Annotated in this window: 52 protein-coding genes and 1 pseudogene (2 of these 53 running past the window's edge); 37 read left to right on the top strand and 16 right to left on the bottom strand. The window is 73.1% G+C overall.

All coding sequences use genetic code 11. From position 1 onward, the window contains the following. Window positions 1–245 carry the 5' portion of a hypothetical protein gene (locus ELQ39_RS12205; protein ID WP_242591902.1) on the bottom strand. Its footprint begins 934 nt before the window's first position, so 245 of the gene's 1,179 nt are visible here — the first part of the coding sequence; it begins with the start codon at window positions 243–245; the stop codon falls past the left edge of the window. A 171-nt stretch (window positions 246–416) separates the two neighbouring features. Here ELQ39_RS12205 and ELQ39_RS12200 point away from each other — a divergent pair, with 171 nt between their 5' ends. The 5 genes from ELQ39_RS12200 (at window position 417) to ELQ39_RS12180 (ending at window position 5,491) form a co-directional block, all read left to right on the top strand. Further along, window positions 417–1,868 carry an NAD(P)H-hydrate dehydratase gene (locus ELQ39_RS12200; protein WP_242591901.1) on the top strand — a complete coding sequence of 484 codons (1,452 nt, stop codon included), beginning with the start codon at window positions 417–419 and terminating at the stop codon, window positions 1,866–1,868. Between the two features lie 439 nt (window positions 1,869–2,307). Continuing rightward, window positions 2,308–3,486: an alanine racemase gene (gene alr, locus ELQ39_RS12195; RefSeq protein ID WP_225642089.1), complete on the top strand. Its 1,179-nt coding sequence runs from the start codon at window positions 2,308–2,310 to the stop codon at window positions 3,484–3,486. Window positions 3,487–3,522: 36 nt separating this feature from the next. Then, entirely contained in the window at window positions 3,523–4,737 is a 1,215-nt protein-coding gene (locus ELQ39_RS12190; RefSeq protein WP_225642088.1) for an alpha/beta fold hydrolase, read from the top strand. Continuing rightward, entirely contained in the window at window positions 4,706–5,209 is a 504-nt protein-coding gene (gene tsaE / locus ELQ39_RS12185; protein ID WP_190004935.1) for a tRNA (adenosine(37)-N6)-threonylcarbamoyltransferase complex ATPase subunit type 1 TsaE, read from the top strand. Before ELQ39_RS12190 ends, tsaE begins: the two co-directional genes overlap by 32 nt. Before the next feature lie 120 nt (window positions 5,210–5,329). Continuing rightward, on the top strand, window positions 5,330–5,491 hold the full coding sequence (locus ELQ39_RS12180) for a hypothetical protein (protein WP_242591900.1): 162 nt from the start codon (window positions 5,330–5,332) through the stop codon (window positions 5,489–5,491). A 6-nt stretch (window positions 5,492–5,497) separates the two neighbouring features. Here ELQ39_RS12180 and ELQ39_RS12175 read toward each other — a convergent pair whose 3' ends face one another. Then, window positions 5,498–6,043, bottom strand: coding sequence for a hypothetical protein (locus tag ELQ39_RS12175; protein WP_190004933.1), 546 nt, complete (start codon window positions 6,041–6,043; stop codon window positions 5,498–5,500). Window positions 6,044–6,161: 118 nt separating this feature from the next. On the opposite strand from ELQ39_RS12175, the gene tsaB reads away from it, so the two are divergent. The 8 genes from tsaB to ELQ39_RS12135 all read left to right on the top strand — a co-directional run bounded on the left by tsaB (window position 6,162) and on the right by ELQ39_RS12135 (window position 12,865). Then, complete coding sequence (tsaB, locus tag ELQ39_RS12170) at window positions 6,162–6,815, top strand: tRNA (adenosine(37)-N6)-threonylcarbamoyltransferase complex dimerization subunit type 1 TsaB (protein ID WP_190004932.1); 654 nt, start codon at window positions 6,162–6,164, stop codon at window positions 6,813–6,815. After that, a complete protein-coding gene (gene rimI, locus ELQ39_RS12165; protein WP_337663004.1) occupies window positions 6,812–7,369 on the top strand; it encodes a ribosomal protein S18-alanine N-acetyltransferase in 558 nt (185 codons plus the stop codon). The genes tsaB and rimI overlap by 4 nt, the downstream gene beginning before the upstream one ends. After that, on the top strand, window positions 7,362–8,459 hold the full coding sequence (gene tsaD, locus ELQ39_RS12160) for a tRNA (adenosine(37)-N6)-threonylcarbamoyltransferase complex transferase subunit TsaD (RefSeq protein ID WP_093767478.1): 1,098 nt from the start codon (window positions 7,362–7,364) through the stop codon (window positions 8,457–8,459). Before rimI ends, tsaD begins: the two co-directional genes overlap by 8 nt. Continuing rightward, a complete protein-coding gene (locus ELQ39_RS12155; protein ID WP_190004929.1) occupies window positions 8,456–8,719 on the top strand; it encodes a hypothetical protein in 264 nt (87 codons plus the stop codon). Before tsaD ends, ELQ39_RS12155 begins: the two co-directional genes overlap by 4 nt. A 130-nt stretch (window positions 8,720–8,849) precedes the next feature. Then, window positions 8,850–9,902, top strand: coding sequence for a LacI family DNA-binding transcriptional regulator (locus ELQ39_RS12150; RefSeq protein ID WP_190004928.1), 1,053 nt, complete (start codon window positions 8,850–8,852; stop codon window positions 9,900–9,902). 89 nt (window positions 9,903–9,991) lie between these two features. Further along, a complete protein-coding gene (locus ELQ39_RS12145; protein WP_443334357.1) occupies window positions 9,992–11,083 on the top strand; it encodes an LCP family protein in 1,092 nt (363 codons plus the stop codon). Between the two features lie 101 nt (window positions 11,084–11,184). Then, complete coding sequence (locus ELQ39_RS12140; protein ID WP_190004927.1) at window positions 11,185–11,541, top strand: YciI family protein; 357 nt, start codon at window positions 11,185–11,187, stop codon at window positions 11,539–11,541. A gap of 58 nt (window positions 11,542–11,599) precedes the next feature. Next, entirely contained in the window at window positions 11,600–12,865 is a 1,266-nt protein-coding gene (locus ELQ39_RS12135; RefSeq protein WP_242591899.1) for an RNA polymerase sigma factor, read from the top strand. 20 nt (window positions 12,866–12,885) lie between these two features. On the opposite strand, the gene ELQ39_RS12130 is transcribed toward ELQ39_RS12135, so the two are convergent. Beyond that, window positions 12,886–14,061: a THUMP-like domain-containing protein gene (locus tag ELQ39_RS12130; protein ID WP_242591898.1), complete on the bottom strand. Its 1,176-nt coding sequence runs from the start codon at window positions 14,059–14,061 to the stop codon at window positions 12,886–12,888. A gap of 123 nt (window positions 14,062–14,184) precedes the next feature. Between ELQ39_RS12130 and ELQ39_RS12125 the strand changes: the two genes are divergently transcribed. The 4 genes from ELQ39_RS12125 to groL all read left to right on the top strand — a co-directional run bounded on the left by ELQ39_RS12125 (window position 14,185) and on the right by groL (window position 18,250). After that, window positions 14,185–15,072, top strand: a complete 888-nt coding sequence (locus tag ELQ39_RS12125; RefSeq protein ID WP_242591897.1) for a polysaccharide deacetylase family protein — start codon at window positions 14,185–14,187, stop codon at window positions 15,070–15,072. Then, window positions 15,069–15,863, top strand: coding sequence for a polysaccharide deacetylase family protein (locus ELQ39_RS12120; RefSeq protein ID WP_242591896.1), 795 nt, complete (start codon window positions 15,069–15,071; stop codon window positions 15,861–15,863). Before ELQ39_RS12125 ends, ELQ39_RS12120 begins: the two co-directional genes overlap by 4 nt. Window positions 15,864–16,161: 298 nt before the next feature. Then, a complete protein-coding gene (gene groES, locus ELQ39_RS12115) occupies window positions 16,162–16,470 on the top strand; it encodes a co-chaperone GroES (RefSeq protein ID WP_006130737.1) in 309 nt (102 codons plus the stop codon). A gap of 151 nt (window positions 16,471–16,621) precedes the next feature. Continuing rightward, window positions 16,622–18,250 carry a chaperonin GroEL gene (gene groL, locus ELQ39_RS12110; RefSeq protein ID WP_190004923.1) on the top strand — a complete coding sequence of 543 codons (1,629 nt, stop codon included), beginning with the start codon at window positions 16,622–16,624 and terminating at the stop codon, window positions 18,248–18,250. 228 nt (window positions 18,251–18,478) lie between these two features. Here groL and ELQ39_RS12105 read toward each other — a convergent pair whose 3' ends face one another. Further along, window positions 18,479–19,372, bottom strand: a complete 894-nt coding sequence (locus ELQ39_RS12105; protein WP_242591895.1) for a septum formation family protein — start codon at window positions 19,370–19,372, stop codon at window positions 18,479–18,481. Window positions 19,373–19,501: 129 nt separating this feature from the next. On the opposite strand from ELQ39_RS12105, the gene ELQ39_RS12100 reads away from it, so the two are divergent. Further along, window positions 19,502–19,768, top strand: a complete 267-nt coding sequence (locus ELQ39_RS12100; protein ID WP_242591894.1) for a hypothetical protein — start codon at window positions 19,502–19,504, stop codon at window positions 19,766–19,768. A 262-nt stretch (window positions 19,769–20,030) separates the two neighbouring features. Next, entirely contained in the window at window positions 20,031–20,483 is a 453-nt protein-coding gene (locus tag ELQ39_RS12095) for a hypothetical protein (protein WP_190004918.1), read from the top strand. A gap of 356 nt (window positions 20,484–20,839) precedes the next feature. On the opposite strand, the gene ELQ39_RS32545 is transcribed toward ELQ39_RS12095, so the two are convergent. The 6 genes and pseudogenes from ELQ39_RS32545 to ELQ39_RS12060 form a co-directional block, all read right to left on the bottom strand. Then, window positions 20,840–21,376, bottom strand: a complete 537-nt coding sequence (locus ELQ39_RS32545; RefSeq protein WP_242595594.1) for a hypothetical protein — start codon at window positions 21,374–21,376, stop codon at window positions 20,840–20,842. A 57-nt stretch (window positions 21,377–21,433) separates the two neighbouring features. Then, a pseudogene (locus ELQ39_RS32540) lies at window positions 21,434–21,550 on the bottom strand (permease-like cell division protein FtsX); the annotation flags it as partial. Between the two features lie 73 nt (window positions 21,551–21,623). Continuing rightward, on the bottom strand, window positions 21,624–22,064 hold the full coding sequence (locus ELQ39_RS12080) for a hypothetical protein (RefSeq protein ID WP_242591893.1): 441 nt from the start codon (window positions 22,062–22,064) through the stop codon (window positions 21,624–21,626). A gap of 313 nt (window positions 22,065–22,377) precedes the next feature. After that, the gene (locus ELQ39_RS12070) at window positions 22,378–23,085 is read right to left on the bottom strand and encodes an ester cyclase (RefSeq protein WP_242591892.1); all 708 of its coding nucleotides are present in this window, start codon (window positions 23,083–23,085) and stop codon (window positions 22,378–22,380) included. A gap of 167 nt (window positions 23,086–23,252) precedes the next feature. After that, window positions 23,253–24,026 carry an SDR family NAD(P)-dependent oxidoreductase gene (locus ELQ39_RS12065; RefSeq protein ID WP_190004916.1) on the bottom strand — a complete coding sequence of 258 codons (774 nt, stop codon included), beginning with the start codon at window positions 24,024–24,026 and terminating at the stop codon, window positions 23,253–23,255. Window positions 24,027–24,112: 86 nt separating this feature from the next. After that, window positions 24,113–24,793, bottom strand: a complete 681-nt coding sequence (locus tag ELQ39_RS12060) for an MOSC domain-containing protein (protein ID WP_242591891.1) — start codon at window positions 24,791–24,793, stop codon at window positions 24,113–24,115. Window positions 24,794–24,885: 92 nt separating this feature from the next. Between ELQ39_RS12060 and ELQ39_RS12055 the strand changes: the two genes are divergently transcribed. Beyond that, window positions 24,886–25,782, top strand: a complete 897-nt coding sequence (locus ELQ39_RS12055; RefSeq protein WP_190004914.1) for a LysR family transcriptional regulator — start codon at window positions 24,886–24,888, stop codon at window positions 25,780–25,782. A gap of 91 nt (window positions 25,783–25,873) precedes the next feature. On the opposite strand, the gene ELQ39_RS12050 is transcribed toward ELQ39_RS12055, so the two are convergent. Beyond that, window positions 25,874–26,206: a WhiB family transcriptional regulator gene (locus ELQ39_RS12050; RefSeq protein WP_006130727.1), complete on the bottom strand. Its 333-nt coding sequence runs from the start codon at window positions 26,204–26,206 to the stop codon at window positions 25,874–25,876. A 380-nt stretch (window positions 26,207–26,586) separates the two neighbouring features. Here ELQ39_RS12050 and ELQ39_RS12045 point away from each other — a divergent pair, with 380 nt between their 5' ends. The 4 genes from ELQ39_RS12045 to ELQ39_RS12030 all read left to right on the top strand — a co-directional run bounded on the left by ELQ39_RS12045 (window position 26,587) and on the right by ELQ39_RS12030 (window position 31,293). Continuing rightward, on the top strand, window positions 26,587–27,198 hold the full coding sequence (locus ELQ39_RS12045) for a response regulator transcription factor (protein ID WP_003948568.1): 612 nt from the start codon (window positions 26,587–26,589) through the stop codon (window positions 27,196–27,198). A gap of 568 nt (window positions 27,199–27,766) precedes the next feature. Continuing rightward, a complete protein-coding gene (locus tag ELQ39_RS12040) occupies window positions 27,767–28,354 on the top strand; it encodes a sigma-70 family RNA polymerase sigma factor (RefSeq protein WP_006130726.1) in 588 nt (195 codons plus the stop codon). 182 nt (window positions 28,355–28,536) lie between these two features. Beyond that, on the top strand, window positions 28,537–30,042 hold the full coding sequence (gene guaB / locus ELQ39_RS12035) for an IMP dehydrogenase (RefSeq protein WP_190004913.1): 1,506 nt from the start codon (window positions 28,537–28,539) through the stop codon (window positions 30,040–30,042). Between the two features lie 126 nt (window positions 30,043–30,168). Then, window positions 30,169–31,293 (top strand): GuaB3 family IMP dehydrogenase-related protein, encoded by a 1,125-nt coding sequence (locus ELQ39_RS12030; RefSeq protein ID WP_225627228.1) that lies wholly within the window; start codon window positions 30,169–30,171, stop codon window positions 31,291–31,293. Between the two features lie 157 nt (window positions 31,294–31,450). On the opposite strand, the gene ELQ39_RS12025 is transcribed toward ELQ39_RS12030, so the two are convergent. Then, the gene (locus ELQ39_RS12025; protein WP_190004911.1) at window positions 31,451–32,659 is read right to left on the bottom strand and encodes a nucleotide sugar dehydrogenase; all 1,209 of its coding nucleotides are present in this window, start codon (window positions 32,657–32,659) and stop codon (window positions 31,451–31,453) included. A gap of 331 nt (window positions 32,660–32,990) precedes the next feature. Here ELQ39_RS12025 and ELQ39_RS12020 point away from each other — a divergent pair, with 331 nt between their 5' ends. The 8 genes from ELQ39_RS12020 to ELQ39_RS11985 all read left to right on the top strand — a co-directional run bounded on the left by ELQ39_RS12020 (window position 32,991) and on the right by ELQ39_RS11985 (window position 48,588). Further along, window positions 32,991–34,697 carry a glycerol-3-phosphate dehydrogenase/oxidase gene (locus tag ELQ39_RS12020; protein ID WP_242591890.1) on the top strand — a complete coding sequence of 569 codons (1,707 nt, stop codon included), beginning with the start codon at window positions 32,991–32,993 and terminating at the stop codon, window positions 34,695–34,697. 387 nt (window positions 34,698–35,084) lie between these two features. Beyond that, window positions 35,085–37,088, top strand: coding sequence for a serine/threonine-protein kinase (locus ELQ39_RS12015; protein ID WP_242595593.1), 2,004 nt, complete (start codon window positions 35,085–35,087; stop codon window positions 37,086–37,088). A gap of 152 nt (window positions 37,089–37,240) precedes the next feature. Then, window positions 37,241–39,697, top strand: coding sequence for a protein kinase domain-containing protein (locus tag ELQ39_RS12010; RefSeq protein ID WP_242591889.1), 2,457 nt, complete (start codon window positions 37,241–37,243; stop codon window positions 39,695–39,697). Between the two features lie 148 nt (window positions 39,698–39,845). After that, entirely contained in the window at window positions 39,846–41,495 is a 1,650-nt protein-coding gene (locus ELQ39_RS12005) for a serine/threonine-protein kinase (RefSeq protein ID WP_242595592.1), read from the top strand. Between the two features lie 83 nt (window positions 41,496–41,578). Continuing rightward, entirely contained in the window at window positions 41,579–42,874 is a 1,296-nt protein-coding gene (locus tag ELQ39_RS12000) for a serine/threonine-protein kinase (RefSeq protein WP_242591888.1), read from the top strand. Window positions 42,875–43,155: 281 nt separating this feature from the next. Then, a complete protein-coding gene (locus ELQ39_RS11995; protein WP_242591887.1) occupies window positions 43,156–44,931 on the top strand; it encodes a serine/threonine-protein kinase in 1,776 nt (591 codons plus the stop codon). Between the two features lie 160 nt (window positions 44,932–45,091). Next, complete coding sequence (locus ELQ39_RS11990) at window positions 45,092–46,705, top strand: succinic semialdehyde dehydrogenase (RefSeq protein ID WP_242591886.1); 1,614 nt, start codon at window positions 45,092–45,094, stop codon at window positions 46,703–46,705. A 65-nt stretch (window positions 46,706–46,770) separates the two neighbouring features. Then, entirely contained in the window at window positions 46,771–48,588 is a 1,818-nt protein-coding gene (locus ELQ39_RS11985) for a GMC oxidoreductase (RefSeq protein ID WP_242591885.1), read from the top strand. Between the two features lie 149 nt (window positions 48,589–48,737). Here the strand turns inward: ELQ39_RS11985 and ELQ39_RS11980 are convergent, their stop codons facing one another. Then, window positions 48,738–49,832, bottom strand: coding sequence for an LAETG motif-containing sortase-dependent surface protein (locus ELQ39_RS11980; RefSeq protein ID WP_242591884.1), 1,095 nt, complete (start codon window positions 49,830–49,832; stop codon window positions 48,738–48,740). A 174-nt stretch (window positions 49,833–50,006) separates the two neighbouring features. Here ELQ39_RS11980 and ELQ39_RS11975 point away from each other — a divergent pair, with 174 nt between their 5' ends. Beyond that, complete coding sequence (locus ELQ39_RS11975) at window positions 50,007–50,423, top strand: hypothetical protein (protein WP_242591883.1); 417 nt, start codon at window positions 50,007–50,009, stop codon at window positions 50,421–50,423. Window positions 50,424–50,735: 312 nt separating this feature from the next. Here the strand turns inward: ELQ39_RS11975 and ELQ39_RS11970 are convergent, their stop codons facing one another. Continuing rightward, the gene (locus ELQ39_RS11970; RefSeq protein ID WP_150152173.1) at window positions 50,736–51,032 is read right to left on the bottom strand and encodes a chorismate mutase; all 297 of its coding nucleotides are present in this window, start codon (window positions 51,030–51,032) and stop codon (window positions 50,736–50,738) included. A gap of 343 nt (window positions 51,033–51,375) precedes the next feature. On the opposite strand from ELQ39_RS11970, the gene guaA reads away from it, so the two are divergent. After that, on the top strand, window positions 51,376–52,956 hold the full coding sequence (gene guaA / locus ELQ39_RS11965; RefSeq protein ID WP_190004902.1) for a glutamine-hydrolyzing GMP synthase: 1,581 nt from the start codon (window positions 51,376–51,378) through the stop codon (window positions 52,954–52,956). Between the two features lie 18 nt (window positions 52,957–52,974). On the opposite strand, the gene ELQ39_RS11960 is transcribed toward guaA, so the two are convergent. Next, window positions 52,975–53,502: a pyridoxamine 5'-phosphate oxidase family protein gene (locus tag ELQ39_RS11960; RefSeq protein ID WP_242591882.1), complete on the bottom strand. Its 528-nt coding sequence runs from the start codon at window positions 53,500–53,502 to the stop codon at window positions 52,975–52,977. Window positions 53,503–53,659: 157 nt separating this feature from the next. Between ELQ39_RS11960 and ELQ39_RS11955 the strand changes: the two genes are divergently transcribed. The 3 genes from ELQ39_RS11955 to ELQ39_RS11945 all read left to right on the top strand — a co-directional run bounded on the left by ELQ39_RS11955 (window position 53,660) and on the right by ELQ39_RS11945 (window position 56,597). Next, entirely contained in the window at window positions 53,660–54,454 is a 795-nt protein-coding gene (locus ELQ39_RS11955) for a class II aldolase/adducin family protein (RefSeq protein ID WP_190004900.1), read from the top strand. Between the two features lie 199 nt (window positions 54,455–54,653). Next, the gene (locus ELQ39_RS11950; RefSeq protein ID WP_242591881.1) at window positions 54,654–55,934 is read left to right on the top strand and encodes a hypothetical protein; all 1,281 of its coding nucleotides are present in this window, start codon (window positions 54,654–54,656) and stop codon (window positions 55,932–55,934) included. Between the two features lie 141 nt (window positions 55,935–56,075). Next, entirely contained in the window at window positions 56,076–56,597 is a 522-nt protein-coding gene (locus ELQ39_RS11945) for a DoxX family protein (RefSeq protein ID WP_242591880.1), read from the top strand. Here the strand turns inward: ELQ39_RS11945 and ELQ39_RS11940 are convergent. Next, a protein-coding gene (locus tag ELQ39_RS11940; RefSeq protein WP_190004897.1) for a hypothetical protein crosses the window boundary here: on the bottom strand, window positions 56,594–56,806 show its 3' portion. Its footprint extends 36 nt past the window's final position; 213 of the gene's 249 nt are visible here — the last part of the coding sequence; its start codon lies beyond the right edge, outside the window; its stop codon occupies window positions 56,594–56,596. The two genes, ELQ39_RS11945 and ELQ39_RS11940, sit on opposite strands and share 4 nt — an antisense overlap.

The raw sequence follows: 56,806 nt of genomic DNA, 5'->3' as shown, positions 1-56,806 counted from the left end.
GCCTGGACGGCGGCGCGCATGTCGGTGCCCGTGTACACCGTGCTGCCGCCCCGGCGGGCGGTCCAGGTGGAGCCGTTCCGCACGGCTTCGGCGTGGTAGGCGCCGTCGCCGCAGGCTGCCGCTCGGGCGGGGGCGGAGGCGTGGGCGGGGGTTCGAGCGTGGGTGGGGGTGGCGGTGAGGGTGGCCAGGGCCGTGAGGAGGGCGGTGGTCGCCGCTGAGGCGAGTAACGCGGCTCTGCGTCGCATGGGGGTGTCCTTGCGGTTGTCGGTCGGCGGTTGTCGAACCGGTTCGAGTGAATCGATTCATCCGAGTGGGGGGCGGGAGTGTGGCAACGGTGGCGGGAGGAGTCAAGGGGACGGCGAGGAGAGGGGTGAGGGGAGGGGTGAGGGGGTGGGGGGTGCGGGAAACTCGGAGGCATGCGGACTGCTTACAGCGTGGAGACGGTCAGGGCGGCGGAGCGGGAACTGATGGCGCGGTTGCCGGAGGGGGCGCTGATGCAGCGCGCCGCTGCCGGACTCGCCGCGGCGTGCGCGGACGTGCTGGGACGGGTGTACGGCAGCCGGGTGGTGCTGCTGGTGGGGAGCGGGGACAACGGGGGTGACGCGCTGTACGCCGGCGCGCGGCTCGCTCGGCGGGGGGCCGGGGTGCGGGCCGTGTTGCTGGCGCCCGGGCGGGCTCACGCGGGTGGGCTGGCCGCGTTGCGGCGGGCGGGGGGTTCTGTGGTGGAGGCGGGGGACGCGGGGGCGGTGGCTTCCGTCGAGCGGGCCGATCTCGTCGTGGACGGGATCGTGGGGATCGGGGGGAAGGGCGGGCTGAGGGAGGAGGCCGTGCCGTTCGCGGAGGCGGCTCGGCGGGGGCGAGGGGTTGTGGTCGCCGTCGATCTGCCGAGTGGGGTCGACGCCGGTACCGGGGAGGTGCGGGGAGCCGCTGTACGGGCGGACGTCACGGTGACGTTCGGGGCGTACAAGCCGGGGTTGCTGATCGATCCGGCCCGGGAGTACGCGGGGGTGGTGCGGTTCGTCGACATCGGGCTGTCCATGCCCGGGCCGGGAGAGGCCGAGGCGCTGCAGCATGCGGATGTGGCGCGGTTGCTGCCGGTGCCGGGGGCGGAGAGCGACAAGTACCGGCGGGGGGTTGTCGGGGTCGCGGCCGGGTCCGCGCGCTATCCGGGGGCGGCTGTGCTGGCCGTGGGCGGGGCTTTGCGGGGCGGCGCCGGGGCTGTGCGGTACGTGGGGCCGGCGGGCGGTGCGGTTCTGGCCCGGTATCCAGAGACGCTGGTGTCCGAGCGGGGGCCGGCGCGGGCGGGGCGGGTGCAGGCGTGGGTCGTCGGGCCGGGGGCGGGGGACGACGCGGCGACGGTGGGGGAGGTGCTGGCGGCGGATGTGCCGGTGCTGATCGATGCGGACGGGTTGCGGTTGGCGGAGGTGGGCGCGGTGCGGGGGAGGGGCTTGAGGGGGGTGCCTACGTTGATGACTCCGCATGCCGGGGAGGCGGCCGCGTTGCTGGGGGTCGAGCGGGAGGAAGTGGAGTCGGGGAGGCTGACGGCTGTACGGGAGCTGGCGGCGCGGTACGGGGCGGCGGTGCTGCTGAAGGGGTCGACGACGTTGGTGGCGGAGGCGGGGGGTGGGGGTGCGGTCCGGGTCAACCCGACGGGGACGCCGTGGCTGGCCACGGCGGGGAGCGGGGACGTGCTGTCGGGACTCGGGGGGTCGCTGCTGGCGGCGGGGCTGTCGGCGGTGGACGCGGGGAGTGTGGCGGCGTATCTGCACGGGTTGGCGGGGCGGTTCGCGGCGGAGGGGGCGCCGGTGAGTGCGGAGGATGTGGCGGGGCGGATTTCGGAGGCTTGGCGGAGTGTGGTGAGGGGGTGAGGGGGTGAGGGGGTGAGGCCGGGTGTCTTGCCTGCGGCGCGGGGGTGCTGTGCGGTGCGGTGGGGGTGGGCGTGGCGCCTGCGGTGGGTGGGTGGTGCGGGGCCGGGGTGGGGGCGGTCGTCCTCGGGCCGGCGCGAGAGTGCGTCTCAAGAGGTTCAGGGTGCGGACGCGCCGGCCGCTGCGGGCGACCGCCCCCACCCCGTCCCCTTCCCGCCGTACGCGGCTACGTCGACACCGGGGCGGACGCCCCCCCCGCCAGGGTTGCCGACTGTGGGCATTCCCCCAGGGCGATGGGTGATGGGCGAGGGCGGTCGCGGTGGTACCCGCACAGCACGTGTGCATCCACCCTCCACGTGACCTGCCCCGACGTCAGGTGCAACGCACTGCGCGCCACCCCGGTGCGAGGGCACCGCACGTGCCCTCTGAGAGACTGTCCGGGATGAAAGAGACAGCTGACCCGCACGGCGCGCAGGTCCGCGCCCGCGCTGTGATCGATCTGGCCGCCGTGCGGGCCAACGTACGCACCCTCCGTGAGCGCGCCCCCCGCGCCGCCCTGATGGCCGTCGTCAAGGCCGACGGATACGGGCACGGCGCGGCCCCCTGCGCCCGCGCGGCCGTGGAGGCCGGTGCGACCTGGCTGGGCACCGCCACCCCGCAGGAAGCGCTCGCGCTGAGGGCGCCGGGGTCGGGTGTGCCGGACGACGTCCGGGTCATGTGCTGGCTGTGGACGCCCGGAGGGCCCTGGCGGGAGGCCGTCGAGGCCGACGTCGACGTCTCGGTGAGCGGGTTGTGGGCGCTGGACGAGGTCGTCGCGGCCGCGAGGTCGGCCGGCCGGCCCGCGCGCGTGCAGCTGAAGGCGGACACCGGGCTCGGGCGGGGCGGGTGCCAGCCCGCGGACTGGGCCGAGCTGGTCGCCGGCGCGCTGCGTGCGGAGGCCGAGGGGCTGCTGAAGGTCACCGGGCTGTGGTCGCACTTCGCCTGCGCCGACGAGCCGGGGCATCCGTCGATCGCCGCCCAGCTGCTCACCTTCCGGGAGATGGTGGCGTACGCCGAGGCGCAGGGCGTGGAACCCGAGGTGCGGCACATGGCCAACTCGCCCGCGACCTTGACGCTGCCGGAGAGCCACTTCGACCTGGTGCGGCCCGGCATCGCAATGTACGGCGTCTCGCCCAGCCCCGAGATCGGCACGCCGGCGGAGCTGGGGCTGCGGCCCGCGATGACCCTCACGGCGTCGCTGGCGCTGGTGAAGAACGTGCCGGGCGGGCACGGGGTCAGCTACGGGCATCACTACGTGACCGCGGGGGCCACCACCTTGGGGCTCGTGCCCCTCGGGTACGCCGACGGCATTCCGCGGCATGCCTCCGGTGCCGGGCCTGTGCTGGTGGAGGGGAAGTGGCGGACCGTCGCCGGGCGGGTCGCCATGGACCAGTTCGTGGTGGACCTGGGGGGCGACGAGCCCGGGCCCGGCGCCGAGGCCGTGCTGTTCGGGCCCGGGGACCGTGGTGAGCCCACCGCGGAGGACTGGGCGCAGGCCTCCGGAACCATCGCGTACGAGATCGTCACCCGGATCGGCAGCCGTGTTCCGCGTGTGTATGTGAACGGGGAACAGAGCGGGTAAGCGCCCTGCGTGGGGTCCGGGGAAGGGGAGCGGTACGTGAGCGAGAGCAGTGCGCAGGCCGTGACGGCCGCGTCCGCCGGGGGGTGGCGCCGGGCGACCGGTGTCGCGGGCCTCGCGATAGGCGTGCTGGCCACCGGCGCCGCCGCCGGCGTGGCCATAGAGCGGATGACCGTCGGCCGGGGCATACGCCGCAAGGCCCGGCTGGTCCTCGACTCGGCGGGGCCGTACGGGTCCCTGCGGGGGACACCCGGCAAGGCGTACGCCGATGACGGGACCGAGCTGTACTACGAGGTCGACGAGGTCGAGGCCGAGGCGGAGAGCGGCAGGCGGCGGCGGTTGTTCGGGCGGCGGGCGCCCGCGCCCGTGACCGTCGTGTTCAGCCACGGGTACTGCCTCAATCAGGACTCCTGGCATTTCCAGCGGGCCGCCTTGCGCGGCGTGGTGCGGACCGTGCACTGGGACCAGCGCAGTCACGGGCGCTCGGCGCGCGGCGCCGCCCAGGTGGAGCGGGGGGAGCCCGTCAGTATCGAGCAGCTGGGGCGTGATCTGAAGGCCGTCGTCGACGCCGCTGCTCCTGAGGGGCCGCTGGTGCTCGTCGGGCATTCCATGGGCGGGATGACCGTGATGGCGCTCGCCGACCAGTTCCCCGAGCTGATCCGTGAGCGGTGTGTCGGTGTCGCTCTGGTGGGGACGTCGTCGGGCGGGCTGGGGGAGGTCAACTTCGGTCTGCCGGTCGCCGGGGTCAACGCCGTGCGGCGGGTGCTGCCCGGGGTGCTCAAGGCGCTGGGTCAGCGGGCCGAGCTGGTGGAGAAGGGGCGGCGGGCCACCGCTGATCTGTTCGCCGGGGTCATCAAGCGGTATTCGTTCGCGTCGAGTGACGTCGATCCGGCCGTGGCGCGGTTCGCCGAGCGGATGATCGAGTCGACGCCCATCGACGTGGTCGCCGAGTACTATCCCGCGTTCGACGGACATGACAAGGCCGAGGCGCTGGCGCATTTCGGTGAGCTGCCGGTGCTGGTGCTGGCGGGCGTGGGGGATCTCGTGACCCCGAGTGAGCACAGTGAGGCCATCGCGGATCTGCTGCCCGGGGCCGAGCTGGTGCTCGTGCCCGACGCCGGGCACCTGGTGATGCTGGAGCATCCCGAGCAGGTGACCGACCGCCTCGCCGACCTGCTCGTCCGTGCGGGCGCGGTGCCCGCAGGGGCTACCGTGGGTGGCTATGGAAGCAGCAGCACCGCACAGCACCGCTGAACTGACCGTCACCTCCCCCGAGCAGATGCGCGACCTCGGCCGGCGTCTCGCCAAGCTGCTGCGCGCGGGCGACCTCGTGCTGCTCTCCGGTGAGCTGGGGGCCGGCAAGACGACCCTGACGCGCGGGCTCGGCGAAGGGCTCGGAGTGCGGGGCGCGGTGACCTCGCCGACGTTCGTCATCGCCCGGGTGCATCCCCCGCTGGTCGACGGACCGCCGCTGGTGCACGTCGACGCCTACCGGCTGTCCGGCGGGCTCGACGAGATGGAGGACCTCGACCTCGACGTCTCGCTGCCGGAGTCGGTGGTCGTCGTCGAGTGGGGCGAGGGCAAGGTCGAGGAGCTGACCGAGGACCGGCTGCACGTCGTCATCCACCGGGCGGTCGGCGACACCACCGACGAGGTGCGGCACGTGACCGTGCGCGGGATGGGCGCCCGCTGGGCCGGGGCCGCGCTGGGGCCGCTGTCCGCCTGAGCGTTCCGACAAGGTGTCGGCAAGGTGTTGCGTCCGCGGCGTCCCGCGTGGTCACATGGTATCCAGCTCGCGGTTAGGGTTACCTAACCGCGTCCCGCCCCCGATGTCCAGGAGGCGTCCATGCCGGCCGTCCCGAGCAGGCGTGAGTCCACGCCGCGACCGGTGCCCATGCGCGACCTGCTCGCCGCCTGTGCCGCGGCCGCAGCCGTCTCCACCCCGCCGCCCGCGCCCGAGCCGCCGCGGCAGGAGAAGGCGGTGCGGGGCCGGCGCGAGGCCGCGTGAGGGTCCCTAGGGCACCACGACGACCGCGCGGCCGATCGTCGCGAACCTCCACATCGCCGCGCCGTCCGCCCGCGATTCCCGGATCCCGCCCGTGCGTTCCGTCGGGTCGAGGACGGGCGCCGAGCCGTCGACCGCCGCGCTGAACCCGATCACCGTGCCGTCCACGCTCGCGAAGCGCACCACGTGTTCGACCGGGACGCCGTCCGAGCCGGTGACCCTGCCCGAGCGGGACGTCACCCGGTAGGCGCCCGGAGCCGGGTCGACCGTGCTGGGGCTCACGCCGAACGTGCGGCGCACCTTGTCGCCGGTGTCCACCAGCCACACCCGGTCGCGGCCCAGCGAGTACACGACCCGCTGTCCCAGACCCGAGCGGGGCGGCAGGGCTGCCGCGTGGTGGCCGCGGGGCGCCTTCGGCGCGGGCGCCGGGTTGCCGGACGCCTGCCGGCGCAGGTCCGGGGGGACCGTCTCCGCCGCCCGGTGGCCGAGGTAGCCGACCGTCGCGAGGGCCGCCGCGGTCAGCCCCGCCACGATCATCGAACTGGTCCCCGCCATCGCCGTCACCCCTGTCCTGCTTTGCCCCACGCTGTACGGATGTGACGCGACCGTAGCAGTCCGTGACCGTCCGGCCCGTGCGGCCGTGGCCGGGGCGCGGGAGCCGTAGGCTGTTTGCGTGCTCTTGCTCGCTCTGGATACCGCCACCCCCGCCGTCACCGTCGCGCTGCACGACGGCGACGACGTCATCGCCTCGTCGAGCCAGGTGGACGCCCGGCGCCACGGTGAACTGCTGCTCCCGGCCGTCGACCGGGTGCTCGCCGAGGCCGGACTGCGGCTCGACGCCGTCACCGGGATCGTGGCCGGCACCGGCCCCGGCCCCTACACCGGCCTCAGGGTCGGCCTGATGACCGCCGACACCTTCGGGCTCGCCCTCGGCGTGCCCGTGCACGGTGTGTGCACGCTCGACGGCCTGGCCTACGCCGCCGACCTGGAGGGCCCCTTCGTCGTGGCGACCGACGCCCGGCGCAAGGAGGTCTACTGGGCGCGGTACGCCGACTCCCGCACCCGCCTCACCGATCCGGCCGTGGACCGGCCCGCCGACATCGCCGGCCAGGTCGCGGGGCTGCCCGCGGTGGGCGCCGGCGCGCTGCTGTACCCGGACACCTTCCCCAAGGCGCACGAGCCGGAGCACGTCAGCGCCGCCGCCCTGGCCCGGCTGGCCGCGGAGCGGCTGGCGGCGGGCGAGGAGCTGCCCGCGCCCCGGCCGCTGTACCTGCGGCGGCCCGATGCCCAGGTCCCCAAGAACTACAAGGTGGTCACCCCCAAGTGACGGGAACCGAGACGGTCGTCCTGCGTGAGATGCGCTGGTGGGACATCGACCCCGTGCTGGAGCTGGAGCGCGACCTCTTTCCCGAGGACGCGTGGTCGCGCGGCATGTTCTGGTCCGAGCTGGCCCACGCCCGCGGGCCGGGGGCGACCCGGCGCTACGTCGTCGCCGAGGAGGGCGGCCGGATCGTCGGCTACGCCGGCCTCACCACCTCCGGCGCGGAGGGCGACGACGGCGCCACCCCCGCGGCCGACGTCCAGACCATCGCGGTCACCCGGGACCACTGGGGCACCGGGCTCGGCTCGCGGCTGCTGACCGAGCTGCTGCGCGCGGCCACGGCGTTCGAGTGCGCCGAGGTCATGCTCGAGTGCCGCGTCGACAACGTCCGCGCCCAGAAGCTCTACGAGCGCTTCGGCTTCGAGGTCATCGGAGTCAGGCGCGGCTACTACCAGCCGGGCAACGTGGACGCGCTGGTCATGCGCTTGACCGACCCGTCCGCCTCCGTGACCCCGGGCCACCCCGTGAACGGCGTACAAGGAACCGAGATCCATGGCTGACGAACCCCTGGTACTGGGGATCGAGACCTCCTGCGACGAGACCGGCGTCGGCATCGTCCGCGGCACGACCCTGCTCGCGGACGCCGTCGCCTCCAGCGTCGACGAGCACGCCCGCTTCGGCGGCGTCGTCCCCGAGGTGGCGAGCCGCGCCCACCTCGAGGCGATGGTCCCCACCATCGAGCGGGCGCTGAAGGAGGCCGGGGTGAGCGCCCGGGACCTCGACGGCATCGCCGTCACCGCCGGTCCGGGCCTCGCCGGCGCGCTGCTGGTCGGCGTCTCGGCGGCGAAGGCGTACGCCTACGCCCTCGGCAAGCCGCTGTACGGCGTCAACCACCTCGCCTCCCACATCTGCGTCGACCAGCTGGAGCACGGGCCGCTGCCCGAGCCGACGATGGCGCTGCTGGTCTCCGGCGGCCACTCCTCGCTGCTGCTGTCCGCCGACATCACCTCCGACGTGCGGCCGCTCGGCGCCACCATCGACGACGCGGCGGGCGAGGCCTTCGACAAGATCGCCCGGGTGCTGAACCTCGGCTTCCCCGGCGGCCCCGTCATCGACCGGTACGCCCGCGAGGGCGACCCGGCGGCGATCGCCTTCCCGCGCGGCCTGACCGGCCCCCGCGACCCGGCGTACGACTTCTCCTTCTCCGGGCTGAAGACGGCCGTGGCGCGCTGGATCGAGGCCAAGCGGGCGGCAGGCGAGGAGGTGCCGGTGCGGGACGTGTCGGCGTCCTTCCAGGAGGCCGTCGTGGACGTGCTCACCCGCAAGGCCGTGCGGGCCTGCAAGGACGAGGGCGTCGACCATCTGATGATCGGCGGCGGCGTGGCCGCCAACTCCCGGCTGCGCGCCCTCGCCCAGGAGCGCTGCGAGGCCGCCGGCATCCGGCTGCGGGTGCCGCGCCCCAAGCTGTGCACGGACAACGGCGCGATGGTGGCCGCCCTCGGCGCGGAGATGGTCGCCCGCAACCGCGCGGCCTCCGACTGGGACCTCTCCGCGGACTCCTCCCTCCCGGTCACCGACCCGCACGTGCCGGGCGCCGCCCACTCCCACGACCACGTCCACGAGACCGCCCGGGAGAACCTCTACACATGACCGTCGCGCTGATGTGGGAGGCCCGCGCGGTCCCCGGCCGCGGCCCGGACCTGCTGGCCTGGGCCGAGGAGCGGGCCCGCGAACTGCCCCGCCGCCCGGTGCGCCGCGAGGTCTTCCGCGCCCCGCAGGACCGCGTCCTCGTCATCACCTGGTGGAACGCGCCCCTCGACGCCGACCTCCCCGAGCTCCCCGAGCCGGAGGGCACGCTGGTCACGCGGGCGGTGCACCGGTGGCGGTTCGAGTCGCTGGGGAGCGTCTGAGCGGAGGAGGGGACGCCGCGCCGGGTGTGCGGGAACGGCTGTGTGACGCGAATGTTTCGTCATATGTTTCGAATGTTCCGAGCCGTCGAAAGTCTTCGCCCGCGCGGCTCGCGGAGATACGATCGCCGCCATGACTTCCCCGCAGCCCGCTGACACCCGGACCAACGGGCGCAGCACGCAGACCGCGACGCTCGCCGAGATCGCCCGCGAGGCGGGTGTCTCCGCGCCGACTGTTTCGAAGGTGCTCAACGGCCGGGCCGACGTCGCTCCCAGCACCCGTTCCCGGGTCGAGGAACTGCTGCGCACCCACGGATACCGGCGCCGTCGCGCCGAGGCCAGCCGCTCGCCCCTGATCGACCTGGTCTTCCACGAGCTGGAGAGCGCCTGGGCGATGGAGGTCATCCGGGGTGTGGAGAACGTCGCCCGGGACGCCGGGCTGAGCGTGGTGCTGTCCGAGAGCGCGGGGCGGCTCACACCCGGCCGCACCTGGGCCGACCAGGTCGCCGCCCGCCGCCCGCACGGCGTGATCCTCGTGCTGTCCGGCCTCGACGAGTCCGGGCGCGCGCTGCTGACCAGCCGTGGCATCCCGTTCGTGGTGATGGACCCGGCCGGCGACCCGGGCACCGACGTGCCCTCCATCGGTGCGACCAACTGGCAGGGCGGGCTCGCCGCCACCCGCCACCTGATCGAGCTGGGCCACACCCGGATCGGCGCCATCAGCGGGCCCTCGCGGATGATGTGCAGCCGCGCCCGCGTCGACGGCTACCGGGCCGCACTGGAGACCGCCGGGCTGCCCGTCGACCCCGGGCTGATCGTCTCCGGCGACTTCCACCACGACGCCGGCTACCGGCAGGGACTCGCCCTGCTGCGCCGCGAGGACCCGCCCACCGCCGTGTTCGCCGGCAACGACCTCCAGGCGCTCGGGCTGTACGAGGCCGCGCGTGAACTGGGGCTGCGGATCCCGGAGGACCTGAGCGTGGTCGGGTTCGACGACCTGCCGGTGGCCCGCTGGGTGGGCCCGCCGCTGACGACCGTACGGCAGCCGCTGACGGAGATGGCGGAGGCGGCGGCGAAGCTGGTGCTCGACCTCGGCAAGGGCGAGGACAGCTCGACGGCGACCCGGGTGGAGCTGGCCACCAGCCTGGTGGTGCGGAGCAGCACGGCCGCGCCGCCGGTGCGCTGAGCCGCCCGGCGGCAGGTAGTTGCGAATCTGAGAATTTCGCGAGAAAAACGTCCGGGGAACGCCGCCCGTCATAATTCGGACGTACGTTCCTGCTTGTGACGGGACATCAGGGGACAAGCGGGGACAGCGCCGGAGGGGACGCCGGGGGCGCGGACGTGCGGCCCGGCCGGCGCAGAAGACGGACGCTGCGGGCCGTCGGGGGCATGCTGGCCGGGCTGCTGGTGCTCGGCGCGGGCGCTGCCGCCTGGGCGTATCTGCGGCTGGACGGGAACATCCGCGGCGTCGACATCGACCAGGCCCTGGGGGACGACCGCCCCGCCCGGGGTACGGCCACGCCGGTCCCGTCGCCGTACGGGGACGCCTCGCCACTGCCGGCCGGGGCGCTGAACCTGCTCGTGCTCGGCTCCGACTCGCGCAGCGGCGCGGAGAACCGGAAGCTGGGCGGCGGGCCGGAGGGCGGCGCGCGGTCCGACACCGCGATGGTCGTGCACCTCGACACAGGGCGGACCTCCGCGACGGTGGTCAGCATCCCCCGCGACACCCTCGTCGACCGGCCGTCCTGCCCGTCCGGGGACGGGGGCGCAACACGGCCGGCGTCCGGGGTCATGTTCAACACCGCGTACGAGGTGGGCGGTCCGGTGTGCGCGGTGAAGACCGTCGAGGCCCTCACCGGCGTGCGCATGGACCACTACGTCGAGATCGACTTCGCCGGGTTCGCCCGTCTGGTCGACGCGCTCGGCGGGGTCACCGTCACCACCCGCGAGGACATCGACGACGACCGCAGCCATCTCACGCTCGACGCCGGCACCCACCACCTGGACGGCGAACAGGCCCTCGCGCTCGCCCGCACCCGGTACGACGTCGGCGACGGCAGCGACCTGAACCGGATCACGCTCCAGCAGGACCTGGTGAAGGCGCTGGTCCGGCAGATCACCGAGCTGGACCTGCCGGCGAACCCGGCCGCGCTGTTCGGGGCCGCCGACGCCCTCACCGGCGGCCTCACCACCGACACGGGTCTGGACTCGCTCGGCGAACTGGCGTCCCTCGCGCGCAGCGTGGAAGGACTGACCGCCGACCGGGTCACCACCGTGACCATGCCGGTGCTGCCCGCCCCCTCCGACCCCGACCGGGTGGTGCCCGACGAGCCGGAAGCGCGGCGGCTGTGGGCCTCGCTGAAGTAGGGCGAGAATTCCTCCCGCCGGGTGTCGATATCCGTCCGCGCCGTTCGACGCAAGGGTGAGAGGCCGGGAAGGACCCGGCCCGCACACCACGAGGAGCCGACATGCCGCGCTATCTCTCCCTCATCCGGATCGACGAGAACAACGCCCCCGAGGGCGGGCCCAGCCCCGAGCTGATGCAGCGGATGGGCGAGCTGATCGAGGAGATGACCAAGAACGGCGTCCTGCTGGACACCGCCGGACTGACTCCGACCGCCCAGGGCTCCCGGGTCCACTACGAGGGCGGCCGGCTGTCCGTGACGGACGGGCCGTTCACCGAGACCAAGGAGGTCATCGGCGGGTACGCCATCCTCCAGGCCAAGGACAAGGCCGAGGCGATCGAGTGGACCAAGCGGTTCCTGAAGGTGCACGAGCCGCACTGGACGGTGACCTGCGAGGTCCGGGAGATCGAGGAGGGCTGACGGGCGGCCCGAGGGCCCCGCTTGGCCGTGCGGCCGTACGGGTGTCTGATGGTGGGCTGTGACACCACAGCCCACCGCCGGGCCGGACAGGGCCGTCGAGACCGTCTTCCGCATGGAGTTCCCGCGGGTGGTCGCCGCGGTGGCCCGCATCGTCCGGGACGTCGGCATAGCGGAGGAACTGGCGCAGGACGCCCTGGTCGCGGCCCTGGAGCGGTGGCCGCGCGACGGGGTGCCCGACAACCCGGGCGCCTGGCTCACGGCCACCGCCCGCCACCGCGCCGTCGACCTGGTGCGCCGGCGCGAGACCTACGCCCGCAAGCTCGCCGAGATCGGCCGGGACCAGACGACGGTGACGGCCCCGCCGGAGGAGCCCGCCGACCCGGACGACATCGACGACGACCTGCTGCGGCTCGTCTTCACCGCCTGCCATCCGGTGCTGTCCGCCGAGGCGCGCACCGCCCTCACCCTGCGGCTGCTCGGCGGCCTGACCACGGCCGAGATCGCCCGCGCCTTCCTCGTCCCCGAGGCGACCGTGGCCCAGCGGATCGTCCGCGCCAAGCGCACCCTGGCCAGGAGGAACATCGCCTTCGAGGTGCCGTACGGACCCGACCGCGAGGCCCGTCTCGGCTCGGTCCTCGACGTGATCTATCTGATCTTCAACGAGGGGTACGCCGCCACCGCGGGCGACGACTGGCTGCGGCCCGCGCTGTGCGAGGACGCGCTGCGGCTGGCCCGTGTGCTGTCCGGGCTGATGCCGAAGGAGCCCGAGGTGCACGGGCTGACGGCCCTGCTGGAGTTCCAGGCCTCCCGGACCGCCGCCCGCACCGGCCCCGACGGCGAGCCGGTGCTGCTCGCGGACCAGAACCGCGCCCGCTGGAACCGCATGCTCGTCGCCCGCGGCGCCACCGCCCTCGCCCGCGCCGACGCGGTCGCCTCCGGCCCTCCGGGCCCGTACGTCCTCCAGGCGGCCATCGCCGCCTGCCACGCGCACGCGTACCGCTACGAGGAGACGGACTGGCACCGCATCACCGCCCTCTACGGCCTGCTCGCCGCCCGCACACCGTCCCCGGTGATCGAACTCAACCGCGCGGTCGCCGTCTCCATGGCGGAGGGCCCGCAGGCGGCGCTGCCGCTGGTGGACGCGCTGTCCGGGGAACCTGCGCTGCGCGACTACCACCTGCTGCCGAGCGTCCGGGGCGACCTCCTGTCCCGCCTCGGACGGACGGAGGAGGCACGGGAGGAGTTCCTGCGGGCGGCGGACCTGGCCGGAAACGCCCGGGAACGGGAGATGCTGCGGAGGCGGGCGGAGGGGGCGGGGGGCTGAGCCTTTCGCGCCGGCGTGCCTCAGCGCACCGGGTGGCCCAGCAGCATCGTGGGCGCACCGGAGACCCGGGTCAGGAAGACCGTGACCGATGCCGTGCCGTGCGGCTTCGGGAGCGCCTTGCGGCGGAGCTCCTCCGGTTCGACAGCCGAGCCTCGCTTCTTGACCGTCAGGACGCCGACCTCGCGCTCCCGGAGCAGGGCCTTCAGCTTCTTGACGTTGAAGGGGAGCCGGTCCGTGATCTCGTACGCCGTGGCGTACGGGGTCGGGGTCAGGGTGTCCGCGGTGACGTAGGCGATGGTCGGGTCGATCAGGCCGCCGTCGAGGGGCTCGGCGGCCTCGGCCACCAGGTGGGAGCGGATGACGGCGCCGTCGGGCTCGTACAGGTAGCGGCCGACGGGGCGGACCCCGGGGTCGGGGAGGCCGCGGGAGACCAGGGTGTGCGGGCCCGGGAGCAGGGTCGCGCGGACCGTGCCGGGGGCGGTGCCGAACCACAGGACCGCCTCCTTCACGTCCCCGCCGTCGGAGATCCACTCCGCCTCGGCCTCGGCCGGGACCGCCTCGTGCGGGATGCCGGGCGCGATCTTCAGCGCGGCGGCCCGGGGCGCCTTCAGCGCCGCCCGCACCGCCCAGGACAGGGGAGGCGAGTACGCCTCCGGGTCGAAGATCCGGCCGCGTTTCGAGGAGCGCCGGGCCGGGTCCACGAACACCGCGTCGTAGCCGGACGTGTCGACCTCCGTCACGTCCGCCTCGCGCACCTCGATCAGGCCGGCGAGGCCGAGCGCCTCCGCGTTGGCGCGGGCGGCCGCGGCCGCCCGCGGGTCCCGGTCCACCGCGAGGACCCGGATCCCGGCCCGCGCCAGCGCGACCGCGTCCCCGCCGATCCCGCAGCACAGGTCGGCGACCGACCGTACGCCGGCCGCCCGCAGCCGCTCCGCCCGGTACGCGGCGACGCTGCGCCGGGTCGACTGCTCCACCCCGTTCGGTGTGAAGAACATCCGCGCCGCGTCCTCCTCCCCGAACTTCGCCACCGCCCGCTGCCGCAGCCGTGCCTGGCCGAGCGCCGCGGAGACCAGCTCGGCGGGGTGGTCGCGGCGCAGCCGGGTCGCGACGGCGAGTTCGTGCGCCGGGTCGGTGTCGCGCACCTCGTCGAGCAGGGCGCGGCCTTCGGGGGTGAGAAGCGGGGCGAGGTCGTTCACCGGGTCATTGTGGGCCAGTCGGTGGACCGTGCGCCTCCGGCCGCGGTGTCGGGCCGCACGCGGACCGGGCGGCTGCGAGGATCCGGCTCCATGCGAGTAGTAGGACAAAACGATAAGAAGCGGATGCGGCGGCTGGGGGTGCGGACCGGTCTCGCCACCCTCGCGCTCGCCGCCCTCGCCTCCGGCTGCGGCAAGGACGGCGACACCGTCGAACCGGCAGGCGGCCAGCCCCTCCAGGCGCCCCCGGCCCGCGCCCTCGACTCCTACGCCGAGAAGCTGCGCGCCGCGCAGGCCGCACGCGCCGCCGCGGCGAAGCGCTGGGGCCTGAAGAAGGTCCCGCTGACCGCGCCGCCGCCCCCGGCGAAGAAGCCGCGGATCACCACCCGCGACGGCTTCGAGGTCGACGGCCACGAACGGCTGGGACTCCCGCCGGTGTTCACCACCGTCCCCGTCGAGGAGAAGGTCGTCTTCCTCACCATCGACGACGGCGCCGAGAAGGACCCCGAGTTCCTGCGGATGATGACCGAGCTGAAGGTGCCCTACAGCGCCTTCCTCAGCGACTACGTCGTCAACGACGACTACGGCTACTTCAAGGACATGCAGCAGCGCGGCGTGAGCCTGCACAACCACACGCTCCGTCACCCCTACCTGCCCGCGCTCTCCCGCGCCGAGCAGGAACGCGAGATCTGCGGCATGCAGGACGTCATCGAGAAGCGCTACGGCACCCGCCCGGTCCTCTTCCGCCCGCCCTACGGGAACTACGACAAGGCGACCCTGCGCGCCGCCAAGAGCTGCGGCATCACCCACGTCCCGCTGTGGAACGAGGAGGTCTTCGCCGGCCACTGGGAGTACCGCGAGTGGGACCGGAGGATCCGCGCGGGCGACATCGTGCTCTCCCACTTCCGGGGCCGCGACGACTGGGACGGCACCATGCGGGACATGGCCCGCCGCTTCCTCGACAAGGTGACGGCCGAGGGATACGCCGTGGCCAGGCTGGAGGACTACCTGTGAGGCGGCGGCGCGGGGCCCCGGGGCCCTTCCCGGCCGCCCTCGCCCTGCTGCTCGCCGCGACCGCCGGATGCGCGGCCCCGTCCGGCGCCGGACACGTCTCCTCCCGCGCCGGCGGGCCGGCCACCGCCGTCGCCCCGGCGCCGCTCCCCCCGGTCGTCGACCACGTCACCACCGACGACCCGGTCGTCTTCCTCACCTACGACGACGGTGCCGAACGCGACCCCCGCTTCATCGACCTGGTGCGCGAGCGCAGGCTGCCGGTCAGCATGTTCCTCACCGACAGCGTGATGGGCCCCGGCTACGGCCACTTCGCCCGCCTGCGCGCGGTCGGCGCCAACCTCCAGAACCACACCCTCGACCACCCGGCCCTGCCCGGCCTGCCCCTCGCCGCCCAGCGCGCCCAGATCTGCGGCCAGCAGCGCAAACTCGCGGCCCGCTTCGGGATCCGGCCCCGCCTCTTCCGCCCGCCCTACGGCCGCCACGACACCGCCACCCTGCGTGCCGCCGCCGAGTGCGGCATCGCCGCGGTGGTCCTGTGGCGCGTGACCCTGGAACCCGACGGCCACCTCACGTACACCCACGGCCCCCGCCACCTGCGCCCCGGCGACATCGTCTCCGTACCCTCGGGCGAGGCCCCGCCTTTGTCCCTGGCGGAACGCACGACGCGGCTCCTGACGGAACTGGAGGAGCGGGACTTGAGGGTGGGCAGGCTGGAGGAGTACCTCCCTGGCCGTACGCGCCCGGCCGCTCCCAGCCCGGCCGCGGCCAGTCCCAGCCCGTCCGGCGCTTGAGGACGAGGCCGTCAGGCCGACAGCGGGGGTCCGGGGGCGCAGCGCCCCGGGCGTTCCGAGCAACACCGCCCACCGCACAACCGCGCCCCGAAAAACACCCCCGCCTCCCGACGCGCCGCACGGCAATTGGCACTCCGCTTGACCGAGTGCTAATCGCGGTCATAGTCTCAGGTCTGGCACTCCCCCCTGGAGAGTGCCAAAACGCGACGGGCAGGTCCGGCACCCGCGACGACGGATCGACCTGGTCGCCACCTCAGACAGTTAACCCCGTGAGATCTCCGAAGGGGGAGGTCGGATCGTGACGACCGCCAGCTCCAAGGTTGCCATCAAGCCGCTCGAGGACCGCATCGTGGTCCAGCCGCTCGACGCCGAGCAGACCACGGCTTCGGGCCTGGTCATTCCGGACACTGCCAAGGAGAAGCCCCAGGAGGGCGTCGTCCTGGCCATCGGTCCGGGCCGCTTCGAGGACGGCAAGCGCGTCGAGCTCGACGTGAAGGTCGGCGACGTCGTTCTGTACAGCAAGTACGGCGGCACCGAGGTCAAGTACAACGGCGAGGAGTACCTCGTCCTCTCGGCCCGCGACGTCCTCGCGATCGTCGAGAAGTAAGGGGACCCCGGGGGCCTGCCCCGGAGAACCCGACCTCGTAGCAAGTACTTCTGCTCGAACACTGCGCCCCTGGCCCCAGCATCCGACAAGGAGCCGGGCGGCCCAGGGGCGCAGTTATTTCATCTAGATTTCCGAGAGGGCTCCCGCTGCCATGGCGAAGATCCTGAAGTTCGACGAGGACGCCCGTCGCGCCCTCGAGCGCGGCGTCAACAAGCTTGCCGACACGGTCAAGGTGACGATCGGCCCCAAGGGCCGCAACGTCGTCATCGACAAGAAGTTCGGCGCCCCCACCATCACCAACGACGGTGTCACGATCGCCCGCGAGGTGGAGATCGAGGACCCGTACGAGAACCTCGGCGCGCAGCTGGTCAAGGAGGTGGCGACCAAGACCAACGACATCGCGGGTGACGGCACCACCACCGCCACCGTGCTGGCCCAGGCGCTGGTCCGCGAGGGCCTGAAGAACGTCGCCGCCGGCGCCTCCCCGGCCGCCCTGAAGAAGGGCATCGACGCCGCGGTCGCCGCCGTCTCCGAGGACCTCCTCGCCACCGCGCGCCCGATCGACGAGAAGTCCGACATCGCCGCCGTCGCCGCGCTGTCCGCCCAGGACCAGCAGGTCGGCGAGCTCATCGCCGAGGCGATGGACAAGGTCGGCAAGGACGGTGTCATCACCGTCGAGGAGTCCAACACCTTCGGTCTGGAGCTGGACTTCACCGAGGGCATGGCCTTCGACAAGGGCTACCTGTCGCCGTACTTCGTGACGGACCAGGAGCGCATGGAGGCCGTCCTCGACGAGCCGCAGATCCTGATCACGCAGGGCAAGATCTCCGCCATCGCGGACCTGCTGCCGCTGCTGGAGAAGGTCATCCAGGCCAACGCCTCCAAGCCGCTGCTGATCATCGCCGAGGACGTCGAGGGCGAGGCCCTGTCGACCCTGGTCGTCAACAAGATCCGCGGCACCTTCAACGCCGTCGCCGTCAAGGCGCCCGGCTTCGGTGACCGCCGCAAGGCGATGCTGCAGGACATGGCGGTCCTCACCGGCGCCACGGTCGTCTCCGAGGAGGTCGGCCTCAAGCTCGACCAGGTCGGCCTGGACGTGCTCGGCTCCGCCCGCCGCGTCACCGTCACCAAGGACGACACCACGATCGTCGACGGCGCCGGCAAGAAGGAGGACGTGGAGGCCCGCGTCGGCCAGATCAAGGCCGAGATCGAGGCCACGGACTCCGACTGGGACCGCGAGAAGCTCCAGGAGCGCCTCGCGAAGCTGGCCGGCGGCGTGTGCGTGATCAAGGTCGGCGCCGCCACCGAGGTGGAGCTGAAGGAGAAGAAGCACCGTCTGGAGGACGCCATCTCCGCGACCCGCGCCGCGGTCGAGGAGGGCATCGTCTCCGGTGGTGGCTCCGCCCTGGTCCACGCCGTCAAGGTCCTCGAGGGCAACCTCGACAAGACCGGCGACGAGGCCACCGGTGTCTCCGTGGTCCGCAAGGCCGCCGTCGAGCCGCTGCGCTGGATCGCCGAGAACGCCGGCCTCGAGGGCTACGTCATCGTCTCCAAGGTCTCCGAGCTGGAGAAGGGCAGCGGCTACAACGCCGCCACCGGCGAGTACGGCGACCTGATCAAGGCCGGCGTCATCGACCCGGTCAAGGTCACCCGCTCCGCCCTGGAGAACGCCGCCTCCATCGCCTCCCTCCTGCTGACGACCGAGACCCTGGTCGTCGAGAAGAAGGAAGAGGAAGAGCCGGCCGCCGCCGGTGGCCACGGCCACGGCCACGCCCACTGACGACCCGAGGTCGCCAGAGCCTGAAGCGAAGGCCCGGCGCCCCGTCCGCGAGGACGGCGGCCGCCGGGCCTTCGCCGTGCCCCGCGCCGGCTCCCCGGATCATGGAACCGCACCGCGCTGCTACGGAGTCTGTGGAGACGACGGCGGGCCGAAGCGACAGGGGGACGGCGATGCACCAGACGCTGTACGGGGGAACGCTCCCGCAACCCGCTCGCGCGCACCGCGGCCTCAGCTCGCCCAGACCTCCGCGTCCTCGGCCGGGACGGTGGCGGCGAGGCCCAGCTCCTTCCGGGCGGGGACCGTCCTGTTCGGGTCGATGAGGGTGAACGCCTGGTCGTAGGCGAGGTAGAAGGTGTCGGCGTCGGGGGCGTTCGCGGCCTTCTCCCACTGGCCGGCCGCCTTCGTGAGCGTCGTCCGGAGCTTGCCGACCTCGGTGCCGTCGATGCCGCCCAGTTCCTCGACGTGCGTGCCGAGCGCCGCCGCGACGGCCTCGGCCTGCGCCTTGTAGTCCTTCAGGGCGGCCTCGACGTCGTCCGTCACGGGCTGGTGGGCCCACAGGGCCTCGTAGACGGCGTTCGACCCCTTCAGGAACGTGAGCTGGTCGGGCTCGAAGGACTCCGCGGTGTCCAGCGACCCCTTGAAGGTCCCCTTCTCCACGGTGTACGTGCAGCTCACGGCACGGTCGCCGGTCGCCCAGCTCTCCTTGGTCGGGGTGTAGTGCGACAGTCCGACGCCCGCGGGGAGCGCCCAGGTGTCCGGGGCGTACTTCTGCGCCTCGGCGGCGCAGCGTTCGTCGGCGATCCCGGCGATCTTCTCGTCACCGGGATGCTTCGGGCCGCCCCCGAGGGCGAACTCGCCCACGACCTCCCCCCGGTGGGCCTCGTCGCACGGCACGACCTCGACGAGATACGCCTCGCCCTCCGCCTTGCCGTTCGGGTTGTAGCAGTCCCCGACGTCGAGCGAGAACACCGACCGCTGCCGGGCCACCTTCTTCGCCCCGTCCTTGGCGTCGTCGACGGCCTCGGACGCCTCGGAACAGCCGACGGCGGCGAGCGCGAGCAGCGTGGCGACGGCGGCCAGGCCGCGCGGCGAAGGCGAACGGTACGGGGCACGGGTCACCATGACGCCCCTCCTCCTCCTCTTGCGTTCTTCAGGAGGCTTGCCTCCCCCTGTTCTCTGGGACATGCGGACACCGGAGAAGGTTGCAAGGTGCCTACACGCGACTGCCGTTGCCGGACCTAGGATGCGTGCATGCCAGACCCGAGACGGAGGAAGCACCGCACCTGGCTCATCGCCTGGGCGGTGCTGTGCGTGGCCGGCCTCGCCGCGACCGAGGCCCTGACCGCGACCTCGCCCGCCGACGCGGACTGCGCCGACCACATCGCGGAGGTCGAGGCCCGCCTGGCGGACCTGGGCAGCGAGGGCGACGCGAGCGGCACGGCGCTGGCCTGGACCAGCAGCCCGTCCGGCGGGGACGACTGCCTCGACGAACTGCGGGAGCACTTCGACGGCGGCTGAGCGGCGCGGGCACCACCTCAGCCGCCGACCCCAAGGAAATCCTCGCCGAGCAGCACGTCCCGTGCGGCGCGGGTGAGGTTGAACTGTGGGCAACCCGCTCGAGCCGCTGGACCGGTTGGCCCGAAGCGGGCTGTGCGAGGCGCTGACGCCTCAGGGGACCTGACGGTGGACCTCGCGGCGGTTTCCCACGGTCAGGACCCGACGCGCCCCTGGTCGCGACACCTGTCACCGCGCTGGACGCCGGGGCTGCCATCATGCCGAGATGGCCCACGACATAGTGTTCTTCCTCGCTCCCGACGACGAGACCGCCGCTGCGACGCGGCTGCGGGGGCCTGGTCGGGCCTTTGCGTCGGTGTCCTGCCGTTTCATCGAGCCGGACAGTGCCATCGCCGAGTGGGACATGTACTTCGAGAAGCCCTCGGCCGACATCCCGCCGCTTGAGCAGCTCCTCGGGTGGTCGTGGCCGGAGTGGGTCACTCCCCCCTTGAACGATGGCGTTGAGGTGTTCGCTCTGCCGCAGCGGTTGACCCGGGCGTTGGCCGACGCCGGCCCCACCGAGCTGGAGGAGCTGGCAGGCCGCTGGACCGTGAGGCTCAGATCCGCCGACGGGGACGACATGACCGACGATGATCTGCTGTCGGTCCTGCAAGGAGTCGCCCGGCTCGCGGCGTCGGCGGTGAGTACGGGTGGCCGCCTTTACAGCTGGAGCTTCTGACCGTCCGGTGGGACCCCGTTCGGGCCGAACCTCATCGTCCTGGTCAAGCTGTGCGCACTCCGGCGCAGTGCCCCCAGGACGTCTTCCAGGTGACCGCCACGATGCGCACCGCTTGCTCGGCGCTGCCGCCGCCTGCCTCCTGCCCGGGAGCCCCGCCCGGCGCGGGCTCCGGCGCGGCCCCTCCCTGACGCGACGAGTCGTCAGCAGCGGTCATGCGGGCGGCAACAGCCTGCGCAGTTACGACGCGAGGAACCGCGTCATCGACGGGATGGACGACGGGTTCCTCGTGTTGATCCGCTCCTGACACCGGCCATGGATGGGCGGGACGGCATCCGGCCGCCGCGCCCGTGCCTCGGTCACGTGGCGGGCCAGAACTGCACGAGGTACCTCTCCACGTCGTGTCCCGTACCCTCGCCCTCCGACAGGGCGGCGGCCTCGGCACGACCGACGCAGTACGCCCGGACGTGCCACGGGCCCGGAGAGCCGAGTGCAAAGGTCTCCGTGCGTCCCACGCTTCCCGACCAGACCGCCACCTCTCCGCTGGCCGACTCGAACTCGGCCTCGCCCTGCTCGTCCCAGGCAGAGGCCTCCTGTGCGAGAGGCGGCCCGTCCCACACCTCCACGATGACCGTGGCGGTATGGGTGTGGCCACCGCTGTAGAAATCGAGTCGCCCCGGAAACCCGTTCAGGAACACGTCCTGCTCATAGTCGTCGGGGAACGGCACCGGCAGGTCACCGTCGTGGGACTCCTGTAGCGCGAAGGAGTGATACTCCACATGCGCGTTCACGCGCTGCTGCCGGACGAGCTGTGCCAGGAGCACTCCTTCGGGATTACGAAGCCGGTTTTCCTGCTGGAATGGTAGGCGGGGGCGGCGGGTCGGTGAGGGGTTCACCCGGAAGCCGGAACTCCGGCGATGCCGGGCATGGACGCGGTGCGTCCGTCTTACGGTGGTGCCGCCAATGAGTCCGGCGAACGCGGCCTCCATGATGAACGGCGCCTGGATGTAGAAGCAGGAGGCGCCCACCAGGCGCATGATCCCGGTCTCGCTCCGGCGGCTGAACGCGGAGCCCTGATGCTGATCGTGAACACCCTCCGGGTATGGAGGCCGAAGCTGTCGAGCTGCACGCGTACGACAACCATCAGGAACGCGGCTCGTCGGTCGCGGAGGACTCCTTGCCCGGCTCGGCCGGCCGGCCGCTGAAGACCGTCAGGTGCCAAGTGCCTCTCTCTTGCGTGACGGTGAAGGTGTCCCGCAAGGGCTCGCCTGTCTTGTCCTCGGCCAGCAGACGGGCCGAGCCGACTTCCGGACCCATGTCGTGCTGGATCCGCACGTCCTTGACCTTCCATCCCCGCCCGCCCCGGTCGGCGAGGATCCGCTCGGCCTCCTGCCGGGACCACTCCGCGTCCTCGACGCCTCCGACCGAGATCAGCCCGGTGACACTGCGGGAGTTGAGGGCCCGCACATAGGCCTCGACGGCTTCACGGGCCCCGTCGTAGGAGTCCGAGGCCGAGGACGACGGAGTTTCGTCGCCCTCGGACGAGCAGCCGGATGCGACGACCAGCGCTGCCGCCACGGTCAAGAGGCGTCGACGTTGCACAGCACACTCCAGTTCACATCAATCCCCCCGCATGAGCTGACTGGTCGGCGTCAGCCTGTATGTCAGGAGACCGAAGGCGAAAACGTCGTTCCCGTGTGACGGGTTCCGGATCCAGGAATGGCCGATTCCTGTTTCTAGGTTCCTCAGATGACCGGGTGCAGGGGATGGCCGCGCGGCAGGCGGACGTGGTGCACCAAGGGGTGTTCCACGCCCTGGAGCGCACACCGCACACGGAGCCCCTGATGTGCGCACCATCGCCGCCCGCGTCGGCTGACACCGGCGGAGCCCCGCCGGATCAGAGGTCCACCGGCTCCAGCGCCCCCAGCTCCGCCATCAGCCCCAGCCGGTCGTACTCCCACCAGCCCTCGACGATCTTGCCGTTGTCGCCGAAGCGGAAGATGGTCGTGCCCGTCATGGTGACGTCCTTGCCCGTCGCCGGAATGCCGAGGAAGTCGGCCCTGTGGGTCGCTGCCCAGACCCACCGGGTGCACACCCGGTCGCCCTCGGCGATGTGGTCCTCGACGCGGAAGGTGAAGTCGAAGCCGCCGCGCCACTCGTCCAGCTCCCGCCGGAGGTGGTCCAGGCCGAGCACGTCCTGCTCGTTGGCCGGATCGTGGCCGCGGTAGTGCTCCTCGACCAGACCCGTCAGCCCGGACAGATCGTCCGACGTGACCGCCACCTCGAAGAAGCGCCGCGCCGTGTCCGTGTTCAGCTGGGCGTCGCGCATCACGTCCAGGTCCGTGAAGGTGGGCATCTCGTCGCAGAGGGCCACCATCTCCCGGAAGATCCGGTCGGTCTCCGGCAGCTGAGAGTTCCGCATCGCCTCCTCGTACGACGGGAACTCCACGATCTCGACGACGTGTGACGCGTCCGAGCGGTCCTTGCCGACCACCGCGTGCGTCGCCGTCCTCTTCCCCTTGGTCTGCTCGACCCACCGGTCCAACAGCTGGTCCATCTCCTCGAACCGGCTCGTCTTGCAGTCGATCAACTGTACGAAGGTCATGACGTCGCCACCTCCGGCACCCGCGGAGGCGGGTGTCTCGGGTTTGGGTGCCCTGTCCCCTCCATCCTCCTCCGGGGAGCGGCCCGCGTCCCGCCGTGACCGTGTGCCGCCGGGTGGCGTGCCCAGCGGCCCGCCGGGGCGGAGCGACCCTACGTCCACCCCGTCCGTCAGCGAGGCCCGTACTTCCGCCCCGTCCGCGACGAGATCCCGCCCAGCAGGTTCCGCGGGACCAGCTTCGACGCCCCCATCAGCACCTTGTACCGCGGGTCGGGGATGGACAGCGACTTGCCCCGGGCCAGGTCCGCCAGCGCCGCCGCGGCGACCTTGTCCGCGTCCAGCCACATCCACCGCGGGATGTTGTCCGTGCCCATGCCGGCCCGCTGGTGGAACTCGGTGCGCACGAAGCCGGGGCACAGCGCCATCAGGCGCACGCCGTGACCGGCCAGGTCCTGCGCCGCGCCCTGCGTGAACTGCACGACCCACGCCTTCGACGCCCCGTACGTCCCGCGCGGCACGAACGCCGCGGTCGAGGCGACGTTCACGACCCCGCCGCGCCCGCGCTCCCGCATCGCCTCCACCGCCGCCGACGTCAGCCGCAGCACGGCCTCGCAGTGGACCTTGAGCATCGTCAGCTCGTCGGACATGGGGACCTCGAGGTAGCGGCCCTTGTGACCGAACCCGGCGTTGTTGACCAACAGGTCCACGGGGTTGCGGCGGTCGGCGAGCCGGCGTTCCACCGCCTCGATGCCCCTGTCCTCGGCCAGGTCGGCGGTCAGCACCTCCGCCTCGATGCCGTGGCGGTCGTGCAGCTCGGCCGCCTGTTCCCGGAGCCGGGCGGTGTCCCGGGCCACGAGCACCAGGTCGTGGCCGTCGGCCGCCAGCCGCCGCGCGAACGCGGCACCGATTCCCGCCGTCGATCCCGTAATCAGAGCCGTTGTCATGGCCCAAGAGTAGTGACCCGGAGCGGAGGCGTCCGCTCTGCGGTCCGGGCGAACACGGGTCCTCCAGGACACGCGCCGACGTACGGTCAGACCTCCATGGCCGCGCCGGACCTCTCCACATGCTCCCGCGCCATCTTCAGCGCCTCCGGGTGCAGCGCCTCCCCCGCCGCGAGCAGCCGGGGGAGCAGGTCACGCTCCGTCGTCACCGCGCGGAACTGCAGGGCCACCGTCACGTCGTGGTCCGGCCGGTGGACGATGCGTACGGCGTCCCCCGCGCGCACCTCCCCGGGCGTGATCACCCGCAGGTACGCTCCCGGCGCCCCCCGCTCCGTGAACCGCTTCACCCAGCCCTTCTCACCCAGATGGCCCTGGAAGGTCCGGCACGGGATGCGCCCCGAGGTGACCTCCAGGACGACCTCGGGTCCCACCGCCCAGCGCTCGCCGATCAGCGCGCCGGACACGTCGACGCCCCCGGTGGTGAGGTTCTCGCCGAACGAGCCGGCGGGCAGCGTGCGGCCCAGCGTGCGCTCCCACTCGTCGAGGTCCTCGCGGGCCACCGCGTACACCGCCTGGTCGTCCCCGCCGTGGTGCCGCGTCTCGCACACCGCGTCGCCGGCCAGACCGCTCCCGCCGATGCCCTTGCCGCCCGGCGCCGAGACCCGCACCGGCCCGTCCACCGGACGCTTGTCGATACCGGTCAGGCCGTCACGCTGGCCCGTGTAGGGAACGGACTTCGGGCGGCCCAGGTTCACAGACAGAAGCTTCATGTGGTGCACGGTAGGGCATGCCCATCAAAGCGTCGACGTATTAATCCTCATTTGATCAAAGGCGGGCTTATCCCTGTGCGTATCCTGGCGGTGTGATCGAAGCCCGCCACCTCCGCGTGCTGCGCGCCGTGGCCTCCACCGGTTCCTTCTCCGCCGCCGCCCGCGAGCTGGGGTGCACCCAGCCCGCCGTCAGCCAGCAGATGAAGGCCCTGGAGGCGTCCGTCGGCACGCCGCTGCTCATCCGCACCGGCCGTGAGATGCGGCTGACCCAGGCCGGTGAGGCGCTGGTGCGGCACGCGGCGGGCATCCTCGCCGGGCTCACCGCCGCCGAGGAGGAGGTCGCGGCCATCGCCGGACTGCGCGCGGGACGGGTGCGGCTGGTGTCGTTCCCCAGCGGCAGCTCCACGCTCGTGCCGACCGCCCTCGCCGCCCTGCGCGACGCCCACCCCGGCACCCGGGTCTCCCTGGAGGAGGCCGAACCGCCGCGCTCCGTGCGGATGCTGCGCGAGGGCGACTGCGACGTGGCCCTCGCCTTCCGCTACGAGGGCGCGGCCGGTGCGGAGGAGTGGGACGACCTGGTGGTGCGGCCGCTGCTGTCGGACCGGCTGGTCGGGCTCGTACCGGAACGGCACCGGCTGGCCCGCGCGGGGTCGGTCGCCATCGGCGACCTCGCGGGGGAGCCGTGGATCGCGGGCTGCCCGCGCTGCCGGGGACAGCTCGTCGAGGTGTGCGAGACGGCGGGTTTCACCCCGCGCATCGACTTCGCGACCGACGACTACCCGGCGGTCGCCGGTCTGGTCGGCGCGGGACTCGGGGTCGCGGTCCTGCCGCAGCTCGCGCTGGAGTCGCTGCGGCCGCGCGGCGTGCGCACCGTGGACCTGGAACCCGCCGTGCGGCGGGAGATCGTCGCGCTCACCCTGCCGGACCTCGCCCAGGTCCCCGCGGTCACCGCGACGCTGGAGAAGCTGGCGGCGGCCGCCGCCAGGTGACGGAAGCCGACGGCACCGGGCCGTCAGTGAACGGCCGACGGAGCAAGGGCACACGAGCGTGCCCGGGCCTTCTTTCTGGAGAAACGTTCCTTCAGGTGTTCGAGGCGGTGGCGTGTCCGCCGGCGCCCGACGCCGACACCAGCCGGTTGCGCGCCCGCCCCATCAGTTCTTCGCGCTCGTCCTCGGTCAGGCCGCCCCACACGCCGTACGGCTCGCGCACCGCCAGCGCGTGCGCGGCGCACTCGGCGCGTACCGGGCACCTCATGCAGACCTCCTTGGCCGAGTTCTCGCGTGCGCTGCGTGCGGCACCCCGCTCGCCCTCCGGGTGGAAGAAGAGCGAGCTGTCCACCCCGCGGCAGGCGGCCAGGAGCTGCCAGTCCCACAGGTCCGCGTTCGGTCCGGGAAGGCGGGAGAAATCTGCCATTGCGTGACCCCTTGTAGCCGTTACTGGGCGGATCCGGTGTCCACGACCGTACAACTACGATCAAAGGAGATGAAAATATGACTCATTGCGAATCTAGCTCCGGACACCATCAAAGGGGAAGAAAAGGGGCTGAATGGGGCATGGGTTGTAGTGAAAGTCCGGGGGTACGTCGCGCATGTCTCCACCGTGAACGCCTCCTCACGTAGAGTGCCGAAGATGGCAGACGGCCCCGTAACTCTTTCGAGTGACCGTCGTTGAGAGTGCGAGGCGGTTGAAGGAACAAGCGCTCGGGCGGGCGTCCGAGACGGTCGACCGCAAGGTGACGATTTCGTACCAGCCTGGAGGCTCAAGGTGACGCGCATCAGCTGCGGAGGGCGGCCATGACTTCCGTCCTCGTCTGCGACGACTCCCCGCTTGCCCGAGAGGCGCTCCGCCGCGCGGTCGCGACCGTGCCCGGCGTCGAGCGCGTGACGACGGCGGCCAACGGCGAGGAAGTCCTCCGCCGCTGGGGCGCCGACCGCTCGGACCTGATTCTGATGGACGTGCGCATGCCCGGTCTGGGCGGCGTCGAGACAGTGCGGCGGCTGCTGTCCGCCGACCCCGGAGCACGCATCATCATGCTCACGGTGGCCGAGGACCTGGACGGCGTCGCCCTCGCGGTGGCCGCCGGGGCCCGCGGCTATCTGCACAAGGACGCCTCCCGCGCGGAGCTGCGCGCCACGGTCACGCAGGCGCTCGCCGACCCGACCTGGCGGCTCGCCCCGCGTCGGCTGCGCTCGGCCGAGATGGGCGCGGCGCCCACGCTCACCGCGCGTGAGATCCAGGTGCTGGAGGGGATGAGTCACGGTCGCTCCAACGCGGAGATCGGCCGCGAGCTGTTCCTCTCCGAGGACACGGTGAAGACCCACGCGCGCCGTCTCTTCAAGAAGCTCGGCGCCTCGGACCGGGCCCACGCGGTGGCGCTCGGGTTCCGGTGGGGTCTGGTGCGGTAGGCCGTCCCGTCCTTCGGGCCGGGCCGGCCGGGGTGCGGGGCGCCGTACCGGCACGGGGTCCGGGTATGCGTCCGGGCCCGGATCCGGCGGTCTGCCGTCCCGGTGGACGCGGTGCCTGGTCCCCGTTGAGGAGGACACGGCCCCGGTCATGGCCGCGGCCCCGCGCATGCGGTGCGGGGCGCCGGCCGTGCGTACGGGTGCGGCACGGACGTTCCGTGTTCCTCCCGGACGGCTGCGGCCCCCATCCTTGTGACGCTCCGCACGGAGGCGAGGCGTGCCGGCACCGGCGAACCCCGGGCCCGGACCCCGTACGGGTGGGCCCGCCGAGCACTGTCCGCGTAGGCCGGGGCACACGCCGTACGTGGTGTTCGCCGCGGCCGGAAGGGACCCACTGCTCGTTTCGCGGCGGATGCCGCATCCTTGAGGTGTGGAGTTCCTCGGGGACGAGTCGGTCGAGCGGAAGGGGAGGGCGCAAGGGATGAGTTCCGGCGCACCTGCTCATAACGCTTCGGTGCACAACCAAGGACACGGTGCCACGGACCCCGCGTCCGCAGGGCACCATGGACCGATGCGCGACGACGAGGCGGGCACGGCCCAGGGGGCGATCGGTGCGCTCGTCCACCGCGCGGTCGACGGAGACGAGCAGGCGACGCACGACCTGCTCGCCCACGTCCACCCCCTCGCCCTGCGCTACTGCCGCACCCGTCTCTCCCGCCTGCCGGGCGACGCCCGGCACTTCGTCGAGGACCTCGCCCAGGAAGTCTGCGTGGCGGTGCTGCTCGCGCTGCCCCGCTACAAGGACACCGGCCGGCCCTTCGAGGCGTTCATCTTCGCCATCGCCTCCCACAAGGTCGCCGACCTCCAGCGCGCCGCCATGCGGCACCCCGGCTCGACCGCCGTGCCGTCCGACGAGATGCCGGAGCGGCCCGACGACTCGCTCGGCCCGGAGGAGCGCGCCCTGCTCAGCAGCGACGCCGAGTGGGCCAAGAAACTGCTGGCCAGCCTGCCGGAGAACCAGCGCGAGCTGATCCTCCTGCGTATCGCCGTGGGGCTCACCGCGGAGGAGACCGGTCAGATGTTGGGAATGTCACCCGGCGCGGTCCGGGTGGCGCAGCACCGCGCGCTGAGCCGGCTGCGGGCCCTGGCGGAGCAGTAACGCCCGTCCCCGCACCGCCTCTTCGCGTGCGCGTCGGCGCATCAGTTGCATATGAACGGACGATCAGCCGTTCCCGTACGAACATACGAAGCCGGGGACCGTGCGGAACCGTGGAATGAGACACCCACGCTTCCCGTTAGCATGGACATCCGCACCGATCAAGGCCATTTGGGGAAGGTGTCATGACTGCCAACGTCGACGGAGTGCCCGGAAAATTCGCGACACTCGGGCTGACCTACGACGACGTGCTGCTGCTGCCGGGCCCGTCGGACATGGCACCCGACGAGATCGACACCGCCTCGTACGTCTCCAAGAACGTGCGGGTGAACATCCCGCTGCTGTCCGCCGCCATGGACAAGGTGACCGAGTCCCGCATGGCCATCGCGATGGCCCGCCAGGGCGGTGTCGGCGTGCTGCACCGCAACCTGTCCATCGAGGACCAGGCCAACCAGGTCGACCTGGTGAAGCGGTCCGAGTCGGGCATGGTCACCGACCCCATCACGATCCACCCGGACGCCACGCTCGCCGAGGCCGACGCGCTGTGCGCGAAGTTCCGCATCAGCGGCGTCCCGGTGACCGACGGCAACAAGAAGCTGCTGGGCATCGTCACCAACCGGGACATGGCCTTCGAGACCGACCGCTCCCGCCAGGTGCGCGAGGTCATGACGCCCATGCCGCTGGTGACCGGCAAGGTCGGCATCTCCGGCCCGGACGCCGTGGAGCTGCTGCGCCGCCACAAGATCGAGAAGCTTCCGCTGGTCGACGACGCCGGCGTCCTCAAGGGCCTCATCACGGTCAAGGACTTCGTCAAGGCCGAGAAGTACCCCAACGCCGCCAAGGACAGCGAGGGCCGTCTGCTGGTCGGCGCCGCGGTCGGTGTCGCCGGTGACGCCTTCGAGCGCGCCCAGGCGCTGATCGAGGCGGGTGTCGACTTCATCGTCGTCGACACCGCGCACGGTCACTCCCGGCTGGTCGGCGACATGGTCGCCAAGATCAAGTCGAACTCCTCCGGCGTCGACGTGATCGGAGGCAACATCGCCACCCGCGACGGCGCCAAGGCGCTCGTCGACGCGGGCTGCGACGGCATCAAGGTCGGTGTCGGCCCCGGCTCCATCTGCACCACGCGTGTCGTCGCCGGCGTCGGCGTCCCGCAGGTCACCGCGATCTACGAGGCCGCGCTGGCCGCCAAGGAGGCCGGTGTGCCGGTCATCGGCGATGGCGGTCTGCAGTACTCCGGCGACATCGCCAAGGCGCTCGTCGCGGGCGCCGACACGGTGATGCTCGGCTCGCTGCTCGCGGGCTGCGAGGAGTCGCCGGGCGAGCTGCTGTTCATCAACGGCAAGCAGTTCAAGTCGTACCGCGGCATGGGGTCGCTGGGCGCCATGCAGAGCCGCGGCGACCGCAAGTCCTTCTCCAAGGACCGTTACTTCCAGGAGGGCGTCGCCTCCGACGAGCAGCTGGTGCCCGAGGGCATCGAGGGCCAGGTGCCCTACCGCGGCCCGCTGTCGTCCGTCGTCCACCAGCTCGTCGGCGGTCTGCGCCAGTCGATGTTCTACGTCGGCGGCCGTACCGTCCCCGAGCTGCAGGCAGGCGGTCGCTTCGTCCGGATCACCTCGGCGGGCCTCAAGGAGAGCCACCCGCACGACATCCAGATGACGGTCGAGGCACCGAACTACAGCCGCCAGTAGCGGCGGGCTTACCGAGGGCGGCTCCGGACCACCGGGGCCGCCCTCGCGTGACGTCCGGGGCGGTGGGCGCCGCGGCCGTCGGGGATACTGGAAGGCGCTGCAACGCAACAGGGAAAGGCCACAGACGTGACTGAGATCGAGATCGGGCGCGGCAAGCGCGGCCGCCGGGCGTACGCCTTCGACGACATCGCGGTCGTCCCCAGCCGCCGTACGCGGGACCCGAAGGAGGTCTCGATCGCCTGGCAGATCGACGCCTACCGCTTCGAGCTGCCGTTCCTGGCCGCTCCCATGGACTCGGTCGTCTCGCCGGCCACCGCGATCCGCATCGGTGAGCTCGGCGGCCTCGGCGTGCTGAACCTCGAGGGCCTGTGGACCCGCTACGAGGACCCGCAGCCCCTGCTCGACGAGATCGTCGGCCTGCCCGCCGAGACGGCCACCCGCCGCCTCCAGGAGATCTACGCCGCTCCCATCAAGGAGGAGCTGATCGGGCAGCGCATCAAGGAGGTGCGCGACTCCGGCGTCGTCACCGCCGCCGCGCTCTCCCCGCAGCGCACCGCCCAGTTCTCCAAGGCCGTCGTCGACGCGGGCGTGGACATCTTCGTCATCCGCGGCACCACGGTGTCGGCGGAGCACGTCTCCGGCTCGCACGAGCCGCTGAACCTGAAGCAGTTCATCTACGAGCTGGACGTCCCGGTGATCGTCGGCGGCTGCGCCACCTACACCGCCGCCCTGCACCTGATGCGCACCGGCGCGGCGGGCGTCCTCGTCGGTTTCGGCGGCGGCGCCGCGCACACCACGCGCAACGTGCTGGGCATCCAGGTGCCGATGGCCACCGCGGTCGCCGACGTGGCCGCCGCCCGCCGCGACTACATGGACGAGTCCGGCGGCCGTTACGTGCACGTCATCGCGGACGGCGGTGTCGGCTGGTCCGGCGACCTGCCCAAGGCGATCGCCTGCGGCGCGGACTCCGTGATGATGGGCTCCCCGCTGGCCCGCGCCACCGACGCGCCGGGCCGCGGCAACCACTGGGGCATGGAGGCCGTCAACGAGGAGCTGCCGCGCGGCAAGAAGGTCGACCTCGGCACGGTGGGCACGCTGGAGGAGATCCTCACCGGCCCGTCCCACACCCCCGACGGCTCGATGAACCTGTTCGGCGCCCTGCGACGCGCCATGGCCACCACGGGCTACAGCGAGCTGAAGGAGTTCCAGCGCGTCGAGGTGACGGTGGCGGACTCGCAGCACCGCCGGTAGCCGCGGCGCGGACTTCCGTACGGCACGGAAAGGGGCCGGTCACCTGAACGGGTGACCGGCCCCTTTCGCGTGTTCGATCTTGCGGTTCTTCGGATGGTGACGGCGCCCCGCCCACCGGCAGCCCCCGTGACACGGAAGCTCGCCGCGCGCCCCCTTCTCACAACCGGTGCGCCGCCCCCGTAGGCGTCGCTCCGCGGGTGTCCAGGAGGAGCTGGGCCTTGACCGAGAGGCCCTGCAGGTCGTACGTGCGGTGTTGCTGGAGGAGGATCGTGAGGTCGGCGTCGGCGGCGGCCTCGTAGAGGGAGTCGGCGCGGGGGACGGGGCGGTCCAGGACGTTCCAGGACGGGACGTGCGGGTCGTGGTAGCTGACCGAGGCGCCCAGTTCCATCAGGCGGACCGCGATCTCCTGCGCGGGACTGCCCTGGAGGTCGGCGAGGTCGGCCTTGTAGGTGACCCCGAGGAGCAGCACGCGCGCGCCGCGCGCCGACTTGCCGTGCTCGTTGAGCAGGGCCGCGGCGCGCTGCACGACGTAGCGGGGCATGCGGCCGTTGACCTCCTGGGCCAGCTCCGCCATGCGCAGGGTGCGGCCGGCGTGTGCGGTGAGGTCCTGGGGGACGGTGTGGCCGCCGACTCCGGGTCCGGGGCGGAAGGCGAGGAAGCCGAAGGGCTTGGTCTCCGCGCAGCGGAGCACGTCCCACAGGTCGATGCCCAGGTCGTGGCAGAGGGCGGCCATCTCGTTGACCAGGGCGATGTTGACGTGCCGGAAGTTGGTCTCCAGGAGCTGCACCGTCTCGGCCTCGCGGGGGCCGCGGGCGCGGACCACCTTGTCGGTGATGCGGCCGTAGAAGGCGGCCGCCGACTCGGTGCAGGCGGGGGTGAGGCCGCCGATGACCTTCGGGGTGTGGGCGGGGGTGAAGTCCCGGTTGCCGGGGTCGACGCGGCTGGGGGAGTGGGCGAGGTGGAAGTCGCGGCCCGCGCGCAGGCCGGAGCCGGACTCCAGCAGCCGCAGCAGCGGGCCCTCCGTGGTGCCGGGCGGCACGGGGGACTCCAGGATCACGGTGGTGTGCGGGCGGAGCTGGGCGGCGAGGGTGCGGGCGGCCGCCTCGACCTGGCCGAGGTCGAGCCCTCCGTCGGCGGCGGGCGCGGTGGGGGCGCAGATCACGGCGGTGCGCACCCGGCCGAGCTCGGTCGCGCTGGTGGTGACCCGGAAGCCCTGCGCGAGCATGCGCCTTTGCTCGGCGGGGCTGAGGGAACCGGGCTCCGGCCCGGTCCGGTACCCGACCGTGGGGATGCCGGCGGCGACCGCGGCCTGGGCCAGGGGCAGTCCGAACGGGCCGAGTCCGATGACGGCGAGATCTGCGGGCATGGCGTGGACCGTCCTTCCCAATAGCCGGAGTGCGACAGGTGCGCAAGCGCTGAGAACTGGACAGGCGAGCGCAATGTCAGACTAGGAGTAAATATGACCGATATGCGGGATTGATCGGCTGTTTTTCGGTGAGTCGTGCGGTGAGCGGCCCGGTAAGCGGCCCGGTGACCGCCCTGCGAGGTTGTCCACAGCCTGTGACCCGCGGTTGTCCACAGCCCGAGGCGGCGTGTGGCTGAAGTCGGGCAACCCGGTCAGAATTTGGGCATGAGGGTGGGAGACCGGGCTTCGCCCCACGGGTGCGGCCGATGCGACCGATGAGCGGGAGGCAGCGGTGAGGACAGCGACACTGGGGCCGGAGCAGCGCGCCGAATCACTGGCGTCCATGGCCGAGCGCGAGCTGGACGTGCTGGTGGTGGGCGGCGGCGTGGTCGGCGCGGGCACGGCGCTCGACGCGGTGACGCGCGGCCTGTCCACGGGACTGGTCGAGGCGCGTGACTGGGCGTCGGGCACCTCCAGCCGCTCCAGCAAGCTGATCCACGGCGGCCTGCGCTATCTCGAGATGCTGGACTTCGCCCTCGTCCGCGAGGCGTTGAAGGAGCGCGGCCTGCTCCTGGAGAAGCTCGCCCCGCACCTGGTGCGCCCGGTGCCGTTCCTCTACCCGCTGCAGCACAAGGGCTGGGAGCGGCTCTACGCCGGGGCGGGCGTCGCGCTCTACGACACCATGGCGATGACCCACGGCCACGGACGGGGCCTCCCCCTGCACCGCCATCTGAGCCGCCGTCACGCCCTCCGGGTCGCGCCCTGCTTGAAGAAGGACGCGCTGGTCGGTGCCCTGCAGTACTACGACGCCCAGATGGACGACGCCCGCTTCGTGCTCACCCTCGTGCGCACGGCGGCGGCGTACGGCGCCCGGACGGCCAACGGCGCCCGCGTCACCGGGTTCCTGCGCGAGGGCGAGCGGGTCGTCGGCGCCCGGGTGCAGGACGTGGAGGGCGGCGGCGAGTACGAGATCCGCGCCAAGCAGGTGGTCAACGCCACCGGGGTGTGGACCGACGACACCCAGGCGATGGTCGGCGAGCGCGGCCAGTTCCATGTGCGCGCCTCCAAGGGCATCCACCTGGTCGTGCCCAAGGACCGCATCCACTCCACCTCCGGGCTGATCCTGCGCACGGAGAAGTCCGTGCTGTTCGTCATCCCCTGGGGCCGGCACTGGATCGTCGGCACCACCGACACCGACTGGGACCTCGACAAGGCGCACCCGGCCGCGTCCAGCGCCGACATCGACTACCTGCTGGAGCACGTCAACTCCGTCCTCGCGGTGCCGCTCACCCGGGACGACGTCGAAGGGGTGTACGCAGGGCTGCGCCCGCTGCTCGCCGGCGAGTCGGACGCCACGAGCAAGCTGTCCCGCGAGCACACGGTCGCCCATCCGGTCCCCGGCCTGGTCGTGGTCGCGGGCGGCAAGTACACGACGTACCGGGTGATGGCCAAGGACGCCGTGGACGCCGCGGTGCACGGTCTCGACCTGCGCGTGGCGGACTGCGTCACCGAGGACACCCCGCTGGTGGGCGCCGAGGGCTACCACGCCCTGTGGAACGGCCGGGCCCGCACGGCCGCCCGCACCGGCCTGCACCCGGTCCGGGTCGAGCACCTGCTCCAGAGGTACGGGTCGCTCGCCGAGGAGGTGCTGGACCTCGTCGCCTCCGACCCGTCCCTGGGCGAGCCGCTGAAGGCCGCCGACGACTACCTGCGCGCCGAGGTCGTCTACGCCGCCTCGCACGAGGGCGCGCGCCATCTGGAGGACGTGCTCACCCGGCGCACCCGCATATCCATCGAGACGTTCGACCGGGGCACGCGCAGCGCGCGCGAGGCCGCCGAGCTGATGGCGCCCGTGCTGGGCTGGGACGGCGGCCAGATCGACCGCGAGGTGCAGCACTACGAGAAGCGGGTGGAGGCCGAGCGGGAGTCGCAGCGCCAGCCCGACGACCTGACCGCGGACGCGGCCCGTCTGGGGGCGCCGGACATCGTGCCGCTGTAGTCGGGCAGCGAGCTCGTCCCACGGCGCGGAGGCCTTCCCACGGGGTGCGGGTCCTCCCGCGGCGCGGGGGGCCTTCCCCGGCGCGCCCGGGGGTGCAACTCGGCCATTTGTGCGGCCGGTTCGCGGCCCGTGACGAGGGTGGACTCCGTGCCCCGCACCCCCGCCGACCTGGGCGACGGTGCGTCAGGCCGGCCCGTTCGTGACCGAATCGGTGCGCTTCGGATTTCGTCTTTGTCGGGACCCGTCCGGCAGAGTGGAGGAACGCTTCGTTCCCCCACCCCGCCGCCCACCGTGTCCGGTGGGCGGACAGGGGCACCCTGGGCGTCGGGCGCTTGTCGGGTGAGGGACAATGAAGGCTCTGTCAGGGCGGGTTGCATGAGGGGACGCATGTCGGAGGCGGAGCGGGCGGGGACATCCCGTCAGGACAAGAGCGCACGTCTCCTCGCCGGGCGGTACCGGCTGGGAGACGTGCTCGGCCGCGGCGGCATGGGGACGGTGTGGCGGGCCGAGGACGAGACCCTCGGCCGTACGGTCGCCGTCAAGGAGCTCCGCTTCCCGTCGAACATCGACGAGGAGGAGAAGCGGCGGCTGATCACCCGGACGCTGCGCGAGGCCAAGGCGATCGCGCGGATCCGCAACACCAGCGCCGTGACCGTCTTCGACGTGGTCCAGGAGGACGACCGGCCCTGGATCGTCATGGAGCTCGTCGAGGGCAAGTCGCTCGCCGAGGTCATCCGGGAGGACGGCCTGCTGGAGCCGCGCCGCGCCGCCGAGGTCGGGCTCGCCGTCCTCGACGTGCTGCGGTCCGCGCACCGCGAGGGCATCCTGCACCGCGACGTGAAGCCGTCCAACGTGCTGATCGCCGACGACGGCCGCGTCGTCCTCACCGACTTCGGCATCGCCCAGGTCGAGGGCGACCCCTCCATCACCTCGACCGGCATGCTCGTCGGCGCCCCCTCCTACATCTCCCCGGAGCGCGCCCGCGGGCACAAGCCCGGACCGGCGGCCGACCTGTGGTCGCTCGGCGGCCTGCTGTACGCGGCGGTCGAGGGAACCCCGCCGTACGACAAAGGCTCCGCGATCGCGACGCTCACCGCGGTGATGACCGAGCCGCTGGAGGAGCCGAAGAACGCGGGCCCCCTGCGGGACGTCATCCACGGGCTGCTCAACAAGGACCCCGCACAGCGGCTCGACGACCGCGCCGCGCGCGCCATGCTGACCGCCGTCATCAGCGCCCCCGACACCAAGGACGCCGACGGACAGCCGGCCGACGCCACCCGCGTCGTGCCGCTGCCCGAGCAGCCCGGCGCCCGCGACGGCGGAGCCAAGCGGGGCGAGGAGGCCGCGGAGAAGCTGCGCGGCGCGCTGCGCTCCGTGCGCAAGGCCGCGGTGGCGGCCGGCGCGGCCGGCGCCGCCCGCACCAAGACGGGCACCTCCGCGTCCGCCCCGGCGGCCCGCACCGGGGACGCGAAGCCGGCCGCCGCACGGACCGCGACCGCCGCGAGCCCCGCCACCGGGACGCCCGGGAAGACGCGGGACGCCGACGCCTCAACGGGCGGCCGTAGTTCGGGCTGGCCCGTGATGACCCCGCCGGACCTGCCCGCCCGGCCCGTGCCGCGCGCCCCGATCACCGACGTGGTGCCGCGCCGCACGCTGGTCGTCATCGCGCTGGTCGTGGTGCTCGCCGTGATCGGCACCGTGCTCGCCCTCACCCTCGGCGGCGACGACGAGAGCGGCAAGGGCGCCCGGGGCGCCGGCGGCGACCGGACCGCGGCGGAGAGCACCCCCAGCGCCGAGACCAGGAACGACGACGAGGACGGCACCCGCACCGACGGCTCCGCCACCGCGTCCACCGGCACGGGCGGAGACACGGCGGCCTCCCCGGGCCCCACCGGGACGGGCGGCGGCGCCGCACCGGGCAGCTCCTCGGACGCCGGGAACGGCGGAGCGGGCAAGGCCGGGGCGGCCACGACGCACCGGGGGCAGCAGGGGTACTCGATCGGTCTGCCCGCCGGATGGAAGTTCACGTCGTCCGACGAGGCCGGAGACCGCTTCACGGGGCCGAACGGGCAGAAGCTGCTCATCGGCTGGACCAGCACGCCCAAGGACGACCCGGTCGCCGACTGGAAGAACCAGGAGCGCTTCATGGTGCGTCCCCAGTACAAGCGCATACGGATCGCGGCGGTGGAGTACCGCGGCTGGAAGACGGCCGACTGGGAGTTCACCTACGTCGACGGCGGCGTCAGCTACCGGTCCGTGGACCGGGGCACCGTCGTCAACGACGGCCTGGGGTACGGGCTGATGTACACGGCCAGGGCCGACGCGTGGGACGGCGAGCAGCGCAGGAACACGTGGCGCACCCTGACGGAGACGTTCCGCCCGAAGTCCTGATCCGCCCGGCCCGCGGATCGGGACGCCAGATGTGGCATCCCCTCTCTGCGGGTTGCCTCCGGCACGTATCGTGAGTGGTTGCGGACCGTACGGAGCGGGAACGGGCCGTCCGGAGAACGGAACTGACCGACCGTAGTACCGGGGGAGGCAACGTGGGCGACTATGCGGGACGGGTTCTCGCCGACCGCTACCGCCTGCCCCTGCCCCCCTCCGACGAGTACGAGCTGACCGAGAGCCGCGCCTTCGACACCTACAGCGGCCAGGAGGTCCTGGTCCGGCAGGTGCCGCTGCCGGAGGTCGTCGAGGCCGAGGTGCTGGACGCCGAAGGGCTGCCCGAGGGTTTCACCGCCCGGGACGGCGCACGGCGCGGCAGGGGCGTGCCGGGCGGCGGCCAGGGCGCCGTGCGCCGGCCTGCCGACCCGGTCGTGCGGCGCGCCGTGGAGGCCGCCCAGGCCGCGGCTGCCCTGCCCGACCATCCGCGCCTCGACCAGGTCTTCGACGTGTTCGCGGAGGGCGGTTCGCTGTGGATCGTCAGCGAGTGCGTCGCCGCGCGCCCGCTGGCCGCGCTGCTCGCCGAGAAGCCGCTGTCCCCGTACCGGGCCGCCGAGGTCGCCGCCGACGTGCTCACCGCCCTGCGGGTGCTGCACTCCCACGGCTGGGTGCACCGGAACATCACCGCGCGCACGGTGCTGGTCTGCGACGACGGGCGGGTGATGCTCACCGGGCTCGCGGTCGGCGCGGCCGAGGAGGCGCTGTGCGGCTACGACCCGGTGCCGCCCGCCGACGACGAACCGGAGCCCGGCGCGGCGCTCGAGACGCTCGGCCCGGGCGCGGGAGCCGACGGCGGGCGCGGACCGGCCTGGCCCCCCGGGTTCACCGCCGACCCCGACCCGGACGCGGCGCGCCGCGCGGCCATCGAGGCGCGCGCCGGACGGCTCCCGGGCGGCGGCGGGACCGGCGGACCAGGCGACCTCTCGCCCGTGGTGGCGCCCCGCGCCCTGGACAGCGCGGGCGACGTACGGGCGGCGCGGGCCGGGGCCATCGCCGCCTACCGTGCGGGCGCCCGGGCCGCCGCCCGTGTTCAGGAGGCACAGCAGGGCTCCCGCGCGCTGCCCGGCGCGCGGCCCGCCCCCGAGGAGGGCGCCGAGCAGCGGCCGTCGACGCCCCCGGGGCAGATAGCCGATCCGTACGGGGTGGCCGCCTCCGGCTGGCACGGGGCCACGCCCCGCATCGGCGCCCAGGCGAGCGGCACGCCCGAACCCGCCGCCCCCGACCCCGCCTCCGCCGCCCCCGGATCGCCGGCGGCGCCCGGACGCTGGGACGAACCCGCCCCCCACGCTCCCGCGCGCCGGGGCCCCGCCACCGCGCTGGCCGCCGAGCGCGCCCGACAGGCACGGATGGCCGTCGTCGGGCCCGTCACCGAGCGCTGGGCGCCCGAGCAGGCCGGCCCCGTGCACGAGAACTGGCAGCTCGCGCCGCCCATCGGACCCGTCACCGACCTGTGGGCGCTGGGCGCGCTGCTGTTCCGCGCCGTGCAGGGGCACGCCCCCTACCCGGAGGAGTCGACGGCCGAGCTGGTCCAGATGGTGTGCGCCGAGCCGCCCGCCTTCGCCGAGGAGTGCGGCCCGTTGCGCCCGGTCGTGGAGTCGCTGCTCCGCCAGGACCCCACCGAGCGCCCCGACTTCGAGGAGCTGCGCGGCTGGCTGCGATCGCTGGTGCGGTCCGCACCCGAGCCGGAGGCGGGCCTGAACGTCATAACGGCCCCGCCGGTCGACGCGGGACGTCTGCCGGTCATAAGGCGCCGGGGCGAGCTGGTGCGCAGGCGGCGCGCCGGACTGCCCGCGCGGCACGGACGGCACAAGAAGGCCGCGCCGCGCGCCGGTTCACCGCGCCGCCTGGGCCGCACCCTGCTCCTGCTGGTGCTGCTCGCCATGGCGGCGGCGGTCGCGTACGCGGTGTTGTTCATGCCGAAGGCCGGCGAGGAGACCACCGGGTCGCCCTCCGCCGACCGCACCCCGGCCGCCGGAGGGGCCGCGCCGAGCCCCTCGGGGGAGGCGCGTCCGGACGGCAACAACTCCCCGAGCGGCGGCGACGGCCGGCAGGGCACCCCCGAGGAGTCGACCGCCTCCACGGAGACGCAGACCACCGGCCCCGGCGTCGCCGACGGCTTCACGCTGCGCAAGGACCCCGAGGGCTTCGAGGTCGCCGTCGCCGAGGGCTGGCAGCGCACCGGCAAGAACGGCAGCGGCCAGGTCGTCTACTCCAAGGGCGACTTCGAGCTCATCGTGGTCCCCGGCCGGGACAGCGCCCAGCAGTTCGGCGGCGACCCCATGGCCTACCAGCGGGACGCCGAGCGCGAGCTGCAGCCGTACCGCGACTCCAGCTGGGCCACCTCCACCGGCCTGAAGACCATCGAGGTCGGCGGACGGGTCATGGCCGAGGGCCAGTTCACCTGGACCGGCGACCGGGGCGAGCTGTACGTGCGCAACCTCGCCGCGCTGATCGACGGCCGCTACCACGTGCTGCAGGTGCGCGGTCCGGACGGCGAACGGGACGAGGTGACACGGCTCTACGAGCAGGCGGCCGCCACGTACCGGCACACCGGCTGACCACCGATGCGGCCGTGAGGGAAGACGCGACACGGGGGGCGCGACAAACCATCACAGTGCGGTCTCTCTGGCACCCCCTCGGTTCCCAGGACGGGCCGGTGTACCTACCCTGACCCTGTCAAGAACATTGCGGGGCAACGTGAATCAGATGCAGGGCTCGCTCGTCGCGGGCCGCTACCGACTCGGCGAATCCATCGGGAGCGGTGGCATGGGCCGGGTGTGGCGCGCACACGACGAGGTGCTGCACCGTTCCGTCGCCATCAAGGAACTCACCGCCGCGCTCTACGTCTCCGACAGCGAACGGACCACCCTGCTGGCCCGCACCCGCGCGGAGGCGCGGGCCGCCGCGCGGATCAACCACTCGGCCGTCGTCACCGTGCACGACGTGCTGGAGCACGACGGCCGGCCGTGGATCGTCATGGAGCTGGTCGAGGGCCGCTCGCTGGCCGACGCCGTCAAGGAGCAGGAGCGCGTCGAGCCCCGCGAGGCCGCCCGTATCGGCCTGTGGGTGCTGCGCGCCCTGCGCGCCGCGCACGCCGCCGGTGTCCTGCACCGCGACGTCAAGCCCGGCAACGTGCTGCTCGGCCGGGACGGGCGAGTGCTGCTGACCGACTTCGGCATCGCGCAGATAGACGGCGACGCGGCCATCACCCGCACCGGCGAGGTCGTGGGCTCCGTCGACTACCTGGCGCCCGAGCGGGTCCGCGGCCACGACCCCGGGCCCGCGTCCGACCTGTGGGCGCTCGGCGCCACCCTGTACACGGCGGTGGAGGGCATCTCGCCGTTCCGCCGCACCTCTCCGCTCACCACCATGCAGGCCGTGGTCGAGGAGGAGGCCGAGCCGCTCCGGCACGCCGGCCCGCTCGCGCCCGTCATCAGCGCGTTCCTCCGGAAGGATCCGGCCACCCGGCCCGACGCCGCGACGGCCGAGCAGATGCTCGCCGAGGCCGCGGAGGGACGCCGGCCGCGGGCGGCGCAGGAGTACGTGCCCACCCAGGGCGCCGGCGCCCACGTCCCGCTGCCGCGCCAGGTCGGACCGCACCCCGGAGCGGGCGCACAGCCCTACCCGACCGGCACGCCGGTGGGCCCGCAGGGTGGCGGCTCCACCTCCGTGCAGGCGCCGTACGGGACGCCGACGACGCCACGCCGGCGCTCGCGCGGGCGGACGGTCGCCCTGGTCGTCGCGCTGGCCGCGATCATCGGCGGGGGCACGGCGGTCGTGCTCCAGCAGCAGGACGACCGGGGCGGTGCCACGGCGGCGCCGAGCAAAACCACCGAGGCCGCGGAGACGCCCGGCGTGTCGGACACGGAGGGGACCGACGCGGGCGGCCTGCCCGAGGGGTGGGTGCGCCGCAGCGACCCCTTCGGCTTCACCGTCGTGCTGCCCGGCGAGGACTGGGAGCGGGTGGTGTTCGACGAGGAGACCCAGCAGGTCGACTACACCCCCGACGGCGGCAGGCACTTCCTGCGCATCGCCGCCGACGACTCCCCGGACTTCGACGACCCGTTCGACCACCTCAGCGACCTCGACCAGCAGGTCGGCGGGCGTCTCGTCGACTACGAGCAGATCGAGCTGAAGCGCCTGACCTACCGCGACCGCGAGGCGGCGCGCCTGGAGTACAGCTGGACAGCGCTGCCCAAGGACACCGAGTTCCCCGGGCCGTACCGGGCGGTGGACCACATGTACCTCACGCGCGACGGCGTGGAGTACGCCCTCTACATGGCCGGTCCCGCCGAGGACTGGGACACCACCGCGCAGCAGTTCGAGACGATCCTCAGAGGCTGGCGCGAGCCCTGACCGCCCCCGGCGTGCGCGGACGTGCGCCTGTTGGCCGAATCGCCGTACCGGAGCGGACACATCCGGTGGGGCATGATGGGCGCATGGTGACCGAGGGGGAGCCGGACAACGGAACCGACGGGGCCAACGCCCGCGTCGTGGCGGGACGTTACCGCCTGGAGGGACTGCTCGGACGCGGCGGCATGGGCGTGGTGTGGCGGGCCACGGACCAACTGCTCGGCCGGGGCGTCGCGGTGAAGGAACTGCCCTTCGACGACACGCTCACCGCTGCCGACGCCCGGCGGCAGCGCGAACGCACCCTGCGCGAGGCGCGCGCCCTGGCCCAGCTCAGCCACCCGAACATCATCGTCGTGCACGACGTCGTCGAGGACGACGAACGTCCCTACATCGTCCTGGAGTTGATCGACGGGCCGTCACTCGCCGACCGGCTGGCCGCCGAAGGGCCGGTCGACGCGGCGGAGGCCGCGCGGATCGGCGTCGACCTGCTGGGCGCGCTGCGCGCCGCGCACACGGCCGGGGTGCTGCACCGCGACCTCAAGCCCGCCAACGTGCTGCTGGAGAACGGCACCGACCGGGTGCTGCTCACCGACTTCGGCATCGCGCAGATGCCCGGCTCGACCACGCTCACCGAGAGCGGGTCGTTCGTCGGCTCGCCCGAGTACACCGCCCCCGAGCGGATGTCGGGCGCGCGGACCGGGCCCGAGTCGGACCTGTGGTCGCTGGGCGCGCTGCTGTGCGCGGCGCTCAGCGGCGAGTCGCCGTTCCGGCGTGACTCGCTGAGCGGCGTGCTGCACGCGGTGGTGGTCGACGAGATCCGGCCGCCCGCGCAGGCCGGACCGATCCTGCCCGTGGTGCGCGGCCTGCTGGAGCGTGACCCGGACCGGCGACTGGACGCCGACCGGGCCGAACGGATGCTGCGCGCCTTCCTCGCGACCGGCCGGACGCCCGAGACGGCCCCGCTCGACCCGCTCCCGGACCGGGAGCCGCCCCGCCGCCGGCTCCCGGTGTGGCGTGAGGTGCCGGAGACCGCCCCTCGGGACGCGCCGGACGGCCGCTCCGTACGCCGTCAGCCCACCCGGGGCGCGCTCGTGGCGGCGCTGGTGATCGCCGCGCTCGCCGGGGCGGGCGTGTCGGCAGGGGCGCTGCTGCTCCAGGACCGGGGCGGCGAAGGGGGCGGCACCCCCAGCACCACGGCGCCGGAGACCTCCGTGACCGGATCGACACCTGGTCCCGTGCCTCCCGCCACCACCCCGCGGCGGCCGGCCCCGTCACCCACGGGGGCCGGCGCCACGTCCACGGAGGCCGACGACCCGGCCGCGCCGTCGGAGGAGACGAGTCCGCCCTCACCGGACACCTCCTCGTCCGCCTCGGCGGCCTAGGGCCTCTCGTTCGGATCACCCCGGCGTCGCGGGGCCCGGCACGCACTCCCCCCACTGCCCTGAACGGGCGTGGGGCACGCACCGGACCCCGCTCGGGTCGGCCGAAGAGGCACCGTGCCTCACGGCCGGCCTGATCCGAACGAAAGGCCCTGGCCGTACCGGTACGGCCGATCCCGCATAGCCGTATGAAAGCGGCATAAGTCCCGGCGTCGGTCACGGGTCTGTGACCGGTGGCGACCGGCTGTGGAACGGCGGTGGCCCGGCACGGTATGCATGGAGCCATGAGCAGTGACGGGGGAGCCCGCAACGGGGCCGACGAGCCGACCAGTTTTGGTCTGCAACCGCCCAACCAGAACCCGCCGGCGGCCGTGCCGCACCCCGGCAATCCGTACGCGGCTCCGACCGTCGTGGTCCCGCCGCAAGGGGACGGCCAGGCGTACGCGCACGGCCGGGCGCCGCATCCCGCGCCGGACGGCGCACGGGGGCGGGACGGCGCGCGGGCGGGCGGTCCGCAGCAGGCCGGCCCGACGGGTGACCCGGTTCCGTCCGCTCCGTCCGCGCCCGATCCCGGCGCGGGACGGGTGATCGCCGGCCGCTACCGGCTGCTCGCCAAGCTCGGCCACGGCGGCATGGGCACCGTGTGGCGGGCCAAGGACGAGACGGTGGACCGCGAGGTCGCCGTCAAGGAGCCCCGGGTCCCTGAGCACCTTCCCGAACGTGAACGGGCCAACGCCTTCGAGCGGATGCGCCGTGAGGCCCGCGCCGCCGCCAGGCTCGACCACCCGGCCGTGGTCGGCGTCCACGACGTAGCCGTGGTCGACGGCCGGCCGTGGATCGTGATGGAACTCGTCCAGGGCCGCTCGCTCGGAGCGGTGCTCCAGGAGGAGGGCACGCTCTCCGCGCGCGAGGCCGCCCGCGTCGGCCTGGAGGTGCTCGGCGCGCTGGAGGCCGCGCACGCGGCGGGCGTCCTGCACCGGGACGTCAAGCCGGACAACGTGCTGCTGGGCCGTCACGACCGGGTCGTGCTCACCGACTTCGGCATCGCCCAGATCGAGGGCGAGACCAACCTGACCGACACCGGCGGCTTCGTCGGCTCGCCCGAGTACATCGCCCCGGAGCGGGTGCTGGGCCAGCGCCCCGGTCCCGCCTCCGACCTGTGGTCGCTCGGCGTGGTGCTGTACGCGGCGACGGAGGGCGTGTCGCCGTTCCGCCGCAGCAACACGCCCGCCACCCTGCAGTCCGTGCTCAACGCCACGCCGGCGCCGCCCGCCTCCGCGCAGGGCCCGCTGGCCGAGATCATCACCGCGCTGCTCCAGAAGGACCCGGCGCGCCGTCCCCACGCCGCCCAGGTCCGCGCCGCCCTGGAGGCCGCCGCGAACCCGCCCGCGCCGCAGCCCACCCAGATGGGCACGCTGCCCGTGCCGGGCCGTGGGAGCGGCATCCGCATCGGCCGGAAGACCCTCCTGGGGCTGGGCGCGGCGGTGGTCGCGGCCGCCGTGGTGGTGGGCCTGGTGATCGCGGACCCGTTCGCAGGGCCGCTGCCCGACGGCTGGAAGACGCACGACCTCGGCGACCGGGTGGGCGTGTCCCTCGCGGTGCCGGAAGGCTTCGTGAAGGACAAGCCGGCCGAGGACGCCGACGGCACCGTCGCCTCCTTCAGCGACCCGAGCGGAATGGTGCGGATCGAGACCGACCGTGACCTGAAGGCCGACGACAAGGACAACGCGATCCCGGCGTCCGCGTCCGAGCAGGCGTTCGCCCACTGGAACGAGCTGAAGGACGGCGAGTTCTCCTGGGGGATCGCCGACACACCGGCGCCGCAGGGGCGGCCCCGGGAGACGACGTACAGGGAGCAGGACGCGGCGACGAACACGATCGTCTTCACGACGACCACCACGCCGCCCCTGGAGCGCGAGGCGCAGGTCCTGTACTACCGGAACGCGGACGGCGACATGTACCGGCTCTGGGTCGTCTACCCCGCGAAGGGCTACTTCGCCGAGGACGGCCGCGAGATCGCCCGCACGGTCCTCGACACCTACGACGTCCACAAGCGCTGACGCACGCCCTGCCCGGTCACCGGCACCCCGTGGGGCGCCGGTGACCGCAACGCGCTGATCAGCGGCTTCGTTGCCAGCGTTCACTGGCAATGTGTGAGCCCTGCGGGAATCTGTTACCGACGGGTACACAAAGTGTGCGCCCAGGCATACTCTGCGCCTCATGACGGACGCGCAGACCCGGGAAACGACCGGCACCAACCCCTTGGCCCCCGCCCCCCAGGGCGCACGGACGGCCGCCGACGTGGTGACACCGGAACTGGTCGCCCAGCTCACCAAGGGCGTGGCGGGCTCCGGCCGCACCGCCAACCACACGCCGTTCACCGGCGAGAAGCTGGCCGACCTGCCCGAGTCGACGCCCGAGGACGTGGCGAAGGCGTTCGAGGCGGCCCGCGCCGCCCAGGCCGTGTGGGCGCGGACCCCGGTCCGGGAGCGCGCCGCCGTGCTGCTGCGCTTCCACGACCTGGTGCTCAGCCGCCAGGCCGAGGTGCTGGACCTCATCCAGCTGGAGACCGGCAAGGCACGGCTGCACGCCCACGAGGAGGTCCAGGCGGTCGCCGTCGCCGCCCGCCACTACGGCCGCCGCGCCGCCGCCTATCTGCGGCCCAAGCGGCACACCGGCGCCGTGCCGGTGCTGACGAAAGTCACCGAGCTGCGCCACCCGCGCGGGGTGGTCGGCCAGATCGCGCCCTGGAACTACCCGCTCGAACTGTCCGTCGGCGACGCGCTCCCGGCGTTCGTCGCGGGCAACGCCGTCGTGATGAAGCCCGACACGGAGACCTGCCTGACCGCGCTGTGGGCCCGCGACCTGCTGATCGAGGCCGGAATGCCCGCGGACGTGTTCCAGGTGGTCCTCGGCGAGGGTCCGGTCGTCGGCCCCGAGGTCGTCCGGCACGCCGACTACGTCTCGTTCACCGGCTCCACCCGCACCGGCCGCGAGGTCGCCCAGGGCGCCGCCGCCCGCCTGGTCGGCGTCTCCCTCGAACTCGGCGGCAAGAACGCCATGCTGGTGCTGGAGGACGCCGACCTGGACAAGGCCGCCGCCGGCGCCGTCCGTGCCTGCTTCTCCTCCGCCGGCCAGCTCTGCATCTCCATCGAGCGGCTCTACGTCCACGAGTCGGTCGCCGACGCCTTCCTGGAGCGCTTCGCCGCCCGCACCAGGGCGCTGCGCCTGGGCACCGCGCTGGCCTACGGCGCCGACATGGGCTCCCTGGTCGGGCAGCGCCAGCTGGACGCGGTGACCCGGCACGTCGAGGACGCCGTCGCCAAGGGCGCCAAGGTTCTCGCCGGCGGCACCGCCCGCCCGGACATCGGCCCCTACTTCTACGAGCCGACCATCCTCGACGGCGTCGAGGCCCCGATGAGCGTGTGCACGGAGGAGACCTTCGGCCCGGTCGTCTCGGTCTACCGCTTCTCCTCCGACGACGAGGCGGTCGAGCGCGCCAACGGAACGCCGTACGGGCTCAACTCGTCGGTGTGGACGAGGAACGCCCGCCGCGGCAGGGAGATCGCCGCCCGCCTGCGCACCGGCACGGTCAACGTCAACGAGGGCTACGCGCCCGCGTACGGCAGCGTGCAGTCCCCGATGGGCGGCATGAAGGACTCCGGTCTCGGCCGCCGGCACGGCTCGGAGGGGATCCTCAAGTACACCGAGGCCCAGACCGTCGCCCAGCAGCGGCTGCTGCCGATGGCGCCGGCGCTCGGCATGGACGACGAGAAGTACGCGGCCTTCATGAGCCGCAGCCTGCGCCTGATGAAGGCGTTCCGTTTCCGCTAGGTCCCCCCGCCGGGTCCGGTCCCGGCGCCGAGCCTTCGAACGAGAGCTTTCGACGAGGAGAGCACGTGTCACAGGAGAACTCCGTCCCCGCCCCCGACGACGACGCCGGCTACGACTACGACGTCCTCGTCGTCGGCTCGGGCTTCGGCGGTTCCGTCTCGGCGCTCCGGCTGACCGAGAAGGGCTACCGCGTCGGCGTGCTGGAGGCCGGCCGCCGCTGGACCCGCGAGTCGCTGCCGAAGAACTCCTGGGACCTGAAGAACTACCTCTGGGCGCCGGGGCTCGGCATGTACGGCATCCAGCGCATCCATCTGCTCGGCAACGTGATGGTGCTGGCCGGCGCGGGCGTCGGCGGCGGCTCGCTGAACTACGCCAACACCCTGTACGTGCCGCCGAAGCCGTTCTTCGAGGACCCCCAGTGGGGGAACATCACGAACTGGCAGGAGGAGCTGGCGCCGTACTACGACCAGGCGCGGCGCATGCTCGGCGTGCGGCTCAACCCGACGATGACGCCCTCGGACGTGCATCTGAAGGCGGCGGCCGAGCGGATGGGCTGCGGCGACACCTTCCACATGGCGCCCGTCGGGGTGTTCTTCGGCGACGGCGAGGACGCCGACGGCAAGGTCAAGGCCATGCCGGGGCAGGAGGTGCCCGACCCGTACTTCGGCGGGGCGGGCCCCTCGCGGCGGGCCTGCGCCCAGTGCGGCGAGTGCATGACGGGCTGCCGGCACGGCGCGAAGAACACCCTCAACGAGAACTACCTGTACCTCGCCGAGAAGGCGGGCGCGGTCGTGCACCCGATGACCACGGCGGTGTCGGTCACGGAGGACTCGCGCGGCGGCTTCGCCGTCGCCACCCTTCCCACGGACGACCGCCGCAAGGGCAGGGGCCGTACGTTCACCGCCCGCCGGGTGGTGCTGGCCGCCGGCACCTACGGCACGCAGACGCTGCTGCACCGGATGCGCGCGGGCGGGCAGCTCCCGCACCTCTCGGACCGGCTGGGCGAGATGACCCGCACCAACTCCGAGGCGCTCGTGGGCGCGCAGACCGACGACCGCCGCTACCGCAAGGCCACCGGCGAGCCGAAGGCCGACTTCACCCGCGGTGTGGCCATCACGTCCTCCATCCACCCGGACGAGAACACCCACATAGAGCCGGTCCGCTACGGCAAGGGCTCCAACTCGATGGGCTCCCTGTCGATCCTCCAGGTGCCGTACGCCGACAACGCCTCGGGCGCGGTCCGTGTGCTGGGCTGGCTCGGCAACGCGGCGCGGCACCCCTGGCTGATGCTCCGCTCGCTGTCCAACCGCCGCTGGTCGGAGCGGACCATCATCGGCCTGGTGATGCAGTCGCTGGACAACTCCCTGACGACGTACCTCAAGCCGTCCGGGATCGGCCGCGGGCTGCTCACCGCGCGCCAGGGGCACGGCGCCCCCAACCCCAAGCAGATCAAGGCGGCGACCGACGGCGCGTCGGCGCTGGCCGCCGAGATCAACGGCTTCGCCGGCTCCAACGTCGGCGAGCTGACGGGCATGCCGCTCACCGCCCACTTCCTCGGCGGCTGCGCGATCGGCGACTCCCCGGAGACCGGTGTGATCGACCCGTACCACCGGCTGTACGGGCACCCCGGCATCACGGTCGTCGACGGCTCCGCGGTCTCCGCGAACCTCGGGGTGAACCCCTCGCTCACCATCACCGCGCAGGCGGAGCGGGCGATGTCGTTCTGGCCCAACAAGGGCGGGGAGGACCCGCGTCCGGCGCAGGGCGAGGAGTACCGGCGGCTGAAGCCGGTGGAGCCGAAGGCCCCGGCCGTCCCGGCGGACGCGTTCGGCGCGTTGAAGCTGCCGTTCCTGGGGGTGCCGGCGGTGCCGCGGAAGAAGTAGCGCGCCCGCGCCCACGCGCCCACGCGCCCACGCACTCACAGGCACGGCGCACGGCACGGCGAGAACGACAAAGAGGAAAGGACCTGTGCCCCCCTCCGAGCTCAGGTCCTTTCCCCTTGTCACGGGGGCCGCCTCACGGGCGGCCCAGGTCACGCCTCGGCGCCGGCCTTGCGGCGGCGGACGACGAACAGCGCACCCGCGCCGGCCACGACGGCGACGCCGCCGACCAGGCCGATCACCGGCAGGGCGGAGTTCGAGCCGGTCTCGGCGAGGCTGCCGGTGACCTTCACCTCGCTGACCTTGTCGAGCTCCTTGACGCCGCCGGTCTGCGGCTCGGCGTCGTCGGGGTCACCGGCGTCGGAGCCGGCCGCGAGGATGTCGAAGAAGTAGATCCAGCCGTTCGGGTCGTCGGCGATCCAGCAGCCCTCGGTGTCCGAGTACTCGGCGAAACCGCCGGTGAGGCCGAGCGCGTCCGGCACCTTGCCGCTGACGGAGAGCCGCAGCTGGTAGGAGACGGACTGGCCGGCGCCCAGCGAGAAGGCGGCGAACGTGGCGCCCTCGCCCGCGGCGCCCGCGAGCGTGTTCCACTTGCCGGTCGCCTTGTCGTACGCCTGGACCGTGATCTGGCCGGAGTAGTCGCGGACGTCCTCCCAGCCGACCGCGGCGACGCCGATCAGCGGCTTGATGTTCTCGATCTCCTCGTCGCCGCGGTTGGTGACGTCGAAGGAGAACGTGGTCCAGCCGCTGCCCGCGACGATCGTCTCGGGCAGGCCCGACAGACCGCTGCGGAGGTCGTCGCTGAGTTCGGCCGTGCTCTCGCCGTCCTCGTCGACGCAGAGCTCCGGGTCCTCCTCGGCCGGGGTGCTCGCGCTGGGGCTCGGCGAGGGGGTGGTGGACGCCGAGGGCGAGGGGGTGGTGGACGCCGAGGGCGAGGGGGTGGTGGACGGGGAGGACGAGGCGGAGTCGTCGGTGCCGTTCCCCTCCTCGTCGGTGCCGCCCTCGCCGCCGTTCCCGGGCTCGTCGGTGTCCTGCTCCGGCTGTCCGTCCTGCTCGCCCGCGCCGGACTCCGAGGACTCCGTCCCGGCGGGGGAGGTCGTCGGGGCGGTCGTGTCCGTCTCCGTCGACTGGGTCGCGGAGGCGGTGGACGCGGGGTCGGTCGCGTGGGCGGCCGGGGCCGCGAGCAGGGCGGCCGGGACTATCGCTGCCGTCGCGGCCGCTGCGGCCAGGGCGCGGCGAAGCTTCATGAAGACCTCGGTCAGTCCGGTGTGCCGCGCGGGCGCGGCACGAGTCGAGAGGCGCCTCCGTGTGGGGCGCACGGGTGTGATCCCTGATGTCGATGAGTTCGATCACCGAGGCCCTCGGATGGTTGTGCCGGACCTCACAGAATCTTTACGTGACGTGGATCACGTGCGGACACGGTGACGAAGGTCGGCCTGGTGGGCGAGGCGCGGGTGCGTGGACGGATGACGGTGGCGCGCGACAAGGGGGCCGAGGGACCGGCCGTGATCACCGCCGACTACACCTTCGTCCACGGGGTGGCCCGCGCCGGCGGCGACGAGACGACCCGGGTGATCGTCCGCCGGGTGCTCCAGGTGGACGTCGCGGACCTCGCCCGCTACCGGGGCACCGAGGGTCGTCTGTGGATCCGGGACCACGCGAGTGAGACAAGCAACGACGACTGCCGCAGGGGCGACGGGCTGATCAACCCGTCCTTCTTCGGCGACCTGCGGACCGGGCCCCCGCGGACCGGCGGGACCCGCGACCCGTACGACCGCAGCACGGGCGTGTCCCGCGACGGCGACCCGGACGAGTGCGGGGTCGTCACCCGTACCTGAGCGGTGCCGGCGCCCGTACACGCGTCGGCCGGCCCCGGGCGTCCCCGGGGCCGGCCGATCTCTCGCGTGACCGGGGCGGCTGTCCCCTGCCTCCCGGTCACCGGTACCGGAACGAGGTCCCACGACGCACGGCACGAGCCGTCCGTCTCATCGCTCCGGCGAGCCACGCGTGATGCTGCTCCGGTCCGCCCCTGGCTGGCGCGGACACCGGGACCAACGACCCGCCCGGCCCGCCGGTCACGCACCGTACGGGTGAGAGGCGATCCGCACGCCATTACCGCGATCCGTACGCCGGTACCGGGGAACGCGGATTCAGATCTTGCCCCGGCACAGCTCCAGCAGCGTCATGGCGAGGGCGGTGCCCGGCTTGCCCAGGGCGTTCCGGTACGTGGCGAGGATCTCCATCTCGCGGGAGAGGTTCACACGGCGGCCGCCGGAGGCGATCCGCTCCTTCTGGATCACGGCGGACACCGCCATCCGTTCCTGCACCAGACCGATGATCCGGTCGTCCAGCGCGTCGATCCGCTCACGGGCGTCGCTGATCAGCTCGGCGGCCTCGGCGGTGCGGGCGCCGGTCTTCTCGGTGGGCTCGGTGGTGGTGGCGGTCATGTCGGGGCTCCTCGGTGGGTGGTGGCCCCGGAGCGACACGGTCCGGTGAAACGCCAGGCGCCCCGGACCTGTCGGCCCGGGGCGCCTGGGAAGTCGCTTGTCAGTTGCTCAAGCAGCACGACCATGGCAGCCGGCGGGCCGGGTGCCATAGGTAAAGAGGAAGGTCGGGTGCGTGAGCATGGGGCCAGTATGCCCGGTCGGCCCGGTCCGTCCAACGCCAGGGCCGCATGGTGAGACGTGGCACGGGAGGCCGGGCGCGGATCGCGGGCCGGGACGGACCGCGTCGCCGTCTCGGTAGAATCGGGAGGCACAAGACCCCCTCCCCACCGCCGGAAGGCACCTCGTGTCATCAGCGACTCCCGCTGCCAACGCGCCCGACACCGTCCTGGTCGTCGACTTCGGCGCGCAGTACGCCCAGCTCATCGCCCGTCGCGTCCGCGAGGCGCGGGTCTACAGCGAGATCGTGCCGAGCACCATGCCGGTCGCGGACATCCTCGCCAAGAACCCCGCGGCGATCATCCTCTCCGGCGGCCCCTCGTCCGTGTACGAGGAGGGCGCCCCCCGCCTCGACCGCGAGCTGTTCGAGGCCGGCGTCCCCGTCTTCGGCATGTGCTACGGCTTCCAGCTCATGGCCCAGACCCTGGGCGGCCAGGTGGACAACACCGGCGCCCGTGAGTACGGCCGCACCGGCCTGCACGTCGCCAAGAACTCCTCCACCCTCTTCGAGGGCACCCCCGAGGAGCAGGCGGTCTGGATGTCGCACGGCGACGCCTGCTCCGCCGCCCCAGAGGGCTTCACCGTCACCGCGTCCACGGACGTCGTGCCGGTCGCCGCCTTCGAGAACGACGAGAAGAAGCTCTACGGCGTCCAGTACCACCCCGAGGTGATGCACTCCACGTACGGGCAGCAGGTGCTGGAGCACTTCCTGTACCGCGGTGCGGGCCTCACGCCGAGCTGGACCACCGGCAACGTCATCGACGAGCAGGTGGCCGCCATCCGCGAGATGGTCGGCGACAAGCGCGCCATCTGCGGCCTGTCCGGCGGTGTGGACTCCGCCGTGGCCGCCGCGCTGGTGCAGAAGGCCATCGGCTCCCAGTTGACCTGCGTCTACGTCGACCACGGCCTGATGCGCAAGGGCGAGACCGAGCAGGTCGAGAAGGACTTCGTCGCCGCGACCGGCGTCCAGCTCAAGGTCGTGGACGCCGAGGAGCGGTTCCTGAAGGCGCTGGCCGGGGTCTCCGACCCCGAGCAGAAGCGCAAGATCATCGGCCGTGAGTTCATCCGGGTCTTCGAGCAGGCCCAGGCCGAGATCATCGCCGACGAGGGCCCCGCGGTGGAGTTCCTGGTGCAGGGCACCCTCTACCCGGACGTCGTCGAGTCCGGCGGCGGCACCGGCACCGCCAACATCAAGTCCCACCACAACGTGGGCGGCCTGCCCGAAGACCTCGAGTTCAAGCTGATCGAGCCGCTGCGCAAGCTGTTCAAGGACGAGGTCCGGATGGTCGGCCAGGAGCTCGGCCTGCCCGAGGAGATCGTCCACCGGCAGCCCTTCCCCGGCCCCGGCCTGGGCATCCGCATCGTCGGCGAGGTCACCAAGGAGCGGCTCGACCTGCTCCGCGAGGCCGACGCGATCGCCCGCGAGGAGCTGACCGCGGCCGGCCTCGACCGCGACATCTGGCAGTGCCCCGTGGTGCTGCTCGCCGATGTCCGCTCGGTCGGCGTCCAGGGCGACGGCCGCACCTATGGTCACCCGATCGTGCTGCGCCCGGTGTCCTCGGAGGACGCCATGACCGCCGACTGGTCGCGGCTGCCGTACGACGTCCTCGCGAAGATCTCCACGCGGATCACCAACGAGGTCCGGGACGTCAACCGGGTCGTGCTGGACGTCACGTCCAAGCCGCCGGGCACCATCGAGTGGGAGTAGTCCCCGAGCGGTCCCGGGTCACGTCCGCTTGAGCGTGCGCACCGGCGCTCCGGGCTTCCAGACCTGCACGACGAGATACTTCTCGTCCTCCACGGAGGTCCGCACGACCTCCGTGACCTCGGTGCGGAAGAGGTGGAACGGCTCCGGCGGTTCCACCTCTTCGACGTACCGGGCGCGGGTCTCCGTGTCGTCCCTCGGCACCTCCACCGCCCGGCCGGCGACGCGCACGTCGCCGCCGCCCATGGTCGTGCCCTCGCCCGGGTTGGCCTGGAGCGAGAAGCGGGGGTCGCGGCGCAGGTCCAGCGCCTTCATCGACCCCGGCATCATCCCGAACCACAGCTCGCCGTCCAGGAAGCGCACCTCCAGGCCCGTGGTGCGCGGCGAGCCGTCCTTGCGGAGGGTCGCGAGGACGTGGTGCGTGTGGGCGGCGAAGCGTTCCTCGACGGTCCGGGCCAGGTCCGGCTCGGCCGCGGCGAATTCTCCCCAGGTGACGCCGGCGTCCCTCCGGCCGTCCGTGTCCGTGTGCGTGTCCGCGTGCGTGCTCATGGAGCGAGTGTGACCCGGAAAACCGACATCCTCTGTCGGGTATCCGGGTGGTCCTCCGGGTATCCGGCGGATGTCCGGTGTTACGGAACAGAGCTGTCGTACGGCGCGCCCCACGGGTAACTTCCGCCCCGTACGCGAACCCCCCGCGGGAGGACTCATGCACGGGCCCACTCCGCCCCTGCCGGTGCCCACCGACAAACTGCAGTTCGCCATGCCGCCCATGCACGAGTCCCTCGAGGACGAGCGCAGGCACCGCAAGGAGCGGCTGGCGGGCGCGCTGCGGCTGTTCGGCCGGCTCGGCTACGAGGACGGCGTCTCCGGGCACATCACCGCACGCGACCCCGAGTTCAGCGACTGCTTCTGGGTCAACCCGTTCGGCATGCCCTTCCGGCACGTCACCGTGAGCGATCTGGTGCTCGCCAACCAGGACGGCCAGGTCGTCGAGGGCGGACACCACGTCAACCAGGCCGCCTTCGCCGTGCACGCCCAGGTGCACGCGGCCCGGCCCGACGTCGTCGCCGTCGCCCACTGCCACTCCGTGCACGGCCGCGCCCTCGCCGCCCTCGGCGAGCTGCTCGACCCGATCACCCAGGAGAGCTGCGCCTTCTACGAGGACCACGCCCTCTACGACGCCTACACCTCCGTCACCGTCGACCCCGAGGAGGGCCGCCGCATCGCCGCCGCCCTCGGCACCCGCAAGGCGCTGGTGCTGCGCAACCACGGGCTGCTGACCGTGGGCGACTCGGTGGACGCGGCGGCCTGGTGGTTCATGACCATGGAACGCTCCTGCCAGGTGCAGCTCACCGCGCGGGCGGCCGGCCGGCCCGTGCTGATCGACCACCGGCAGGCGGTGGCCACGCGGGAGCAGCTGGGCGGGGACCTGGTGGCGTGGATCAACTACCAGCCGATGTGGCGGGAGATCACGCGGAGCGAACCGGATCTGCTGGACTGAGCGCGCGTCGTTCGTACGAAGGGGAGCGCGCGTCAACCTGACGCCTCGACGTTCACCCGCGGCGATCCGGCCCGGGGGACGGGACGGGCGTGGCGTAGGGCACAATTCGCTCTCGACGCGGGGGAGTTGTCCGGTGGCCGCCGACGGCGGTCGTGGTGTGTCGAGATGTGTCGGGTAGTGCGGGAAGGCGGCTTCGGGCGTGGCGGTGCAGGAGGCGAGACAGGGCGGGGCGGACCCGGCTGCCCACGAGGGCGGCTGCACCTGCGGGGACTGTCCGCACGGGGCGCGTGAGGGGCATCGGCGCGCGGTCGCCGCGTTCCTGGTGAAGCGGGACGAGTACGCCACCGGCCGGGGGCTCCCGGCCGCGGTGGCCCACTCCGCCTCCGCCTCCCGGCAGTGGGTCTCCGAGGAACTCGCCCAGGCCGCCGAGGCGGTGGCCGAACGCGGCCGGGCCGAGGGCGCCGCCTGGCTGGCCCGCCTCTGGCAGCGGACCGCGGCCGTCGTCTGGGCCGGGGTCCTCGTGCTGCTGCTCGTGCAGGCGCTCACCGCGATCGGCGCGGGCTGGACCTCGGCGCGCACCGCGGGGCTGCTGGCCGCGGTGCTGGTGGCGGGGGCGCTCACCGCGGCGTCCTGGTTCCACCGGGCGCGCGGCGGCGCGCTCGCCCCGGTCATCGGCGAGGACAACCGGCTGTCCACGTCCCGCGCGGTGGCGGGCTCCTGGGTGCTGCTCGTCGCGTTCGCCGTTCTCGTACTGGTGGGGCGGCTCGCGGCCGCCTCCGACCACCGGGAACTGGACGCGCTGATCGACGGCCTGGAACTCGCCCGCGGCGCCGGCGTGGTGACCGTGCTCGCCGTGGTCTGCGGGATCGCCGTGCTGGTGCGCCGGGTGGTCGGGCTGCGGGTGCAGGGGCAGCGGCTGCAGAAGGTGCGCGCCCACCGGCCCAGGGCGGCCGACCTGCTCACCGACGACTCAGGGCGCGGCAGCTTCGCCGACATCCAGTACGTCGCCGTCAACGCCGTCGCCCTCGCCTTCGCCGCCGTGCGGCTGGCCCGCCGCCCCGACCAACTGCCCGACCTGCCCTGGGGGCTGGCCGTGATCGTGCTGGTGTCGGCGGGCACCTACCTCGCGGGCAAGTACGCCGAGGGCGGGCGCCCGGTGATCCTGTCCGTGGTGCGGGCCCGGGAGGCCGGCGACCTGGACGCGCCCATCCGCACCGGCGACGACATCGAGATCCGCGGCACCGGGTTCGTCCCGGCCGGGGCGCAGGGCGCGGACCGGCTGGCGCGCATGGTGGTGCGGGTCGGCCCGGTGAACGTCCATGTGCCGCTGGTGCCGGTGGTGGGCGGTTTCGACAACCCGGCCGACGACCTGCTGACCGTGCCGGTCCCCGCGGACGTGGAGCCGGGCCGGGTCGACGTGCAGGTGGTCACCGCGGCCGGCGTGGAGACCAACCGCTACACCATCGACGTCACGGAGTGACGGTGGGACCGCGGGGCGGCGCCGTAGCTGGTGGGTCGCTGTCGCTTCCCTGAGAAAACGCTGTCGACCGGGTTCATCCGACGCCGATTGCCGTACGTTCGGTCTGTCCAGGTGGGCCCGGAGTCGAGAGGCAGCGGCGACATGACGCACGGCATGCGCGCAGACAGTCACACCCCCCGTCCCGACGGCGACGGCGGGCCGCGGGACACCGCCGCCCGCTACGCCCTGCTGCCGCTGCGGATCTTCCTCGGCGTCACCTTCGTCTACGCCGGCCTCGACAAGCTCACCGACAGCGCCTTCCTCAAGGACTCCGGGGCCGGGTCGATCGGCGACATGATGCGCGCCGTCCGCGACTCCTCCGCCATCCCGGCGCTGGTCGACATGGCGCTGGAGAGTCCCGTCGGCTTCGGCTACGCCATCGCCTTCGGCGAACTGGCCGTCGGCATCGGCACCCTGCTCGGACTGCTCACCCGGATCGCCGCCCTCGGCGGGGCGCTGATCTCGCTCAGCCTGTGGCTGACCGTGAGCTGGGCCGCCGATCCGTACTACTACGGCAACGACCTGCCGTACCTCATGGCCTGGACCCCGCTGATCCTGGCCGGGGCCCCGCTGCTGTCCGTGGACGCCGCGCTTCGCGCACGACGCCGGCGCGGAACCCTCTAGCCTCCCGTCGTCCGCGCGTGGCCGTCCGCGTCCGCTCCTTCCGGTGCCGGGCGGCCGCGGCGGCGCACCTGTCCGGTGACGGCACCCACCGCGCCGGCCAGGCAGAGGCCGCCCACGACGAGCGGGATCATCACGAACCACGGTGTCTCCCAGGCCCCTCCCGCGTCCCCGCCGTAGATCACCGCCGCCGCGACGAGGGCGGTGCCCGC

The sequence above is a fragment of the Streptomyces sp. GB4-14 genome, from assembly GCF_022696125.1.
In the GTDB taxonomy this organism is placed as follows: domain Bacteria; phylum Actinomycetota; class Actinomycetes; order Streptomycetales; family Streptomycetaceae; genus Streptomyces; species Streptomyces werraensis.
Note: the sequence above shows the minus strand (reverse complement) of the source record. Positions and strands in the feature narration are given on the sequence as shown.

Bases quoted from the DNA above. Each gene is read 5' to 3' on its own strand.
- ELQ39_RS12200 (WP_242591901.1), top strand. From the start codon at position 417: ATGCGGACTGCTTACAGCGTGGAGACGGTCAGGGCGGCGGAGCGGGAA.
- alr (WP_225642089.1), top strand. From the start codon at position 2,308: ATGAAAGAGACAGCTGACCCGCACGGCGCGCAGGTCCGCGCCCGCGCT.
- tsaE (WP_190004935.1), top strand. From the start codon at position 4,706: ATGGAAGCAGCAGCACCGCACAGCACCGCTGAACTGACCGTCACCTCC.
- ELQ39_RS12180 (WP_242591900.1), top strand. From the start codon at position 5,330: ATGCCGGCCGTCCCGAGCAGGCGTGAGTCCACGCCGCGACCGGTGCCC.
- ELQ39_RS12175 (WP_190004933.1), bottom strand. From the start codon at position 6,043: ATGGCGGGGACCAGTTCGATGATCGTGGCGGGGCTGACCGCGGCGGCC.
- tsaD (WP_093767478.1), top strand. From the start codon at position 7,362: ATGGCTGACGAACCCCTGGTACTGGGGATCGAGACCTCCTGCGACGAG.
- ELQ39_RS12155 (WP_190004929.1), top strand. From the start codon at position 8,456: ATGACCGTCGCGCTGATGTGGGAGGCCCGCGCGGTCCCCGGCCGCGGC.
- ELQ39_RS12150 (WP_190004928.1), top strand. From the start codon at position 8,850: ATGACTTCCCCGCAGCCCGCTGACACCCGGACCAACGGGCGCAGCACG.
- ELQ39_RS12140 (WP_190004927.1), top strand. From the start codon at position 11,185: ATGCCGCGCTATCTCTCCCTCATCCGGATCGACGAGAACAACGCCCCC.
- ELQ39_RS12125 (WP_242591897.1), top strand. From the start codon at position 14,185: ATGCGGCGGCTGGGGGTGCGGACCGGTCTCGCCACCCTCGCGCTCGCC.
- groL (WP_190004923.1), top strand. From the start codon at position 16,622: ATGGCGAAGATCCTGAAGTTCGACGAGGACGCCCGTCGCGCCCTCGAG.
- ELQ39_RS12105 (WP_242591895.1), bottom strand. From the start codon at position 19,372: ATGGTGACCCGTGCCCCGTACCGTTCGCCTTCGCCGCGCGGCCTGGCC.
- ELQ39_RS12100 (WP_242591894.1), top strand. From the start codon at position 19,502: ATGCCAGACCCGAGACGGAGGAAGCACCGCACCTGGCTCATCGCCTGG.
- ELQ39_RS12095 (WP_190004918.1), top strand. From the start codon at position 20,031: ATGGCCCACGACATAGTGTTCTTCCTCGCTCCCGACGACGAGACCGCC.
- ELQ39_RS12070 (WP_242591892.1), bottom strand. From the start codon at position 23,085: ATGACCTTCGTACAGTTGATCGACTGCAAGACGAGCCGGTTCGAGGAG.
- ELQ39_RS12065 (WP_190004916.1), bottom strand. From the start codon at position 24,026: ATGACAACGGCTCTGATTACGGGATCGACGGCGGGAATCGGTGCCGCG.
- ELQ39_RS12060 (WP_242591891.1), bottom strand. From the start codon at position 24,793: ATGAAGCTTCTGTCTGTGAACCTGGGCCGCCCGAAGTCCGTTCCCTAC.
- ELQ39_RS12050 (WP_006130727.1), bottom strand. From the start codon at position 26,206: ATGGCAGATTTCTCCCGCCTTCCCGGACCGAACGCGGACCTGTGGGAC.
- ELQ39_RS12045 (WP_003948568.1), top strand. From the start codon at position 26,587: ATGACTTCCGTCCTCGTCTGCGACGACTCCCCGCTTGCCCGAGAGGCG.
- ELQ39_RS12040 (WP_006130726.1), top strand. From the start codon at position 27,767: ATGCGCGACGACGAGGCGGGCACGGCCCAGGGGGCGATCGGTGCGCTC.
- guaB (WP_190004913.1), top strand. From the start codon at position 28,537: ATGACTGCCAACGTCGACGGAGTGCCCGGAAAATTCGCGACACTCGGG.
- ELQ39_RS12025 (WP_190004911.1), bottom strand. From the start codon at position 32,659: ATGCCCGCAGATCTCGCCGTCATCGGACTCGGCCCGTTCGGACTGCCC.
- ELQ39_RS12015 (WP_242595593.1), top strand. From the start codon at position 35,085: ATGTCGGAGGCGGAGCGGGCGGGGACATCCCGTCAGGACAAGAGCGCA.
- ELQ39_RS12005 (WP_242595592.1), top strand. From the start codon at position 39,846: ATGCAGGGCTCGCTCGTCGCGGGCCGCTACCGACTCGGCGAATCCATC.
- ELQ39_RS12000 (WP_242591888.1), top strand. From the start codon at position 41,579: ATGGTGACCGAGGGGGAGCCGGACAACGGAACCGACGGGGCCAACGCC.
- ELQ39_RS11995 (WP_242591887.1), top strand. From the start codon at position 43,156: ATGAGCAGTGACGGGGGAGCCCGCAACGGGGCCGACGAGCCGACCAGT.
- ELQ39_RS11990 (WP_242591886.1), top strand. From the start codon at position 45,092: ATGACGGACGCGCAGACCCGGGAAACGACCGGCACCAACCCCTTGGCC.
- ELQ39_RS11980 (WP_242591884.1), bottom strand. From the start codon at position 49,832: ATGAAGCTTCGCCGCGCCCTGGCCGCAGCGGCCGCGACGGCAGCGATA.
- ELQ39_RS11970 (WP_150152173.1), bottom strand. From the start codon at position 51,032: ATGACCGCCACCACCACCGAGCCCACCGAGAAGACCGGCGCCCGCACC.
- ELQ39_RS11960 (WP_242591882.1), bottom strand. From the start codon at position 53,502: ATGAGCACGCACGCGGACACGCACACGGACACGGACGGCCGGAGGGAC.
- ELQ39_RS11955 (WP_190004900.1), top strand. From the start codon at position 53,660: ATGCACGGGCCCACTCCGCCCCTGCCGGTGCCCACCGACAAACTGCAG.
- ELQ39_RS11945 (WP_242591880.1), top strand. From the start codon at position 56,076: ATGACGCACGGCATGCGCGCAGACAGTCACACCCCCCGTCCCGACGGC.